Origin of the sequence: Chitinophaga sp. W3I9 (assembly GCF_050434025.1) — a bacterium.
Classification (GTDB): Bacteria; Bacteroidota; Bacteroidia; order Chitinophagales; family Chitinophagaceae; genus Chitinophaga.
In genome coordinates this window covers 4405005-4462675 of sequence record NZ_JBNPWC010000001.1, presented here as the reverse complement: position 1 = coordinate 4462675, position 57671 = coordinate 4405005, and the positions used below count along the sequence as shown (strand labels likewise).

General features: G+C 46.4%; 38 protein-coding genes (2 of these 38 cut by a window edge). 15 read left to right on the top strand and 23 right to left on the bottom strand.

What is annotated here, in order from left to right; genetic code table 11:
* From QFZ51_RS18185 to QFZ51_RS18170, 4 genes are all read right to left on the bottom strand, one after another.
* Positions 1–193: the start of a DUF5686 and carboxypeptidase regulatory-like domain-containing protein gene (locus tag QFZ51_RS18185; protein WP_429047768.1), read on the bottom strand. It extends 2327 nt beyond the left edge of the window; 193 of the gene's 2520 nt are visible here — the first part of the coding sequence; its start codon is at positions 191–193; its stop codon lies beyond the left edge, outside the window.
* A gap of 80 nt (positions 194–273) precedes the next feature.
* The gene (locus tag QFZ51_RS18180; RefSeq protein WP_429047765.1) at positions 274–627 is read right to left on the bottom strand and encodes a hypothetical protein; all 354 of its coding nucleotides are present in this window, start codon (positions 625–627) and stop codon (positions 274–276) included.
* Positions 628–857: 230 nt separating this feature from the next.
* Positions 858–2048: an O-succinylhomoserine sulfhydrylase gene (locus QFZ51_RS18175; protein ID WP_429047764.1), complete on the bottom strand. Its 1191-nt coding sequence runs from the start codon at positions 2046–2048 to the stop codon at positions 858–860.
* Positions 2049–2068: 20 nt separating this feature from the next.
* Positions 2069–2488, bottom strand: coding sequence for an OsmC family protein (locus tag QFZ51_RS18170; protein ID WP_370910379.1), 420 nt, complete (start codon positions 2486–2488; stop codon positions 2069–2071).
* A gap of 124 nt (positions 2489–2612) precedes the next feature.
* Here QFZ51_RS18170 and metX point away from each other — a divergent pair, with 124 nt between their 5' ends.
* Together metX and QFZ51_RS18160 are read left to right on the top strand one after the other, a co-directional pair.
* On the top strand, positions 2613–3650 hold the full coding sequence (metX, locus tag QFZ51_RS18165; RefSeq protein WP_429047761.1) for a homoserine O-acetyltransferase MetX: 1038 nt from the start codon (positions 2613–2615) through the stop codon (positions 3648–3650).
* Positions 3651–3808: 158 nt separating this feature from the next.
* Positions 3809–6670, top strand: a complete 2862-nt coding sequence (locus QFZ51_RS18160; protein ID WP_370910377.1) for a TonB-dependent receptor — start codon at positions 3809–3811, stop codon at positions 6668–6670.
* Between the two features lie 74 nt (positions 6671–6744).
* On the opposite strand, the gene QFZ51_RS18155 is transcribed toward QFZ51_RS18160, so the two are convergent.
* The 4 genes from QFZ51_RS18155 to ychF all read right to left on the bottom strand — a co-directional run bounded on the left by QFZ51_RS18155 (position 6745) and on the right by ychF (position 14963).
* A complete protein-coding gene (locus QFZ51_RS18155; protein WP_429047757.1) occupies positions 6745–8262 on the bottom strand; it encodes a reverse transcriptase family protein in 1518 nt (505 codons plus the stop codon).
* A 446-nt stretch (positions 8263–8708) separates the two neighbouring features.
* On the bottom strand, positions 8709–10361 hold the full coding sequence (locus tag QFZ51_RS18150; protein WP_429047754.1) for an SWIM zinc finger family protein: 1653 nt from the start codon (positions 10359–10361) through the stop codon (positions 8709–8711).
* A gap of 14 nt (positions 10362–10375) precedes the next feature.
* The gene (locus QFZ51_RS18145; protein WP_429047752.1) at positions 10376–13690 is read right to left on the bottom strand and encodes a HEAT repeat domain-containing protein; all 3315 of its coding nucleotides are present in this window, start codon (positions 13688–13690) and stop codon (positions 10376–10378) included.
* A gap of 169 nt (positions 13691–13859) precedes the next feature.
* The gene (gene ychF / locus QFZ51_RS18140; protein ID WP_429047750.1) at positions 13860–14963 is read right to left on the bottom strand and encodes a redox-regulated ATPase YchF; all 1104 of its coding nucleotides are present in this window, start codon (positions 14961–14963) and stop codon (positions 13860–13862) included.
* A 67-nt stretch (positions 14964–15030) separates the two neighbouring features.
* On the opposite strand from ychF, the gene QFZ51_RS18135 reads away from it, so the two are divergent.
* The gene (locus QFZ51_RS18135) at positions 15031–16263 is read left to right on the top strand and encodes a nucleoside recognition domain-containing protein (protein WP_429047749.1); all 1233 of its coding nucleotides are present in this window, start codon (positions 15031–15033) and stop codon (positions 16261–16263) included.
* A gap of 66 nt (positions 16264–16329) precedes the next feature.
* Here QFZ51_RS18135 and QFZ51_RS18130 read toward each other — a convergent pair whose 3' ends face one another.
* The 4 genes from QFZ51_RS18130 to QFZ51_RS18115 form a co-directional block, all read right to left on the bottom strand.
* Positions 16330–16827, bottom strand: a complete 498-nt coding sequence (locus QFZ51_RS18130) for a PH domain-containing protein (protein ID WP_370910371.1) — start codon at positions 16825–16827, stop codon at positions 16330–16332.
* Positions 16828–16873: 46 nt separating this feature from the next.
* Positions 16874–17173 carry a thiamine-binding protein gene (locus tag QFZ51_RS18125; protein WP_370910370.1) on the bottom strand — a complete coding sequence of 100 codons (300 nt, stop codon included), beginning with the start codon at positions 17171–17173 and terminating at the stop codon, positions 16874–16876.
* Positions 17174–17524: 351 nt separating this feature from the next.
* On the bottom strand, positions 17525–18322 hold the full coding sequence (locus QFZ51_RS18120; RefSeq protein ID WP_429047745.1) for an FkbM family methyltransferase: 798 nt from the start codon (positions 18320–18322) through the stop codon (positions 17525–17527).
* 137 nt (positions 18323–18459) lie between these two features.
* On the bottom strand, positions 18460–19983 hold the full coding sequence (locus QFZ51_RS18115) for a GNAT family N-acetyltransferase (protein WP_370910368.1): 1524 nt from the start codon (positions 19981–19983) through the stop codon (positions 18460–18462).
* A gap of 173 nt (positions 19984–20156) precedes the next feature.
* Here QFZ51_RS18115 and QFZ51_RS18110 point away from each other — a divergent pair, with 173 nt between their 5' ends.
* Both QFZ51_RS18110 and QFZ51_RS18105 read left to right on the top strand, forming a co-directional pair.
* Positions 20157–21362, top strand: a complete 1206-nt coding sequence (locus QFZ51_RS18110) for a glycosyltransferase (protein WP_429047742.1) — start codon at positions 20157–20159, stop codon at positions 21360–21362.
* Between the two features lie 2 nt (positions 21363–21364).
* Positions 21365–21979 (top strand): acyltransferase, encoded by a 615-nt coding sequence (locus QFZ51_RS18105; protein WP_370910366.1) that lies wholly within the window; start codon positions 21365–21367, stop codon positions 21977–21979.
* On the opposite strand, the gene QFZ51_RS18100 is transcribed toward QFZ51_RS18105, so the two are convergent.
* Positions 21976–26607: a PKD domain-containing protein gene (locus QFZ51_RS18100; protein ID WP_429047741.1), complete on the bottom strand. Its 4632-nt coding sequence runs from the start codon at positions 26605–26607 to the stop codon at positions 21976–21978. The genes QFZ51_RS18105 and QFZ51_RS18100 overlap by 4 nt on opposite strands.
* 480 nt (positions 26608–27087) lie before the next feature.
* Between QFZ51_RS18100 and QFZ51_RS18095 the strand changes: the two genes are divergently transcribed.
* Positions 27088–28428, top strand: coding sequence for a lipopolysaccharide biosynthesis protein (locus QFZ51_RS18095; protein ID WP_429047739.1), 1341 nt, complete (start codon positions 27088–27090; stop codon positions 28426–28428).
* Positions 28429–28438: 10 nt separating this feature from the next.
* Positions 28439–29284, top strand: a complete 846-nt coding sequence (locus QFZ51_RS18090; RefSeq protein WP_429047738.1) for a beta-1,6-N-acetylglucosaminyltransferase — start codon at positions 28439–28441, stop codon at positions 29282–29284.
* Positions 29285–29341: 57 nt separating this feature from the next.
* Here QFZ51_RS18090 and QFZ51_RS18085 read toward each other — a convergent pair whose 3' ends face one another.
* The 6 genes from QFZ51_RS18085 to QFZ51_RS18060 are packed head-to-tail and all read right to left on the bottom strand — an operon-like array spanning position 29342 to position 36856.
* Positions 29342–30112: a class I SAM-dependent methyltransferase gene (locus tag QFZ51_RS18085; RefSeq protein ID WP_429047737.1), complete on the bottom strand. Its 771-nt coding sequence runs from the start codon at positions 30110–30112 to the stop codon at positions 29342–29344.
* A 21-nt stretch (positions 30113–30133) separates the two neighbouring features.
* Positions 30134–31261 carry a glycosyltransferase family 4 protein gene (locus QFZ51_RS18080; RefSeq protein ID WP_429047736.1) on the bottom strand — a complete coding sequence of 376 codons (1128 nt, stop codon included), beginning with the start codon at positions 31259–31261 and terminating at the stop codon, positions 30134–30136.
* A 1-nt stretch (position 31262) separates the two neighbouring features.
* Positions 31263–34076 (bottom strand): asparagine synthase (glutamine-hydrolyzing), encoded by a 2814-nt coding sequence (asnB, locus tag QFZ51_RS18075; RefSeq protein WP_429047734.1) that lies wholly within the window; start codon positions 34074–34076, stop codon positions 31263–31265.
* A complete protein-coding gene (locus QFZ51_RS18070; protein ID WP_429047732.1) occupies positions 34060–35268 on the bottom strand; it encodes a glycosyltransferase in 1209 nt (402 codons plus the stop codon). Before QFZ51_RS18070 ends, asnB begins: the two co-directional genes overlap by 17 nt.
* Positions 35268–36419 carry a sugar transferase gene (locus QFZ51_RS18065; RefSeq protein ID WP_370910357.1) on the bottom strand — a complete coding sequence of 384 codons (1152 nt, stop codon included), beginning with the start codon at positions 36417–36419 and terminating at the stop codon, positions 35268–35270. Before QFZ51_RS18065 ends, QFZ51_RS18070 begins: the two co-directional genes overlap by 1 nt.
* Positions 36420–36463: 44 nt before the next feature.
* A complete protein-coding gene (locus QFZ51_RS18060) occupies positions 36464–36856 on the bottom strand; it encodes a response regulator (protein WP_370910356.1) in 393 nt (130 codons plus the stop codon).
* Between the two features lie 423 nt (positions 36857–37279).
* Here QFZ51_RS18060 and QFZ51_RS18055 point away from each other — a divergent pair, with 423 nt between their 5' ends.
* The 8 genes from QFZ51_RS18055 to QFZ51_RS18020 all read left to right on the top strand — a co-directional run bounded on the left by QFZ51_RS18055 (position 37280) and on the right by QFZ51_RS18020 (position 52684).
* A complete protein-coding gene (locus tag QFZ51_RS18055; protein WP_429047731.1) occupies positions 37280–38464 on the top strand; it encodes a glycosyltransferase family 2 protein in 1185 nt (394 codons plus the stop codon).
* 387 nt (positions 38465–38851) lie between these two features.
* Positions 38852–44971, top strand: coding sequence for a fibronectin type III domain-containing protein (locus QFZ51_RS18050; protein ID WP_429047730.1), 6120 nt, complete (start codon positions 38852–38854; stop codon positions 44969–44971).
* 395 nt (positions 44972–45366) lie between these two features.
* Positions 45367–47553, top strand: a complete 2187-nt coding sequence (locus QFZ51_RS18045) for a GumC family protein (RefSeq protein ID WP_429047729.1) — start codon at positions 45367–45369, stop codon at positions 47551–47553.
* 10 nt (positions 47554–47563) lie between these two features.
* Positions 47564–48643 carry an acyltransferase family protein gene (locus QFZ51_RS18040; RefSeq protein ID WP_429047727.1) on the top strand — a complete coding sequence of 360 codons (1080 nt, stop codon included), beginning with the start codon at positions 47564–47566 and terminating at the stop codon, positions 48641–48643.
* A gap of 120 nt (positions 48644–48763) precedes the next feature.
* A complete protein-coding gene (locus QFZ51_RS18035; RefSeq protein ID WP_429047725.1) occupies positions 48764–50197 on the top strand; it encodes an O-antigen ligase family protein in 1434 nt (477 codons plus the stop codon).
* A complete protein-coding gene (locus tag QFZ51_RS18030; protein WP_429047723.1) occupies positions 50194–50910 on the top strand; it encodes a TolC family protein in 717 nt (238 codons plus the stop codon). The genes QFZ51_RS18035 and QFZ51_RS18030 overlap by 4 nt, the downstream gene beginning before the upstream one ends.
* A 58-nt stretch (positions 50911–50968) precedes the next feature.
* On the top strand, positions 50969–51736 hold the full coding sequence (locus QFZ51_RS18025; RefSeq protein WP_429047721.1) for a prolyl oligopeptidase family serine peptidase: 768 nt from the start codon (positions 50969–50971) through the stop codon (positions 51734–51736).
* A gap of 18 nt (positions 51737–51754) precedes the next feature.
* Positions 51755–52684, top strand: coding sequence for an alpha/beta fold hydrolase (locus QFZ51_RS18020; protein WP_429047719.1), 930 nt, complete (start codon positions 51755–51757; stop codon positions 52682–52684).
* A 79-nt stretch (positions 52685–52763) separates the two neighbouring features.
* On the opposite strand, the gene QFZ51_RS18015 is transcribed toward QFZ51_RS18020, so the two are convergent.
* The 4 genes from QFZ51_RS18015 to QFZ51_RS18000 form a co-directional block, all read right to left on the bottom strand.
* On the bottom strand, positions 52764–54170 hold the full coding sequence (locus tag QFZ51_RS18015; protein ID WP_429047717.1) for a right-handed parallel beta-helix repeat-containing protein: 1407 nt from the start codon (positions 54168–54170) through the stop codon (positions 52764–52766).
* Positions 54171–54726: 556 nt separating this feature from the next.
* Positions 54727–55983 (bottom strand): methionine adenosyltransferase, encoded by a 1257-nt coding sequence (gene metK / locus QFZ51_RS18010; protein ID WP_370910346.1) that lies wholly within the window; start codon positions 55981–55983, stop codon positions 54727–54729.
* Positions 55984–56004: 21 nt separating this feature from the next.
* The gene (locus QFZ51_RS18005) at positions 56005–57366 is read right to left on the bottom strand and encodes a DUF4270 family protein (RefSeq protein ID WP_429047715.1); all 1362 of its coding nucleotides are present in this window, start codon (positions 57364–57366) and stop codon (positions 56005–56007) included.
* A 97-nt stretch (positions 57367–57463) separates the two neighbouring features.
* Positions 57464–57671, bottom strand: partial view of a glycogen/starch synthase gene (locus QFZ51_RS18000; RefSeq protein ID WP_079467430.1) — the 3' end only. Its footprint extends 611 nt past the window's final position; only the last 208 of its 819 coding nucleotides appear in the window; its start codon lies beyond the right edge, outside the window; the stop codon is at positions 57464–57466.

Sequence of the window (57671 nt, the reverse complement as noted above, 5' to 3'; positions counted from 1 at the left end):
ATTGACCTGCCGGGAGGTCAAGCTGGTATTGACCGGCAGCATTGGTCGTGGTGCCGGTGGTAGTTCCTTTTATGAATACGGTAGCAAATGGAAGCGGCTGATCCTTATCATCCGTCACGCGGCCTTTCACCACAATAGCCTGGCAGTAGCTGGAAATGAAAATGCAAAACAGGGCAGACAGATAGTTCTTCATATCCCAAATGTAACGGCGAACAGCTTACAGGTTATTTGCACAAGCTGTTTTATCAGAATTTTAACACCCTGGATAAGTAATCAGGCGGGCTTTTTCGCCGCACGGACAAACGCAGCAGAGCTGGCAGCAAAGCCGGCTACGAGTCCCCCGATAAAGGAACTGACCATGCCCATTAGCGGTGCGCTCCGCACCTTCAATATCATTTCACTCATGCGGTTGGCGAGCAGGTGATCATTTCTTACATCCATATAAAAAGCCAGGATCATCCATAACACAAATACGCCCATGAAGGCGCTGAAGAATGATTTACCCGGTGACAAAGGCATGAGCAGCGTTACCAGGAAAGCCACGAGCGCTACGCTCCACCAGGGCAGCACCATACCTGCTACATAAGACAGGAGAAGGATCAGGAGAAAATGGGCAAAGGATTTCATGATTCTAATATAAGGAGAATAATGCGGATTGTGCGAATTTTGTCTTACTCAGGATTACGCTGATTATACTGATTTTACTTTTTGGATTTTTTGGATTTTTATGATTTTCTTTTAAGAAAAAGACCAAAACGATAAAATCGCTTTGGTCTCTCTTAAATCTTTATAATCTTGATAAAATCCAAAAAGTAAAATCAGTATAATCAGCGTAATCCTGAGTAAGACAACATCCGTTACAGGGCACTCGCTGTCAATGCCTGCTCTATGTCTTCCACGATATCCTTAATGTTTTCCAGTCCTACGGAAATCCGTATCAGTCCTGGCGTTATACCGGCAATAGCGCGTTCTTCTTCAGAGAGTTTTGCGTGGGTGGTGCTGGCAGGATGCGAAGCAATACTGCGGCTGTCGCCCAGGTTAGCGGTGAGTGAAAGGAGCTGTAAGGCATCCAGGAAACGAACGCCCTGTTGCAGGCCGCCTTTCAGTTCAAAGCATACGATACCACCGCCGCCATTCATTTGTTTTTTGGCAATGTTGTATTGCGGGTGACTAGTCAGCAAAGGATATTTCACTGACAGCAGGTGCGGGTTGTTTTCCAGGCGCTCGGCGAGTTTCAAGGCACTGGCCGAATGACGTTCCATTCTTACATAGAGGGTTTCCAGGCTTTTGCTGAGCACCCATGCGTTGAATGGCGACATGGCCGGGCCGGTACTTCTGCAAAAAGTATGGATTTCCTTGATCAGTTCCGCCTTTCCTACTACTACTCCGCCGAGTACACGTCCTTGTCCGTCGATCCATTTGGTAGCCGAATGGGTAACCAGGTGGGCGCCGTATTCAATAGGGCGTTGCAATACAGGCGTTGCAAAGCAGTTGTCGACGTTTAAAATGATATTATGCTTATTGGCGATGCCGGCCAGCAGTTCCAGGTCTATGATCTCAAGACCGGGATTAGACGGCGTTTCCACAAAGATCATCCGGGTATTGGGCTTTATCATGGCTTCAATACCGGCGGGATCGGTCATATCAAAATAGGAAGTTTCAATGCCCCATTTTGGCAGGAACTTCGTGATCACGGTGTGGGTGGAGCCGAAGATAGAGCGGGCAGACAACAGGTGGTCGCCGGTTTTGAGCAGGGCCATGAAGCTGGCAAAAATTGCGCTCATACCGGAGGCCGTAGCATAGCCGGCTTCTCCTCCTTCAAGGGCGCACATCTTCTGTACAAATTCGTCTACATTGGGATTGCTGAAACGGCTATAGATATTGAAGTCTGTTTCATCCGCGAAAGTAGCACGCATTTCTTCTGCGTTATCAAAACAAAAACTGGAGGTCAGGAACATGGGTACAGAATGCTCCATCTGGTCCGTTTTAGGCGTCTGCATTCTTACCGCATTGGTATCCGGTTGGTATTGATTTTTTTCTTTGCTCATGGATATGGTAGTTACAGCATTTATGCGTTCAGTTTCACTTCCCAGGTCAGTTTTGTTTTACCCTGACGCAGGGTTTCCGCCACAGAACAATATTTGTTCATAGACAATTCCACAGCGCGCGCTGCTTTATCGGGATCAATATTACCTTTGAGATGAAATACCAGGTGAGCCGTTTCCCAGAGGGAAGGTTCTTTTCCTTTTTCTCTTTCTGCGTCAATTTCAATACGGAAATCGGTTACTTCCTGGCGTTGTTTCTTCAGGATCATCATCACATCAATGGCAGAACAACCACCAAGGCCCATGATCACCATTTGCATAGGTCTTACTCCGTTATTCTTACCGCCATTTTCCAGAGATGAGTCCATCAGTACTTTGTGGCCGCCTTCATCTACTGCCTCCATATTAAATCCGTCATCTACTCTTTGTAATGCTATCTTCATGATTATTAGGTTATCTTCAACAAAGATAAATAAAACCATCAGGATTTATGCAGTGGCCGTCATTCCTCCCTAATTCATAAATCACCGACGCTATTTTGCAATTTTTAATTCTGATATTGTAGTTTTGCGCAAATTCGAAGAAGCATTGTCGGCAAAGGTATTTCACAGTCAAACAGCATTCCGGTTAGAATCCGGCGAAGTATTACCGGGATTACATATCGCGTATCATACGTATGGTACGATGAAAGAAGATGGCAGCAACGTGGTTTGGGTATGTCATGCCTTAACCGCCAACAGTGATGCGGCTGACTGGTGGACTGGCTTAATCGGACCCGGTAAAGCGATCGACCCTTCCAGGCATTTCATTGTGTGTGCTAATATCATTGGGTCCTGCTATGGCAGCAGCGGTCCGCATACTGTAAACCCGGAAACCGGCCATCCATGGTATCGGCAGTTTCCTACCATTACCATCCGGGATATGGTACAGGCGCATATCCTGCTCAGGAAGCAGCTGCAGATTCCCCGTATCCACCTGCTGATCGGCGGTTCTATGGGCGGCTACCAGGCACTGGAATGGGCCTCGCTGGAGCCGGCTGTTACCGACCGTCTGTTCCTGCTGTGCACAGGAGCCGCGGAAAGCGCCTGGGGTATTGCCATCCATACTGCGCAGCGACTGGCCATTGAAGCGGATGATACGTGGCAGGACAACAACCACAGCGCAGGATCGAAAGGGCTGAAAGCCGCCAGGGCTATTGGTATGCTTACTTATCGCAACTACCACACCTTCGTGCGCGCGCAATCAGATGAAGATAAAGAGAAGACCGATAATTTCAGGGCTTCCTCCTATATCATTTACCAGGGCGACAAACTCGTAAAACGCTTTAATGCGCAGTCGTACTGGCTGCTCACCAAGGCAATGGACAGCCATAATATTGCCCGTGGCCGTCATGAAGATATTACCACTACCCTTTCTCATATTCAGCAGCCTACCCTGCTCATAGGCATCAGCAGTGACATTTTATGCCCGCCGGAGGAACAGCAGTTTATAGCGGCACATCTTCCACACGCTACTTATCATGAAATAGATTCTTCGTACGGACATGATGGTTTCCTGATAGAATTTGAGAAGATCGGCAGCATTTTACAGGAATGGATGCAATAACAGCACATTGATTTTTAAGGTATTATAACAAGATAGATGCAGCAGGATGACCCTGTTGCATTTTTATTTTAATCCCCTGCACTCCCGATGGCTATATGCGGTTTTTTTTCTTTATATTTATTTAAACCGAGTCTAAACCTTTTATAAATCCATCGTGTATGAGAAGCATTCTAATCAAAGCCTTCATCGGCTGCCTGGTGCTTTTATTATCCCTGACCCAGATAATTTCGGCCCAAAACCCTGTCTCCCTTAATGGTACTGTACGCGAAAAAGGTTCCGGCAACGTCATGCCCGGTGTAACCGTAGCAGTTAAAGGCTCCAATACCGGGACTATCACCGGCAGCGGAGGCGCTTTTACCCTCAGAACCACACATGCGTTCCCGTTAACACTGGTATTCTCCTACGTAGGCTTCAAAACAGAAGAGCGGGAAGTCTCCTCTGCGGCGGACAAACTGGTAATAGAACTCAGCTCCACTGAAATTCTCGGCCAGGAGGTAGTAGTAGCCGCCAGCCGTACACAGGAAAGCATCCTTCAATCACCGGTGTCCATCGAAAAACTGGATGCCCGCGCCCTGAAGGCCTCCCCCGCACCCTCTTATTATGATGCGCTGGCCAACCTGAAAGGCGTTGAAATGAGCACCCAGAGCTTAACGTTCAAATCAGTGAATACCCGCGGCTTTAACAGCAATGGTAATACCCGCGTGCTGCAACTGAATGATGGAATGGACAACCAGGCCCCCGGGCTGAACTTCGCCGTGGGCAACATGGTGGGCATTCCGGAAGTGGATCTCGACAACATGGAACTCATCCCTGGCGCGGCATCTGCGTTGTATGGCCCCAATGCCCTCAATGGTATCCTCCTGATGAACAGCAAAAACCCGTTCCAGTACCAGGGACTCAGCGCCCTTGTAAAAACCGGTTTCCTCAATGATGCAGGCCGCTCTACCGCCACTACCGGGTATTACGATGTATCTGTGCGTTACGCACATGCCTTTAGTGACAAGGTTGCCTTTAAGCTGAACGTAGGCTATTTACAGGCGAAGGACTGGCAGGCATATGATCACCGCGACCAGAGCCTGGCAAACGGTCATACCCTCGAAAATGGCACCCGCGCTAATAATGAAGGCTATAATGGCGTGAATGTATATGGAGATGAGAATACCGTAAATATGTACACCGGCCTGAAACCTGCCCTGATGCCGCAAATGGTTGCATTGTCGCAGCAACTGGGAGGCGCCCTCACACCGGATCAGTTATATAATGCAATCCTGCCTCCGCAGAATATGTCGAACGTAACCCGCACCGGTTACAACGAAGCGGACGTAGTAGACTATACTACCAAAAACCTCAAACTGAATGCTGCATTGCATTACCGGCTCACCACCAATCTCGAAGCCATTTTACAGGGCAGCTATGGCTCCGGTACTACCGTGTACACAGGAGCTGACCGCTATTCCCTGAAAAACTTCAACATGGGCCAGTATAAAGTGGAATTGAAGAGCCCTGACTTCTATGTAAGATTATACACTACACAGGAAAGGGCGGGCGACAGCTACGCCGGTGGTACCCTGGCTGCCGGTATCAATGAGGCCTGGAAAACCAGTCAGCAGTGGTATAGTGAATACTTCGGTACCTATGGACTGGCCGCAGGCAATCTTTTTAAAACAACTTTTACCAATAACCTCGGACAAGGAATTCCCGCTGCATTTGCTGCTGCCCAGGCGGCAGTTCAATCACAGCAGGCCAACTTTATCGGCGCTGCCAGAACCAATGCCGACAAGGGCCGCCTGATCCCAGGCACACCAGAGTTTGATGCTGCCGCAGATAAAGTGAAGAACAAACCCATACCCGGAGACGCTTCCGGTGTGGGCGCTAAGTTCACCGATAAAACCAACCTGTATCAGGCAGAGTTCATGTACAACTTCCATAACCTGATTCACTTTGCTGAAATACTGGTAGGCGGCAACTACCGCCGCTATGCGCTGAACTCAGAAAAAACACTATTTGCAGTAGATGACAACGGCGATGAATTCCGTATCAATGAGTATGGCGGTTATGTGCAGATCATGAAAAAGATCATAGAGGACCACGTGAAACTGACCGGCTCCCTGCGCTATGATAAGAACATGAATTTTAAAGGCCAGTTTAGTCCACGTTTGTCAGCTGTATATACGTTCCTCGGTACGCATAATATCCGCGCTTCCTATCAAACAGGCTTCCGTATTCCACACAACCAGGATCAGTATATCGATCTCGTAACGCCACAGGCACACCTGATCGGCGGGTTACCGTTCCTCCGCGAACGTTATGGCCTGGATAAAGGACCGGTGTTCTCTCTCCAGTCGGTACAGGCGGGGGCTCCCCAACAGTATGTTTTCCGCGAATTCCTGCCGGAAAGGATCCAGGCATATGAAATAGGTTATAAGGCAGTAATCGCAAAACAATTGCTGGTGGATGCCTATATCTATAAAAATGATTTCAAGAATATGAATGGTACACAGGTGCTGGTGCAACCAACCGCAGATCCTGCAAAGAATAATATATTCTCTGTACCGGTAAGCGCCACTGAAGTAGTGCATTCCTGGGGATGGGCATTGGGACTGGATTACAGCCTGCCGCTCAATTTCACCGCCGGTGGTAACATCTCTTATAATGAACTCACCAATGAAAAGGACCTGGGTTCATTTATGACGATGTATAACACACCAAAGGTGCGCTACAGCCTGAATTTCGGTAACCGCAACATTGCCAATTCCAATTTTGCGTTTAACGTATTATGGAAATGGCAGGACTCCTTCATATGGCAGTCGTCTTTCGTAGGACCTAATTTAAATGCCGCCGGTCTTAGCGAAATTCCTGCCTATGGCACATTGGATGCAATGGTGAGTAAGTTTTTCCCGAAGGCTAAAACCACGGTAAAACTGGGCGCCGCCAATATCCTGAATAAGAAATATATACAGTCGTGGGGTAATCCCACTATTGGCACACAAGGCTATATTTCTATAGGCTATAATTTATAAAAAGAAGAAGCCCCGGATACTGTTTTCTTGTCAGAAAATAATACCCGGGGCTTTTTATATTTGTTTGTCGATTGTTATACTACGTCCCACCAGGGTTTGTCCGACGGGGTGGTTGGATTGTTGAGTGGTATGGCATTGACCTGTGGCGTAATTTTTTTAGCCGTGCTTTCTCCTGTCCACAGGCTGCGGGCTTCTGCCTTAATATCTTCCCTTTGCAGCAATGCGCCCAGTGTGGCTTTCAGCTTTGCGCCCAGTTCCGGTTTCACCATGTATACAAAGTTGGCGTATCCTTCCATGCTGCTGATAATATTTTTTCCTTTGCCCCAGCTTTTATTGGCTAAACCGGTTTTCTCTACATGGTGTAGCAAGGCGCGGAATTTACGCAGGGTGGTACGGTCCAGGCTCAGCTTTTCATTTACCACGATGCCCGTTACTTCGTGTTTATCTCCTTTACGCATCACCTTTAGTTTATCGGGGTGGATGGTAAAACCTTCTTCTTTTACAAACATTTTCACGGCACGCAGCAATTGTCCTGCTTTATCTGCAGCCGGGCCTTTGGCAGAAAATGTCATGTCGTCTGCATATCTCGTATAGGCGTATCCGTACTTTGCCGCCAAACCTGCAAAACGCCTGTCCAGCTTATAACAGATCAGGTTTGTAATAGCGGGGCTGGTAGGGGCTCCCTGCGGGAGATGCCGGGCTGTTTTAGCCACATAGTATTTGCGGCCATCGAGCAGTACTTCATCTACTTCCGGTTCTGTACAAATAAGCGCTAGTATGGTAGCTACCTGTTCAGCGTATCCGAGTTTACAGAATAGTCCTTTTACCCGTTTGTATTCAATTGACGGGAAGAAGTCGCGCAGATCAATGTTGATCACGATATCCTGACCGGTATGTGGCGCTGCGTTGGTAACGATAGATCTGCCCGGTACGAAGCCGTGAGCTGATTCATCATTTTTTATTTTATAGAGAATATTCTCCAGGATCCAGTGTTGTGCGGCTTTCAGTTGCGGCATCGGCGCAGAAATGGTGCGGGCGCCACCGGATTTTTTTGGGATCTGAAAACGTTGATAGTGGGTATGATGCCCGACTTTCCGGTTAAAAGATAAATACCTCAGTTTGCCGATGGTGATGCCCATAGCGTTGGCTAACGCGGTAGCGTCGGCCCATACCGGCAGTCCGAACTTTTGGAGTTGCGCTACATCCGGCACCACTTTATTTAAGCCGGCAGATACTTCCTCACCAAGATATACGATCTGCTGATCTTTGGTGATGGCCCATGCGGCGGCTCTTTCTTTTCTTGCGATTTCGCGGCGTTGTTTTGTTTCTTCCCTTTTCAGTTTAGCTTTTGCCATGCGGGCCTTGCGCATATCTTCCAGCATTGCCCGCTTGTTGCGGTATCGCTGCCGTTCGTTCATCAGATCGTTCAACTGCCGGCGCACCTCATTTTCCTTCTGGATGAGGGTAGCCGCAGGTGAAGGCTGCGCCACATTTTCGGCCCAGAAACCCAGGCGTGTCATTTCCTGTAATATATATTCCTCTTTAGAGGATGCACGTATCTTATCGTACAGTTGTTGACGGGTTAAGGACATGATAAATATGTTTGTATTTATGCTGTTTCATGACTTTGACAACGGAGCCTATCCGTAATAAAAATCCGGTCGTCTAAAATAAAATACCAGTAAAAGGGTGGAAAATGGGCGGTGATACGGCCCTGCTGAGAAGGGGAAACAAAATTCTGTAAAGAGGAAAAGGCCTTCGTGCAAACCATTGACTAAATCAATCAACTCCAGGGAGGGGGCTACGGTACGCATATTTCAGCCCAGGGGGCTTCTACTGGAAATATGCGTACCGTAGCCCCCTCCCAAAGTAAAGATTGCATTTAGTGAAGCATGTATAGTCAGAATACCTGAATGACGAAACATCATTCGTCCCTTTTCGGGCGCAAGTGCAATCAATTCCTCTTTACAAAGATCTTTGTTATTAACGAGTCAGCAAGGTAGAAAATAATCTCCGGAAATAAAAACACCTCCTTAAATTATTTTACCGCTTTATTTTCCGAATGCGCTATACGCAGTGCCAGCATGTGTTCGCACGGCCCTTTGTATAATTTATTCGTACTATAAAAATTACAGTCGCAGTGTGCATTACTTAATCTTTCATCCGCATCAATGGTAATAACGGGATGGTATATACGTTGCACACCTTTTACATTTCCTTTCAGCTGCAAGCCTACTCCCGGGATATCGGTAACCGTCAGTTCCACTTTTCCGGCCTGCACCAGTTTGGTGGCTTCCCCTTCCTGCGGATTGGCAAAGCGCAGCTGGTCCAGCGGCAGTGGCTCACGACTCAGTTCACGGAGGCGGTAAAAGCCAGTGTGCAGATCGTAAATTACTTTGCCTGCCTGGGTATAAATTCCCAGTGCCCCCAATACGGTAGCCCTATCAAGGCCGGTGGCGGCAACAATCGTTTCCGGTTTAGCCATCCACCTGGTTTTCAGGTCTTCAAAAACGGTGAGCTTTGCTACGTCGCTCACGTCTGCTCTTGGCGCCATAAGGTCAAACTGCCCGGCGCGCGACCAGTCGTTGGCGGTCCATCCGCTGAGCCCCAGTGTAAACTGCATATCGCCAAGATCTGCTACATAAAAGGATGGCAACCCGTTACCGGTAAGATGCACGGTGAACTTCTTCGCAATTGGAATCAGCCTTTCCAGGATCAGCAACCGTCTTCTCCCCCATATCCTGATCTCCCTGCTTTGCGGGCCGGTGTATAACGATCTTGCACATACGATTTCCTGGTTCCATGGCTCAAACACTGCACGTACCGGTTTACCGGGTTCCAGGATAAAACGGATCGACCGTGGCCCGTGTTTTTCTTTGAAGCGCCGCAGCCAGGAACAGAAATTATATACATCCATCGGATGCAGGTCAAACGTTGCGGCGGGCAGTGTCATCGCAGAACTCACCTGCAGAAAGCCCCTCACCCAGCTATCGGGCAAATCGATCTTTACTTCATGATATAGTTCCTCCTGCGAGGTTTGCACCTGGAAGCCGGCTGGATCAATCTTAAAATCTGTTTCCTTATAATCACGGATCTTCTGGAATTCGTTATAAAGCGATGCGGAATAATCAATATTGGTAGTGCCGCATTCAAACTCGTTCACTTCTTTGAAAACATTATAACTCGCACTCAGCTTTCCGTAGGTAGATTCGTCCTGGCTGAAACATTCAAAGAACAGTTCATCCGGATGTACGCTGATCACCGGGTCCAGTACAAACCAGGCATCACGGTCTTTCTGGTATAAGTAATCGAAATAATTTTTACGGGCTTTATAAAAAGGGGCCATCACTTTTTCCTTCTCCTGGTAAATACCATTGAGTTCCCCTCTCAGCGCGTCTATCCGCTGATCGGCCGCCTGCGCATCATAGCCGTTCATGAACTCCGCCAGCCACACTGTTTCCTGCTGGGCGGCCCATTCTTTATAGGCTGTTTTATCTTTCGGTTTAAAGCGCAGATCGGATACCACTACATCATGCAGGGCGGAGATGGCCTCCCGGAAAGCTATTTTTTTATGCAGCTTACCCACAAAAAAGGTAGGGTCACGACGGGTATCCGGTGCAAAGGAAATGCCCGCAGCGGTGGCATTGCTGAACACGTTGGAGTTCCCGCTGTATCTGTAATTGAATAACATAAATGGATTACTTTTTAAGATACTCTAATCGCTGTTGGCACTATTTCAATCGGCAGTTCTACCGCATACCGTTCCTGGATACTACGCATTATGGCAATGCAGCGGGCTTTGTCGCCAATGGCTACAGTAGCGGATATATGCGCAATAATATGACCGATATAAGCAGCTGCTTCCTCCGACTTCATGGCTTCCTTTTCCAGGAATACGAAAATCCGTTCCTTGGCAGCGCGGGCTTTGTTTACCCTGCTTAGTACCACCCGGAAATAATGTTCCAGCTGTTGCAGAAACACCAGGTTGCCAGCGGCATATTGCTGCAGGTAGTTAGTCGCAAATAACTGCATGCTTTCACTTGGGTGTTGGCTTAATTTCAGCAGGTAGGTTTGTCCGTCCTGTTCGCGGAAGAAGCGCAGCAGCAATTCCCGGCCAAAGGCCTGGATATCGGGCCGCACGCTGTCGGCCACCGCCACCAGTGTTTCCGGCGACCAGTCGTTATCCGTAAACTGCGTTCTGAAAAATTCCATTGCTTCCTGCCGGGTGTCGTCCCATTTCGCATCGAGCAGGCCAATAGCGGCGTCTCTTTCAAAACGTATACGGGCGACGTTGTTGTAGTAAAAATGCCAGCTCCACTCCCTTACTTTCAGCAGTTCATGATTACCGGCAGCAATTACCTGTTTCACGGACAGCGCCGATGCAGGAATATATTTATCAAGTACCAGCAATCCGAATTGTTGTGCCGACCTGTAATTGGCGTACAGCAGGCGTAAAGCAGTAGCAGTGTCGATATCCTGTAAATAGTCAACCAGCTCATTGCTGAGGGTGGCTTCAATATCGGCATGCATGCCTTCCCCGGTTTCCTTGCGCATGAGCAGTGGCACCAGTTCATTTACCAGGTAAACGGCCATGCGTTTATCCTGCTGTACCAGCCGGCTGATAAGTGGGCGTACCGCATTACGTACATCCGTGTACGTACTTAATAATATATGGAGTACCAGTTCTGGTCTTTTCAATAATTCATCGACGCCCATTGCTTCCAGCACTTCCACACCGGCAGCTCTTACCGGCTGGAATTCATTGCTGATCAGCTGTTTCAACATCGCGTCGGATACTTCGCTGAAGTTAAACGCTCCTTGTTTCAGGAGCAGCAGGCGCGCCGCGAATGCCTGATTGGCCGCTACCGGGCTTTGCAGCAACGCTTCTATATCCGGCATGCCGGTTTCCGTTAGTGCCTCCCGGCAATGTTGCTCCAGGATATTACAGCCATCATTCAGGTTTTCATTGCCTGCCGGCGTGGATGTTTTCAATGCCAGCAACGAAGTAATTGCTTTTGCAGAGAGTATTCTCGCCTTATCCAATGGCAGGTACGCCGGTTTAAGTTGCTTACGGGCAAAGCCGCGCACTTCCTTATAGGGCGAAAATATCAGCTGCATGAGGAAGTCCATGTCCGCAAAGCAAACCGGCTCATTTTCGCTGATCCACTGCAGTCCCTGTAAACGGGCCAGATCCAGTGGGCTCATCACCAGTATGTATAATAGCCGCAACGACGGGTTGGCGGGATCGTATCTTTCTTTGGCCAGTTCCAACCCGAACATGGATGGAATGGAAAATGCGTTAGCCAGCAGCCCGGTAATCACGCCTTCATCCATTTTATCTTTCAGGGTGCTGTAATCCGGATGGGCTTTCAGTTGCTCCATGGCAAAGATGTGGATCGCTTCCATGCGTGCGGATATGAGCAGCTGGATGAAAGCCTGCGGTAACTTTTGCCACAGTTGCAGGAATGGCACATCGCTCACCGGTTGTGCCGGTGATGCCTTATACTCCGGCGGTACGGCCGATGCTGGTGCGTTCTTTTCACCACCCAGCCAGCCGAAGAGTTTCTTCAGCAGGCCGCCTTTGTCTTTCGCGGCGTCGGGGTTGCTACCTGATGTCAGTTTCGTCCGTCCCTGTGCATTAGGTGCTCCGTCATCTTTGAAAACCCATTCCTTGTGATCGGGCGTTAATTGCAGGTTGGCGGCGTTTCCGCGGAGGATATAGTTGAGGTATACCAGTTTTGAATTAGCCGGAAACTGGCGGTAGAAGCTTTCATAGCGGCCATTCACCCAGGTATGTTCGCGGGTCTGGTATTCTTTGGCCGCATCCCTGCTTTCTTCGTATTGCAGCAACAGGGCGGTAGCGAGGCGAACATAATGATCGTCATTTTGTTCACCGAACTGGCGCAGGTTGCGGAATACGCGGTAATGAAGGTAATTACGGGTCCTGTCTGAAAATGCAACTTTACTGGTGGGCCTTTTCAGTTCTTTATCTGCCTGTACAGATTCTTTCAGTTCCGGTATATAAGTGTTTGGAACAAACGGCTTATCGTTATAATCTATACTCGTACCCGGGTTCTTAAACATAGGGGCTTCCCTTTCGAAACGTGCAGCCAGGATGGCTACAATTCCCTGATCGCCGCGCAGTTCCGCCTGTTTGAAGATATGGCGGATATGCTGGAACCAGGATGGCCTGAAAGGCAGGTGCATGAGGAAGTTGCCGATGGCAATTCTCACAGCGGAATGTTCAAAGGCTACGATGTATAAGTCTTCCAGCAGCGGGTAGCTTTGCTCCTGTTGTGTGATGACCCGTTGCTGCAACAGTGTGAGCAATTCTTCTGTACTTCCTTTGGCAACCGCCTGCTGGAATATTTCGGGCAGCCGTTGGAGATAGGAACGCACATGTGCAGCCCGTTCTTCCGTTGGCAATAGCAGTAGCAGGCCATTGGCGGCCAGCATCCTGATATTCAGGGGGCGGGAGCTGTTATCGGCATAAGAGCGGAGTACCGGGATGGCCGCGGGGTCGCCTGATTTACCCAGCGCCCAGAGAGCTGCATAGCGTTGCAGTCCGTCGCCTTTTTCCACGAGCTTGATCAGGTAGGGAACGGCTTCCTTTATCTTTTCTTCACCGGCCCGCCATATTACGCGGGAAGTGCTCCAGGCAGTTTTAAAGCTGCTTTTCCCTTCTACCGCATCTTGTAAACGTTTCAGGATGGCGCGGTGTTTCACGTTTTCCACGAGGGTAGTATCTACCGGGGTAAACGACAGATCCTGAACAGCTTCCTGTTCTCCCAGATAACCTTTACTTCTTTTTTCTTTTTCAAGACCATCGAATATAGTGGTGGCGGCAGATAATGTTACGGGGCTTATAGTTTTGGTACCGTCTTTCAGGGTACCGAAGCGTTTACCATATCTGAAGTTAACAATATACTGTTCCGGGCCAACCTCACAAAGATCAATTTCATAGGTCTTATCCGAGTTTCCTTCCCGGAAAAAGAGTTTTACGTTCCTGACAATACGCATGAGCTAACATTAAAAATAGGTGGCTAAGCTAATAAAAGAATTTTGAATTTGGCGTATGGGGGGTTATATAATTAATATATGCATATACGTTAGGGGTAACATAGCAACGGGCCGGATGGCCGGCCCGTCTTTTTGTTGTAACCTTCATGGATCTTATCCAGAAGTATTTTTAAACGTTAAAGCGGAAGTGCATAACATCCCCGTCGGCAACGATGTATTCTTTACCTTCAATGCGCAGACGGCCGTTGTCACGGGCAGCTGCTTCAGATCCGTATTTTACGTAATCTTCATAAGCAATTACTTCTGCTTTAATGAAGCCTTTCTCAAAATCGGTGTGGATTACGCTGGCAGCCTGGGGAGCTTTCCAGCCTTTATGGATGGTCCAGGCGCGTACTTCCTGCACGCCGGCAGTGAAGTAGGTGATCAGTTCCAGCAGGTTGTAGGCAGAACGGATTAAGCGGTTCAGGCCGGGTTCAGTCAGGCCATATTCTCCCAGGAACAATTCTTTATCGGCAGGATCTTCCATTTCGGAGATCTGTGCTTCGATCGAGTTGTTCATGATAATTACCTGGGCATTTTCTGCTTTCACAGATTCCTGGAGGGCATTTGAAAATTTGTTACCGGTATGAAGGGATGCTTCATCTACGTTGGCTACGTACAGTACTGGTTTTTCAGTGAGCAGGAACAGGTCGGCAATGGCTACCCGTTCTTCTTTACTGAGGCCCAGTTCACGGATGTTACGGCCTTTCTCCAGGTGTTCCTGGCATCTTTTCAGTATTTCGAATTCAATCTTTGCTTTTGGATCGCCACCGGTTTTAGCCATTTTCTCGGTACGGGCTACTTTACGCTCCACGCTGTCGAGGTCTTTCAGCTGTAATTCGGTGTCAATGATTTCCTTATCGCTGACAGGGTTGATCTCTCCTTCTTCGCGGAGGATGTTTTCATCTTCAAAGCAGCGGATCACGTGAACGATCGCATCCACCTCACGGATATTGGCCAGGAACTTGTTTCCCAGACCTTCCCCTTTGCTGGCGCCTTTAACCAGGCCGGCAATGTCCACAAACTCGATGGTAGTAGGCACCACGCGGTCAGGCTTTACCAGCTCTGCCAGTTTATGCATACGTTCGTCCGGTACATCCACCTGGCCAACGTTAGGTTCTATAGTACAGAAGCGGTAGTTACTGGCCTGCGCCTTAGCGCTGTTGCTCACCGCATTAAATAAAGTCGATTTTCCTACATTCGGCAATCCTACAATTCCAACTTGCAAAGCCATTTTTTAAAATTTGCGCAAAGATAGGTTTATTTTAGTTTATTTGTTGATTGAATAAACCAATAATCTAATGGCATTAAACTACGTATGGCTGGGATTTTTTCTTATTGCATTTGTTGTAGCACTTTTCAAGTCAGTAGTTTTACATGATGCGTCTATTTTTGGGGAGATTATGAACGGCATGTTTGCCAGCGCCAAAACCGGTGCAGAGATCTCCCTGGGACTGGCCGGCATCATGACTTTATGGCTGGGCATCATGCGGATCGGCGAGGTGGCCGGTATGATCAACCGGTTTTCCAGGCTGGTAAATCCTTTCTTTTCCAAGCTGTTCCCGGAGGTGCCGAAGGGGCATCCGGCCATGGGGTCTATGATGATGAACTTCTCTGCCACCATGCTGGGACTGGATAATGCCGCCACGCCTATGGGGCTGAAGGCGATGAAGGAGCTGCAGGAGATCAATCCCCGGCCGGAGGAAGCGAGTAATCCGCAGATCATGTTCCTGGTGCTGAATACAGCCGGCGTGGTGCTGATCCCCACTTCTGTGATTGCCATACGGCTGGCCGCGGGTGCGGCTAACCCGGCGGATATCTTCATCCCTACCCTGATATCCACCTTCATGGCCTTTATCATGGGGATGTTTGTGGTTTCCATCTATCAGAAAATCAATCTTTTTAAACTCCCTGTCTTGGTATTCCTGGCCCTGTTTGCCGGGATTATGGCTGCTTTATGGTTTTGGGTCCGCAGTTTACCTCCTGCGGAGATAGGCCCTAAAACGGCTTCCCTCGGTGGCGCGATCATTTTCAGCATTGTTATCATTTTCCTGGTGGCAGGGATGGTAAAAAAGATCAACGTATACGATGCCTTTATTGAGGGGGCGAAAGAAGGTTTCCAGGTATCTGTAAGAATTATTCCCTACCTGGTGGGTATGCTGGTAGCGATCAGCGTGTTCCGGACCACCGGTTGCCTCGACTATATTACCAACGGCATCGGACTCTTGTTTGCGGCGATGGGGTTCAATACGGATTTTGTTCCTGCCCTGCCGGTGGCCTTTATGAAACCGCTGAGTGGCGGAGGCGCCCGTGCCCTGATGGTGGATATCCTGAAAACGCACGGACCGGATTCTTTTGTGGGTAAACTGGCCAGCATTATACAGGGTACCACAGAAACTACCTTTTACGTGCTCGCAGTGTATTTTGGCTCAGTCAATATCAAACTCACACGGTATGCCCTGGCAGCCGGACTGATTGCCGACTTCTTTGGTATGCTCTGCGCAATATTACTCGGCTATCTCTTCTTTCATTAAATCACCGGAGTATGCTATAAATGAAAAAAGGAAGGCATTCAGCCTTCCTTTTTTCATTTATAGCTATTAAGCTGGTACATTAATCGTGGCATTCACCCGTTTCACAAAATCATCTGCACCGGTGGGGCTGATCAGCCATTTCCTGTTGAGTGATTCTATCAGCACCAGGTTTTCCCGGCTGGTACACCAGCGCTGGTACTTGCCTATTTCACTGGAACGGTAGGTACCGAGGTACCCGAAAATGCCTCCTAATCCCAGTAAGCGGGAGCTTGTGCCCAGGTCTTCTTCCGTGATGCTTCTCAGTCTTACCACATCTTCCAGCTGAATGGTAATGCTATGCAGCGGGCGCTTGATAAGTATAGTCGTAGCCGTTAGAATGTAATACCGGGGGCTCAGACACCAGGCTACCAGGATGGCTGGCACCAGGATAAACAAAAACATGGTAGTGGTAACTGCATCATGCGAAACATCCGTCATCTGTCTGCATAAAAACACAAGCGTAATAATGATGACCAGGTTCGTTACAATCTTCGAGTTATCATCCAACGGGGCAGCGTATCTCATATATATGGCTCTCCTTTAGTTCGGTGAGTAAGATAAAAAAAATTGGTTATATGCTATCATACTTCCCTGTTTTTTCTTCAATGGTAACATCCCCGTCTTTTCTTATCTGCATTTTTATATATACCAATAACTGGGATGCACCTGCCTTAAAACATACTTCCTGGGTTTTACGCACCACTTCCATCAACTCCTCGTAGGTGCCTTCCATCACCGTTTCAAAAGGGCATACCCTGTATTTTACACCGGAATCTTTAATCACCGCAATTGCTTCGTCTACTACTGCGTAAACCTGCTCTGAAGGTACTGAAGGAATGATTTGAAGGGCTAAATTGATCTTATTGCTCATCTTTTATTTACTTTTTAATTTTATGGTTACCAATCTATTAAAACAAAATACTTACAGTAATGGTTTAAATGAAACGATCATTTTTTGCGGCCAATTTGTTAGTGATCATGAAAAATAGCCTATTTACATTATAGTATCACTTCAATTAAATCTCTCAATATATTAATTATCAATTGTTAAACAGAATATAATCTTATAATTTACTACTATTTAAAATCACTGAACGTTTCATTATATATAACAAATAAAAACAATCCATTCGGCTTGTTTATTCCGCCGGTCGGGTGGTAAAACTACGAAAGGCAACACACAAATGAACATGTGTTGCCTTTATCATCATAAAGAGCTGGACTATATTTTTGTAGCGAGATAGTTAAACTGGTCTATTCTGTCGAAAGTAAAATTAGCTAATGAGCTCAACTTATCGTTTACAGTATTGTCACCTTCATAGCGTTCAAAAATGATACGCAGATGATCGGCTTTGCCGATAAAATTACGCGCACCTTCCAGCACTTCTGTCTCCATTCCTTCCACATCCAGCTTCATAACGATTTTACTGTGCAGGTCAAATCCTATTTCAGGAATCAGGTCATCCAGTTTTTCAATAGGAATATTGCCTTCTTTATCGTTATCCCGGTCGATATAACTTGACCCGGTAACAGTACTCATAATATTGAAGTTCACCTTCTCCTGCCTGCTACCAAGACCGCAGGCGTAAAGTTTCACTTTATCTTCCACATGATTGAGGGTGATATTTTCCTGCACGGCTTTGTAATTCACGGGTTCAAAAGCAACACAGGGGATTCCTTTTCCACCCAGCCATACATCATACTCTCCGATACAGGCGCCAATGTCAATAAAACCGTCGATGTTCCCATTTTCTACCTGCTCCTTTAGGAAGTCGCGTACCCGCTTCTCGTATGCATAATTAATAAACTGGAAGTCGGTTGTGCCTCCGCGGATCCGGAAAAGTCCCATGGCTGATTTTGCGTTCCATTCGTTCAGAGAGGGTTTGTTTAACAAAACGAGTTTAAGGGATGCTTGCAGGGATTTCCAGTCGTTATACCTGATATATTCACTAAAATAGGCAAGATACTGCCTGTACTTGGATAAATTCCTCCAGGAAGGATAATAGGCTTGATCTTTCATAACTTTGGGGGATTTACACTGAATTTAAAACTAAAAAAGGATAACAGCAAGCCTCCGCAAGCCGTTACCCTATTTATTTTCAGGCATCAAATTATATCTATTTATAATTCGAAAATCCTCTTCATCTATATGTACAATTACCCCTTCTTTTTATAGTTTACTTCATACAGATCCCGCCGGATATCTTTTTTAGTTTGCACGCTTCCAAAAGCGTGTAATTCTTTCAATAATACCAGGTCCACATCCGCGATAACCACCATTTCGGTGTTTGGCGTTGATTCTGCCTTAATGCCTGTTACCGGAAAAGCAAAATCTGATGGGGTAAATACACAGGATTGCGCATATTGCAGGTCCATATTATTTACCTTCGGCAAATTCCCGATACAGCCGGCGATGGCCACATAGCACTCATTTTCAACGGCTCTGGCCTGCGCGCAGAACCGTACCCGGTTATAGGCATGCTGCGTATCTGTCATGAAAGGCACAAACAGGATCTGCATACCTTGTTCTGCCAGGATACGGGATGGTTCGGGGAACTCCACGTCATAGCAGATCTGGATGCCGATTTTACCGCAATCTGTATCAAACACTTTAATATCGCTTCCTCCCTTAATTCCCCAGGCAGCTACCTCGCCGGGTGTGGGATGGATCTTAATATACTGCTCGTAGGTACCATCCCGGCGGCAGAGGTAGGAGATATTATACAGTACCTCATCGATCACAATCGGCATACTGCCTGAGATGATATTAACATTATAAGCTACCGCATGCTGCTGGAATATTTCCCTTAACTGCTGCGTGTATTGGGCTACTCCCCTGATAGCTCCTGCTGGGTCCATCTGGTTGAACTCTTTCATCAACGGAGAGTTAAAGAGTTCCGGGAAAACAACAAAGTCGGATCCATAGTCGCTTACTGCATCGATAAAATACTCCACCTGTTGCAGGAAACCTTCAAGACTGCCATAATCCCGCATCTGCCACTGCACTAGTCCTATGCGTACGGTTGATTTGTTATAGCGGATGGTATCCAGGTCCTTTTCGTAATAGATATTAAACCACTGCAGCAACGTCGCAAAGCCTTTCGAAGCCTCATCGTTAGGCAGGTAGTTTTTAAGGATCTTCTTTACCGTGAAATCATTTGAAAACTGGAATGTGAGGGTGGGATCATAAATTTCCCGGTCCTGCACTTTCTCGATATACTCCCTGGGCGACATCCGGTCGGAGAACTTTTCAAAATTAGGTATACGTCCGCCGGCCACGATCCCCTGCAGGTTCAGTTGTTCGCAGAGATTTTTACGGGCGTCATATAAGCGGCGGGCCAGTCGCTTACCGCGATAATCGGGATGTACGAACACCTCGATCCCATAAAGTGTATCGCCTTTTGGATTATGCGTATTAAACGTATAGTAACCGGTGATCTGTTCATAAGTATGACTATCACCAAATTTCTCATAGTCCACTATAATGGCCAGTGCGCACCCCACTACCTTGTCATTTACCGTCACTGCGATCTGCCCTTCCGGGAAAAGTGTGATCAGTCGCCGTATGGTTGGCTCCCGCCAATAGCTGCCGGCCATATCGGCATAGGCAGACACCATGGATTCTTTAAGATCCAGGTAATCCTCAACGGTCAATGTTCTTATTTCTACTGTTTCTGACATAGCCTCTTTTTCTGTTTTTAAAGAACGATTCTTATTCTAATACTCCAATAATATCGATTTTTTTTATTTACTTTGCATTTAGAGCTAAGAAGTTCAATATTTAACCATCCCCAACGGCAGACCTGCACATATTAATTCAATAAACCGATATACATCATCTACACTTTGCTACTGTGCCTTTAATTCAAAACAGAGATATCGTTGTAATAGGGCTGCAACAATGGTACACTACTATTGGAAGCAACTGTAAAAATATTGCGCGGGAATTTGCCCGGCATAACAGGGTATTATATATTAACGCTCCGCTGGACAGGAATACCCTTATGACCGGGAAGGAAGATCCGCATGTGCAATACCAGCTGAATGCTATTCAGAAAAAGGTACCTGCCATCGTGCCGATCAGTGACAACCTCTGGAACTACTACCCTTCTGCCATCCTCGAATCTATTAACTGGCTGCCTTTCACCCCTTTATTCTCCTGGTTTAACAAGCGGAATAACAGAAAGTTTGCAGACAGTATTATGGATGCTGTCAAGGAAATGAATTTCAAAGACATCATTCTATTTAATGATAATGATATATTCCGCGGCTTCTACCTCAAGGAAATGCTGCAGCCTTCCAGTTATGTATATTATAGCAGGGACTACCTGCTGGGCGTGCCTTACTGGAAAAAGCACGGGCTGCGGCTTGAACCGCAGCACATTGCCAAGGCCGATGCCGCAGTAGCCAATTCATTATACCTCAAGGAAATGCTGCAGCAGTACAACCCTTCCAGCTATTATGTGGGACAGGGATGTGACCTCCGGCTGTTCAATGCGGCAGATAAACATCCGGTTCCGGATGATGTGCCAACAGGACAGGGACCGGTTATTGGTTATGTGGGGGCGCTTAAATCATTGCGACTGGATATTTCCGTTTTGGTAAAGATAGCCAGCGAACGGCCGGAATGGAAGTTGGTGCTGGTTGGCCCGGAAGATGATGACTTCAAAGCGTCAGCGCTTCATCAGCTACCCAACGTTTATTTTACGGGGCATAAGGACTTATCGCAGCTTCCTGCCTATGTGCAGTCCTTTGATGTGTGTCTTAATCCACAAGTCATCAATGAAGTCACAGCAGGCAATTACCCGTTGAAAATCGACGAATATCTTGCCATGGGTAAGCCGGTGGTAGCAACCGCTACTAAAACCATGGAACTGTTCAGGGATTATGTTTACCTGGCGCCTTCACCAGACGATTATGTTCCATTGATTGAAAAAGCTTTATCAGATAACGCAGATCCGGGGCTGGCCGCTGAGCGTATCCGCTTTGCAGGAACACATACCTGGGAGAATTCCGTTGCGGCCATTTACCAGGCGATCTTAAATTCCAGTGGTAATTGATTATGAGTATAAAAGACAAACTGAAACAACACCCGGGGCTGAAGAAACTGGCTTTATACCTGCTGATGCCCAAGCATCAGGCCCGTCCACGCCTGTGGGTGCGGTTGTTTATCAATCCCTTCCTCCATAAAAAAGGAAAAGGCTCCCTGATAAGAAGGCGGACACGGATGGATGTGTTGCCATTTAACACTTTTACTCTCGGAAACTATTCCACCATAGAAGACTTTGCCACCGTAAATAATGGAATGGGCGCGGTAATTATTGGCGACCATGTAAGGATCGGGATAGGCAATGTGCTGATTGGCCCGGTTCGTATAGGCGACAATGTTATATTGGCGCAGAACATTGTATTATCAGGTTTGAATCACGGGTACAAAGATCCCGATGTTCCGATTGCGTTGCAGCCCTGCACCGTTGGAGAAATTGTTGTAGAAGCAGATTGCTGGATTGGCGCCAACAGCGTTATTACCGCAGGCGTAACCATCGGCCGCCATTCTGTAGTGGCGGGCGGCAGTGTGGTTACCAAAGACGTTCCTCCTTTTACAATAGTGGCGGGCAACCCTGCCCGCCCTATCCGTCAATATCAGTTATCCAGTGGTACCTGGGAAAAAATCTAGTTGCTTACTTTTATAAAACGGCCTTTCTTATTGTAGCTGCTGTCTTCCGACTTCACATCTATAATGAAATGTCCGTTTGATAAATTGCTGATGTTCACTTCTGTCTGGAATGAATCAGGCGTGGTGTATCTCAGCTGTTGCTGCATGCGGCCATTCATGTCGAAAATCCTCACCTGCAAAGGCGTTGCGCCGCTCCGCACGATCCGTAACCGGATGTATTGTGTGGCCGGATTCGGGAATATACCCAATGAGTCTTCCTCATGTGTGATAATATCGTTGCCCAGTACGGTTAAGGTAAAGCTGCTGGTAGCCGTACCGCCCCTGTCATCCGTCACAGTAAGTTTGAATTCGTATTTGCCGGCATGGAGGCCGTTGATCAGTGTTTGTACCTGGTCAGGGCTTTTTAAATTGGCGGTGGCGGGTCCCTCTATCTGTGTCCATTCATACTTCACAATATTACCATCAGGATCATAAGATGAACTGCCATCTGCAATGAACGAATTCATTGGCTGCTGAATGCTCCTATCACCCTGTGTTTGGGCTACCGGCGCTTTATTTTCCAAAGGCAGTACCGTGATACTTACTGAAGAAGAATTGGTGGCGCCATTGTTATCGGTGACCGTCAGCCGGAACGTATAAGTTCCCGCCTGCAGGTTGGTGACATTTGTTTTGGCGGCATTGGTCGCAGAAAGATTCCCTCCTGCAGGACCTGCGGTTTTCTCCCAGAGCCAGGTAACGATTTGTCCGTCGGCATCTGTGGAGGCGCTGCCATCCAGGGCTGCGCTGCTTACCGGTAGCTGGATCTGTATATCATTTCCGGCAACGGCCACCGGTGGATTATTCACCGGCGCTCCGGTTACTGTAATGCTCACAGTGGCATTGCTGGTAGCGCCATCGTTATCAGTGACTGTCAGCCGGAACGTATAAGTTCCCGCCTGCAGGTTGGTGACATTTGTTTTGGCTGCGTTAGCGGCGGAAAGATTTCCTCCCGCAGGACCGGCAGTTTTTTCCCATAGCCAGGTAACGATTTGTCCGTCGGCATCTGTGGAGGCGCTGCCATCCAGGGCTGCGCTGCTTACCGGTAACTGGATCTGTATATCATTCCCTGCAACGGCCACCGGTGGATTATTCACCGGCGCTGCGGTTACTGTAATGTTCACAGTGGCATTGCTGGTAGCGCCATCGTTATCGGTGACTGTCAGCCGGAACGTATAAGTTCCCGCCTGCAGGTTGGTGACATTTGTTTTTGCAGCGTTGGTAGCTGAAAGATTTCCTCCCACAGGGCCAGCGGTTTTCTCCCATAGCCAGGTAACGATTTGCCCGTCGGCATCTGTGGAGGCGCTGCCATCCAGGGCTGCGCTGCTTACCGGTAACTGGATAGCTATGTCATTGCCCGCATCTGCTACCGGCGACAGATTGGGCGCTGCTGCCAGTACCAGGATGGTTACGGTGGCTGTGGCAGTGGCGTTATTATTATCAGTAACCGTTAACTGGTAGGTATAGGTACCGGCAGACAGGTTGCTCACCGTTGTTTTGGATGCGCCGGCGCTTGCCAGGTCTCCGCCAGCCGGGCCGGTGGTTTTCTGCCATGACCAGTTCACGATTTGTCCGTCGCTGTCAGTGGAACTACTGCCGTCGAGCGCACTCGTGTTTACCGGCAACTGGATCTGTATATTTTTCCCGGCATAAGCTACTGGTGGTTTATTAGCAGCAGCGGTTACGGTAACATTTACGGTGGCCGTATCCTTTGCACCGGTGTTGTCTGTGATAATGAGACGGTAAGTGTAAGTACCCGCCAACAGGTTGGCTACATTTGTTTTGGCGGCATTGGCGGCGGAAAGATCGCCCCCGGCAGGACCGGCGGTTTTTGTCCAGGACCAGGTGGTTATTTGTCCGTCGGCATCCGCAGAGGCGCTGCCGTCCAGTGATGCACTGTTTACGGGCAACTGTACCTGGATATTACTTCCGGCATTGGCCACCGGCGGTTTATTAGCCGCGGCGGTTACGGTGACATTAACGGTGGCCGTATCCTTGGCGCCGGTGTTATCTGTGATGATGAGACGGTAAGTATAAGTGCCTGCCACCAGGTTGGCTACATTTGTTTTAGCGGCATTGGCAGCGGAAAGATCGCCCCCGGCAGGACCGGCGGTTTTCGTCCAGGCCCAGGTGGTTATTTGTCCGTCGGCATCCATAGAGGCGCTGCCGTCCAGTGATGCACTGTTTACGGGCAACTGTACCTGGATATTACTTCCGGCATTGGCCACCGGTGGCTTATTAGCAGCGGGTTTCACGGTAACCGTGATGCTGTCGCTATCTGTCAGCCCCTTATCGTCTGTGACGGTCAAAGCATATACATAGGTTCCCTGTGTAAGTCCCGTTACATTTGTTTTAATGACGTTCGGGCTCACAATGGTGCCGGCGGTGGGACCACTGATCTTCTTCCACGCATAGCTTTGAATGGTGCTGCCGCCTGAAGCGGCCGATGATGCGCCGTCCAGGGTTACATAATCTATTGGTAAGGTAATGGTAAGGTCACCACCTGCATTTGAAACGGGTGGTGAAGTGGTACCGGTTTTCAACTCAAAAGCACCCACATCGTATTTGCTCTGCTGTGGACGGGCGGTATTGTCGAAATCTGTTTTCAGGGAAAAGTCAGTCATATCCCTGCCGGTGTTTACCGCTGTTGAAGTAGATGTCAGCCGGTAGTTTTTCGCAGCTCCGTCCACAAATTTGGCGGAGGCCACATCTGTATAACAAAGATTGTTGCTGGCGGTCAGCTTAATAGGCTGGTCTCCTTTAATATACATTCCCTTTGAAGGATAATCGTAGGCTGTTCCTGTTTCCACCAGCAGGTTATTATACACCTGGTGCCCGATGGGTGTCTGGTAGGCAAATATCTTTATACCGTTCTTACCTGCATCTGTATTAACAATGGTATTATTGTAGATGATGGCAGCGGGAGGAGGAAAAACATCCAGAGTGGTGTTTTCCGGAATCTTATCTGCCACGTTGATTCCTTCATAAAAAATATCAGAGATCACATTGTTATATATTTCGCTTACGCCCGAACCGAAAACCGTAACACCTGGCATATAGCCAGTGGTGATGGTGTTATTATAAACTTTCAGGGCGGAACCGGAACCAATCAGGATTCCGTAACCATGTGCAGAGTTCTTTGAAGTGGCATAATTTACCAACCGGTTATTGAATACGCGGTTGTCACCATTCTTGGCCATGGAGATCTGTAATCCGTCGCTGCCAATATTTTCCAGGTCATTGTCGTATACCCAGAGGTTTTCAATCCAGTGCGACTTCATATCAACGCAGGTACCTTCTGTCCAGTAGTAATGCGTGTTACCGATATAAAAACCTTCACCGGTCGAGTTGCGGCATTTAATGTGATGGAGTTTCACATTCTTCATTACAAAGTTGCCTTCGAGGTATTGAGGCTGCGCACAGGTTTGCAGGGTTTTTGCCTGTAACAGGATGTTACCATCGTGGATATAGACATTATGCACATCAAAATCGGAGGCGCCCATACCCAGTGTAAGACCGAATATTTTAAGGCCTGTTATATTTGTACCATTCAGGTCAAACCCAAATTCATAATTTTTATCTCCGCTCCCGCTTATCTCTACAAACCGGCAGGTTGGCGCATTGAATACGGCTGCAGTTCCCTGGTTCTTTACGCCCAGCTTTACCTGTCCGCCACAGTTGATGATAACAATAGGTTTCGCTGCAGTTCCAGTCAGGTTGCCGAGATGCAGGTATTCATATTCTCCGGCCGGAATACATAATGTGTCACCGGGATTTACGTTAAATGTTTTCATTGCGTCCGGATAATACATTTCTGCACGTCCGTTGGCGGTGTTGCTCATTGGTACAACAATACGTTTCCCTCCTGTAACGGGTGGCGGCGTGGTGGGTACTGTTCCACCCTGCGTATACTGCAGCATCCACTCATACATATTTTTGCCATCTTCCTTTGTGGCGGGATCGTAAGCCCTGGTCCACGCATCGTGGGAAGCGGCGCTGTAAATAGAAAGTTTTGCCAGCGGATTGGGGGCCGGCACGGTGGCATTAATATATTTTACCCAGTTTTTTGAATAGTCGGAAGGCACTGTTGGATCAGCGTCGTTATGAAAAGCCCATACCGGTGTATTATTTGAAGCCACTACCGCAGCATAGGCGGTGGTGGGTGGATACATGCCGCAAACAACAGCTGCTGCTGCAAAAGCCTTGGCCTTGGTTTTATCTTCACAGAGCGTGCCCCACGTTAGTCCACCTCCCATGCTCAGGCCTGTGATATAAATGCGGGAAGGATCGATATCATATTTTGTAAGAAGATAATTTTTAAACAGCGTCACATCTCCGGAACCCGGCCAGGTGTTAAACTGGGGGGATATCACTATAAATGAAAAAGTTTGATTGTTTACGGTGAAGGTGGTGGGAAATTTCCCATCGTTGATTACCCGTGGGAGACCATTTCTGAGTACTGCAGATAACGGAGAGCCATAGCTGGCCAGTTCCCCGTTGCCATGAAAGAAAATAATCAGGGGATATTTCTTTCCACTCCCGGGCGTATAGCCGGCGGGAAGATATTCATAGAAGCCTTTGATATTGGACATCGTAGGATCACTAAACGAACGCGCTGTCTGAACCTGGCTGAAAACAGGGACCGACCCAAAACAGGATATTAATAATATAACAGCGCCTAGCCTATAAATACCGCGGCAAAAAAATTGCCTTAGCAATAGCAGATGGTTTATCATATAAATATATGGCTTGTGCAATTGGTTTTTAAAAGTCTATCCTCATAGTCAATACTTAAAAGTTCCCGGAAAAAGGGGTTTTTATTATTGCAAAGAAAGCTTTTTTTTAATTCACATAATGAAAAAAATTAACATATATCATTACAATAAATAAAGTATAAATATTTTATATCTATATTTATTTGTTTATTTTCAATCTATCTCTCCTTGCGATGCTATTTATTCTAAATAAAAAAACTACCTTTGTTATTCTGAGCATCGAATATTCCTCTTTTTTTAGCCTCATCCTGTAAAAGACCATTGTTTTTCATACAATTTGAATGTAATTAATGGTTCATGGCATTTAAACTTTTAGCTGTTGTTCGTAACAGGCATTTCCATTCCCTTCTAGGAAACGTCATAATGGCTTTTTTCAACGTACTTTCCTTTGCATTACTGGTGAGGATGCTTTCCCTGAGCGCCTTTGGTGAATGGGTGTTATTTCTGGCCACTTACAATATCCTGGATCAGATACGCACCGCCATGCTGCAATCCGGCATTATTAAGTTCAGCGCAGGAACAGACATTGCTGTCACCAGGCAGGTTACCGGGGCTGCCTGGTACATTTCCCTGGTACTCACTATCTCTTTTATCCTGCTGTCCTTCCTGGTATACGCTGTTGCTTATCCCTATTTCAGCGCCACCTGGCACTTCTTCCTGGGATGGCTCGGAGTCATGACTTTATTTTCACTGCCTTTTAACTTTGCCACCTGGGTATTACAGGCTGCGCACAGGTTTGATAAAATTGTACAGATACGTATGCTGCAAAACGGGTCCTTCCTGGTTTTACTCGGCGGCCTGTTCCTGATGAAACAGGTAACACTTCACAACGTATTGTATACCTATTCATTATCGCTGCTGATCACCAGCATTTATTGCATGATATTCCGGTGGACAGCTTTAACAACGATGGCTGCCAGAACGAAAGTCCAGGTAAAAGAACTGTACCATTACGGGCGGCTGATAGTAGGCAGTATGGTTTCTTCTGCTTTTCTGAATTATTCCGATAACCTGGTACTCAGAACAATGCTCAATCCTGCGGCCGTAGCGGTTTACAGTATTCCCCAGAAATTCATGGAGGTAATTGAAATTATATTGAGAAGTTTTGTAGCCACCTCACAGCCCACTATTTCTGCCGCTGCCAACCGGAACGACTGGAAAGAAGTATCCCGTGCCTTTTGCAGGTATACCGGTACGGTTACCATTCTCATTCTTCCTTTTGTGGTAGGATTGCTGCTCTTTACCAAACCCCTGATCCTTTTGCTGGCCGCCAAAGCCTATTTGCCGGCCACAGATATTGTACGGATATTCCTGTTCTCGGCTATCCTCTATCCTATCGACCGCTTTATTGGGGTTACACTGGATATGATCAACAAACCGCTGATCAACTTCTACAAAAATCTCATTAAACTGATCCTGAATATTGTGCTGGATATCACGCTGGTATTGCTTTTTGCAGATATCCGTGCGGTGGCTGTTGCTTCTTCCCTGAACCTTTTATTTGCGGTCATCTTCGGATATATTTTCCTGCGGCGTTATCTTCCCGCAGTGAACCTGAAAAGTATATGGCACTACGGCTGGTTTGAATGCAAAATATTATTGTCAAAAATAAAACTGTTCCGTTTACAGTATAAATAATCTTCAGTTTATGAAACTCGCTTTTATTATACTGAGTCATAAAAACCCGGCGCAACTATGCCGGTTGCTGAACAGGCTGCAACACCCTGCCATTGATTGTTATATACACCTCGATGCCAAATCTGATATCAATGACTGGCAGGAGGCGATGAATATGCCGCAGGTATACTTTATTGAAAAACGGGTAAATGTTACCTGGGCGGGATATGGAACCATACAGGCAGCATTGAACGGAATCGAATTTATTGCCGGCTCAGGCAGTCAATATGGCTTTATTCATCTCATCAGTGCACAGGATTATCCGCTTACGGATATGAATATGTTCTATGATTTTTTCAGCAACCGCGCAGGACAACAATTCCTGGATCTGCTTCCTGCGGATGAACTGAAAAAGATGATGCCCAAAATTACCTCCTATCATTTTGAAGATCTCCGCCTGCCGGGGAAATACAGGATCACGGCATGGATCAATAAAATATTGCCCCACAGGCGTCACCCCCTGAACCTGGAAGTGTATGGAGGATCGCTCTGGTGGAGCCTCACACAGGAATGTGCCACCTGGTGCCTGCGGTATATCCAGGATCACCCGGAGATTGAGCGCTTTTACAAATATACCTGGGGAGGGGATGAATTCATTTTCCAGACCATTATTATGAACGGGCCCTTTAAGAACAGCGTACAAAATAACTACCAGCGGTATATCGACTGGTCCGAAGGACATGCGCATCCCAAAACGTTTACCATGAGCGACCTTCCTGCTATACTGCGGTCGGGTAAATTACTGGCCCGTAAATTTGATATGGATAAAACGCCGGAACTACTGGATAAAATAGATGCGGCGGCCAACCGCCTGTAAAAAGAGAAGGCCGATCACCGTGATCAGCCATTCTCTATTTGTATCAACATTCAAAAATCAACCGGCACTTTTTCTCCATAAGGTGTTAAAGCCACCGGTAAAATTGTACGGCAATATTTCTGCTACCTGGCAATCGAGTGTTTGCAGGAATTTAAGGCGCTTTGTCAACAGGGAAAAAGGAAATACATCTTCCACAAAATTCGTTTTCGCAAACCTTACAATTTTGAAATCACTCGCCTGCGCCAGATCCTGTAAGTCTTTACGCGTAAAGAACTGCACGTGATCCAGGTTATCTGCCTGGGATTGTGCAGTGGTACCTTTAAACCCTAGTGCACTTTTTACTTTATTAATGTTCTTCCACAAAACGGGGTTATTGCGCGCTTTGAGCATGGGTCTTGTTACACACAATTCCCTGGGGCCATTACCATTGGGAACCGTTACAACCAATAATCCATCGTCTTTCAGTGATGCGTGAATGGTGTTCAGCAGCAGCCCCGGGTGATCCAGGTGCTCCAGTACTTCGCTGCATATTACGGCATCATACGTTTCGCCCTGGGCAGTAAGCGCTTCCGCGCTGATGGCTGCAAACTTCACATTAGGATAAGTGTTGCGCTGTTGGGCAACGGCAATGGTTTTCTCGCTGATATCTATCCCCAGCACTTCATAGCCAAACTGTCCGAGATGCCGGCTGATAACGCCATTACCACATCCTACATCCAATACACGTCCCCCATCCGGAATGTTGCTTTTCAGACTATCCGTTATAAAGTTGAGTCTTTTTATATCGGTGATCCGATCATATTCGTAGGTGATTATGGTGTTTGTCATATTGAAATTGATAAAATGTTATTATTTACAAAGCTGTTGATATACAGCCGCAATTTTTTCTGTCATGCCGGCCACATTGAAATTCGCCGCAATGGCCGCTTTAGCATTACTTTGCAATGTAGCCCTCAGGGTATTATCCTTTGCCACCCTCACAATGGCCTCAGCCAATGCCGCGGGATTAGCTGATGGCACCAGCAGTCCGTTCTCTCCGTCTTTCACCGCTTCTTTGGTACCGTCAACATCGCTGGCAATAACGGCTTTCCCCATTGCCATGGCCTCTAATACGCCGATAGGAAAGCCTTCCCATAAAGAGGGCAGGCAGTAAATATCCGCGGCATGCAGCACTGCGGGTACATCCTGGCGGAAGCCGGCGAAAGTTACCTGCTTTTCCACGCCTGCTTCCGCAGCGGCGCTTACCGCAGCATCCATCAGTTCTCCATCTCCTATCATCAGCAAATGCAGCTGCGGCACTTGTTGCAGCGCTCCCGCAAAACCCCTGATCATACATACCGGGTCTTTTTGATAGGTCATGCGCGCTATAAAACAAACCAGGAGTTTATCTTCCGGTATGCCATATTCCACGCGCAAGTCCGGGTAAGACTGATCGGGATTAAACTTCTGCAGGTTCACCCCATTTCGAACCACAATACCGGTAAAATCTTTAAATGCTTTGACACCGGTTTGCCGGTTGGATTCCGACACACAGATATTCACCTGAGTTTTACCGGTAATAAACCTCTCAGCTGCAATACGCAGACGTTTGGCCAGTGGATGCAGTCCGTCATGAAAAGACCAGCCATGAATGGTATATACCACCGGTAAACCCAGGCGGCGTGCGGCCCACAACACATTTGTGTTTGCGCGGGTACCATGCACATGCACAATATCTATCCGCTGGTCCTGCATGAATTTTTTTACTTTTTTCCAGACGCTGATATCAAATGCTTTCTCACTTTCGATTACAAAGACGGGAATATCCATTTTCTGTAAAGCCGTTATCATAGGGCCTTCTGTGAAAGAAAGCACGATGGGATCAAACGCGGATTTATCCAGCGAGGCTACCAGGTCCAGTACATGACTCTCTCCCCCGCCAATTTTACCCTGGCGGATGGTTTCAAGTACCCGTGTTTTACCATTTGTTTTGCCCATACTATAACTTTTCTATCCAGCGACTATACCACAACTGGAAAACCAGCATATTCCATAACTTCTGGTGACTCACCTTTCCTCCGGACAAATAAGTTTCCAACAGCTGCTCCACATGAGGCACATTGAAAAGCCCTGATTTTGCGAGGCGCTCACCTGACAGATAATACTGCATCTGTTCTTTCAGCTCGTCCTTAAACCATTCCTGCAAAGGAGCAATGAAAGGTCTTTTCGGACGTTCCATCAGGGTTTTGGGAATGTATTTATGTACAATGGTTTTCAATATATATTTATTGATACCATCCTTTACTTTAAGACCAGCAGGCACTTTTGCAAGGAACTCCACCAAACGGTGATCCAGCATAGGTTCCCGTCCCTCAATGCTCACCGACATCGTGGCCCTGTCCACCTTTACCAGGTTGTTATCTACCAGGAAAGTTTTATAGTCCACTGCCAGCAACCTGTTCAGGGGATCATTCATATTATCCAGCTCCCCGTTCATATCGAAGTTGGTTTTATAACCATCTGCCGGTACGGCGGTATAATAATTAACTTCATTTTCTGTCAGGTACTGGCTGATATATTTTAGGGCGTGCTGCGGTTTACCGCTGGCCCATATCAGTTTCATTTTTTCGTACCGGGACGCGAAGTTATATTGCTTGTTAAAGTAAGGGATAATTTCCGGCGATACCACAGACATGGCGGCGCTAAGCGTGCGCTGTAAGGGCTTTGGGAAACTCCCGGTATAGCGGAGCGACTGGTTAAACTTGTTATACCCCGCAAATACTTCGTCGCCTCCATCAGCAGAGAGGACCACTTTTACTTCTTTACTGGCAAACCTGCTGACCAACGTAGTGGGTACGGTGGAATTATCTGCAAATGGTTCATCATATATTTCCGGTAAGTGATGCAACACGTCTTTCGCATCGTTGGCTCCTACTATCCATTCGTAGTGCTCGGTGCCCAGGTGCATCGCTATTTTCTTCGCTTCTTTTGATTCGTCCCACTGCGGCTCCTTATACCCAATGGTGAAGGTTTTGATGCGGCTGGAAGTATTGGACTGCAGCAGTGCCGCAACGCTGGCACTATCGTATCCCCCGCTTAAGAAAACGCCCACCGGCACATCAGATACCATGCGGTAACTGTAAGCGCTATGCATCAGTTCCTCTGTATGCTTGATGACATCATGCTCAGATAATCCTGTAAGCGGCTGACGGTAGGCATCCAGTACATTCCAGTATTGGACTTCCCGGATAGCAGCGTCGCGGAGCGATAATTTAAGGAGATGCCCCGGTTTCAGCTTATGGGTATTCTTGTAAATAGTGTACGGCGCCGGAATGTAGCTGTATTGGAGGAACAGGGACAAGCTCTTCTCATCAATCTCTTTCCGGAAAGCCGGATGTTCACAAATCCCTTTTAACTCGGATGCAAAAAGCAAGGTGCGATCATGCCAGTAGTAGTATAAAGGCTTAACCCCGGCGCGATCGCGGAACAGCGTTACTTCCTCTGCGGTGCGGTCATAAATAACAAAGGCAAACATACCGATGCATTTATCCAGGATCTTTTCACCCCATTGCGCATAGCCTTTCAGCAAGACTTCAGTATCAGCACCGGAATGGAAGTGGTGACCCAGTTTTTCCAGCTCCGTGCGGATTTCTTTAAAGTTATATACCTCTCCATTGAAAATAATGGAATATTGTTCGTAGTGCATTGGCTGGTGGCCGGACTTCGAAAGATCCAGGATGGATAAACGCCGCTGACCGAGGCCAACAGATGCCTGTGGATGTTCGTACACTTCATATCCGGCGTCATTCGGGCCGCGGTGCGCCATCACATCTGTCATGCTACGCAGGATGTCTGCGTCTGATTTTTGGGTAAAATCAATAAACCCTGCTATGCCACACCATATGTTATCTGGTTTAGGGTGTTTAAGATTCCAGAAAATTCCCTTCCAGAATGCATTCATATGAACCGATTCCCTTTTTAGTAAAAACTGAAGGGTATTTTTGGGAATGGTAAGAAAAGTAAAATACAGCATGAAAAACATTCTGGCTGGAAGCTTTACATTCCGGCGCATGAATAATATCCGGTTACGTGTAATATAATACGTTTTCAGCGGGCTGTTTTTTCCGGTGGTCATGGACTCCTTGTGATAGATCAGCGATTTGTACTGGTAGTATATTTTATATCCCTGGCGTTTGAATTGTTCGCACCAATCGAATTCTTCATAATACAGGAAATATACTTCCGGCATCAGGCCTACCTTTGCAAGGGCCCGGGCAGATACCATCATGGCGCCTCCGTGGGCGTAATGTGTTTCTGATACTGCATCGTACTGGCCTTTATCCTCTTCACGGCAACCAATCATACTGTTCCTTCCCGTGAGTGTATCCACTGCTTTGTACCCGGCATATTCTATGGTTCCTTTCTGAAAAAAGTAATGGAACTTGGGGCTTACCACACCGGCATCCGGATGTTTGCCAAATACTTCCAGTAAGCCTTCTATCAATCCTTCGGTAAATTCTGTATCATTATTTACCAGGAAAAGATATTCACCGGTAGCAGCTTTGATACCGAGATTATTTCCTCCTGCAAAACCCAGGTTACTTTTACTTTCAATTACGATGGCAGACGGGTACTCATTTTTTATCACCGCAACCGGGTTTTCTGCAGAGGCGTTATCCACTACAATAATCTCCAGGTTGGGGTAGCTGATCCTGTTAAGGGAGGCCATGAGTTCCGCGGTTACCTTGGCATTGTTATAATTAACAGTTATAATGGATACCAGCGGATAATATGTTTTACTTTCTGGCTGCATCTAATAAAGGATTGTCAATACCTGTTTGGGTATGAGTAGTATGTATAAAAGTTTTATCTGCACCTTTCAGGCGGAATAACAATAATATCATGATGCCGATAGCACGTGGTAACGTAACCACCGCAGTGAAAAGATATTTTGTAAAAAATTTCCCCGGGATAGGCAGCAGTAAACTCACTATATTCAATATAAACAATGCGATCCACCAGTAAACTGAAACCGGTACAAAGCGCTCCAGCAGCAATGAAAGCGCGGTACAAACCGTTAAGGCTGCCAGCAGCAGCATCCGCGGCAACAACGCATTCTGGCACACCGCAAGATTGAAATAATTGATGTCACCTTTGAATAAAGCCGACCATCCTTTACTCCAGAATGTGCGCAGGTATACCAGCTGACTGGACATCCAGCGTTTCCGCTGATTTTCAAATACGGCTGCATGCGTAATCTTTTCATCATACACATAGGCGTCTTCCAGGTATAAAATGCTGTGTCCTTTTGAGATCACCAGCAGTTGCAGCACCTTGTCAAATCCGCCGGTGGCCTGTATTTCACTAAGGATCTGTTTGATGAGCGGGTAGTGAAAGGCCATGCCTGAACCAATTACCGAAGAGGACAATCCAAGCGCATTGGCGCCTTTGCGGTAAAGGTGATTGGCGATGATTTCATTGGCTGCATCCAGGATAGCGAAAGGCGTGTTAAGGTTTTTGGCTACTCTTTGTCCCTGGATAGCGTGGTGCCCCTGCTGATAAGCGTGATTGATCTTCAAAAGAAAATCTGCTTCCAGCATATTATCTGCATCGCAGATAAGGGCCAGGTCAAAATTGTCTCCCAACCTTTCAAAAGCGGTATTCAGCGATTTAGCTTTGGTACTTTTATCAAACTTAACGGCCATTACATTTATGCCTGTTGCTGCCAGCTCTGCCATGGTCCGTGACTGCAAAGAGTCTGCGATGACTACCACTTCAAAATGCTTTGACGGGTAACGCAGGCGGTTATAACTGTTTACAGTAGATAAAATAATACTGTCTTCTTTATATGCCGGGATGAGAATGGCAATCCTCGCGTAATCAACAGTTTCCTCGTATGCAATCTTCTTTTTCCGGCTCAAACGGCCGGCTATGGCTAACAACAGATTGTACAATACACAACCGGCCAGGTAAACAAACAGTATTACTTCAATAATCGTTATCATTATACATTATCTTTTTGAACAAGCGCGAACGGCGTACTGGCCATCAGCCACATATCATACCTGAGTGAGCGTTTATGGGCATAATTGATATCCAGGTCAATCCGTTCTTTTACGGACATATCCTTCTTTCCGCGTTTACTAACCTGCCACAAACCCGTGATACCAGCCGGAGCGAGGAATCTTTCCACCCATTCGTCTGTAGTAAGTGTGGTAGCTTCATATAAAGGTAAAGGGCGGTTACCTACCAGCGACATATCTCCCTTCAGTACATTCAGCAGCTGAGGAATCTCATCTAAACTGGTATTGCGCAGGAAGCTGCCGAGTTTGGTTACCCGCGGATCATTGGATACTTTTATAAAAACCGGTCCGTCTGTCTGCCCGTCGTACTGGTTGAGGTGCTTAATTTTATCCAGTTGCTTGTCCGCATCAGGTACCATTGTACGGAATTTGTAGAATTTGAAGACGCGGTAATTTCTTCCAGCGCGCTTGGCGGCGTAGAACACCGGACCTTTGGATTCCATCCTGATCAATACGGCAATCGTCAGCAATACAGGACTCAGCAATATTAAGCCGCTGCCGGCCAGTGTTACGTCGAGCGTACGTTTCAGGAAATTGCTGTAAAATTTGCGGCTGTATAGCCGGGTACGGAGACTGCTACTTTTATATACCGGGAAGGTGCGCATGCGTTTAAACTTGCTCACGATGGCAATTTTGTTACCCAGCATATGCCATGCCTCCATTGTGATGATGTCATCAATAAATGAATGCCTGGTCACCAGCGATTTCATTTCATCAAATCCTTTTTCTGTGTATACGAAAAAAGGAATGGAGCAAAGAAACTGGTGTGTTTTAAAATAGCTGTCCCATTCAGAAAGGGCCGATTCATAGGCACTGTCGAAGCGGTAAATAATTGCCGCAGGCACTTTCTTAAAAACGTGCTGCAACTGACTGATCACTTTTTGCGCATCTTCTACGTTCTCGGTCACTATGCATCTGAACTGATCGTTTTCTGTCAGCATTCCCTTATGCGGGGCGCCAACAAAAAGCAAAATACTTTCAGCGTCCGGCATTTTGGTAAACAGGGAGCTTTTACCGGTATCTACTCCTCTGATGCTTTCTACCTGCAGTAAATTTTGAGTAAAGGTATCCATCGGTTAAAAATTAGTAGTGTATTCGTAGGTGACAATATCATTTATTATACAGCAGCAGCACTTAATTGTTTCTCAAGTATATAATCCACTTTATTTAACAATTGCATCGGGTCGAAAGGCTTTTGCAGCACTTCTCTCACACTATTATATTTTGTTGAAAGATCATTCATTTTATCGGCATAGAATCCCGAAAGTACCACTACCGGCGTATCCTGGTAGAGATAGCTGCCTGACAGATAATCCAGCAGTTCCCAGCCGTCGATATTCGGCATCTGCAGGTCGGTGATGATAAGATCCGCTTTGTTTCCTTTCAGCAGCCAGGTGATTGCCACCAGTCCATCCTGTGCGGAAACTACCGAATATTCTTTTCCTAAAACTGCCTCCAGCAAATAACGCATCGGCATACTATCGTCTATTACTAAAATTTTCTTTTTCATTTATACCTTCTTTACAAACAATTATTAAAACCGTTAATATGGGACGTGCAAATTATTTTGCAAACTCCCGAAGGCCTTTGATGGGATGTGGTCAATTATTAGTCAGGTAAATTACCTTCTGCGGTTTTAACATGGGGATATGAGAGAGGAAAGATGGTTTTTACATTTTTGCTGTTCGTTACCAGATCTGTTATCTGATGAACATGAAGCAAAAGTATTATTTTCAGGATATCATAGATACTTTTTTTGGTAAACGACTTAATTTGGAGGGTAAGTGTTGCAATTTTTACTGTAAACGGTCGGAATGATGTCAATAAAACGATATGAAACAACGATCTAATATAAAAATACAATTGCGTATGATCCAAATTATGATACTTTTGCACTGAAAACATACGTATCCCCATAAATGTATTGTCCTCTATGTCAATTTTGTCTGTGATTTTCTGGTTGAGCATTTTTATAGTATGCTATAGTTACATAGGATATGGTTTGTTGCTTTATCTTGTAATCCGCGTCAAACGGCTATTACAGGGCAAAAAAGCTGATGCGGCCGCACCTTTTGTACCCGATGTTACTTTCCTGGTAGCTGCTTATAACGAAGAAGATTTTATTGCAGAAAAGATAGCAAACAGCCTCGCAATGAATTACCCTGCGGGGAAAATACAGTTCATTTTTGTGACGGATGGATCTTCCGACAACACCAATGAGATCATTTCGCAGCATCCCCGGATCACCTTATTATATGATCCGCAGCGCAAAGGAAAAATGGCCGCGGTAAACCGGGCCATGGCAATGGTTACCACTCCCTTTGTAGTATTGTCTGATGCCAATACCCTGCTGAATCCTGCCGCCGTATCCCTGCTTATGCAGCACTTTGCAGATGACCAGGTGGGCGTGGTGGCCGGCGAAAAGAAAGTAATGGCTACTACCGGCGGGGCAGAAGCCCAGGGCGAGGGCATGTACTGGAAATATGAATCGTTACTGAAAAAATGGGATGCAGAGCTGTATAGTGTAATGGGTGCTGCCGGCGAACTGATAGCGATCCGTACTGCGCTTTATGAGCAGCCGCAGGAAGATACCATACTGGACGACTTCATGATTTCATTTAAAATAAACATGAAAGGTTACCGGGTAATGTATGAACCTGCCGCCTACGCCATGGAAACCTCTTCTGCTTCCCTCCAGGAAGAGTATAAGCGTAAAGTAAGGATCAGCGCAGGCGGATTTCAGTCGATGGGCCGGCTACTCCCGCTGCTGAATCCTTTCAGGTATCCTAAAATTACGTGGCAGTATATCTCCCACCGGGTGCTGCGCTGGACGCTTGCGCCCTTGTCCCTGCTACTGGCCCTGGTTGCCAATATTCTTCTTATCGTGTTCAATGGCGGCCCTATATATATAATTACCGGTGTATTACAGCTGCTTTTCTATATGGCCGCATTTACCGGTTACGTACTTGCCCAAAAGCAGATCAAAGCGAAATACTTCTATATCCCTTTTTACTTTGTGTTTATGAACGTAGCCGTTTACATCGGTTGCATACGCTTCTTCAGGAAGCGGCAATCTGCTGTTTGGGAACGGGCACAACGGAGTATTGCCGTTCAATAATGGAGTGCCGGTTTATTTCACCCGATAAAAATTTGCGTTTACCAGCAAAAAAACGCCGTTTGCAAAAAAATTCCTTATATATAGATACAGTTATTTACTTTAGCGGTGAATATAAAAACCAATTGTAGAATCATTTTTTGTCACAAATGAGCTGAGAATACAAATACACCATCAGTGAATTGATGATTTACCTACAGCCATTTTTCTAAGACCTCATCCTTCGATAAAGCCACGTCACCTTTGGATAGATATCCGGAGTGTATTTAATTTTTACCATCTCCTTTGAACTGCAAGTATATCCGGCTTTCCGGATCAGTGCTTGTTATACTTTTTTTCTGCAGTTAAAGCCGAATGACTGCCAGATAACATAACATATAACATACTTCCATGAATCGAACTTTACACCGTATGCTCCTTTTAGTGCTCTTGGGTCTCTGCTATCTATCAGCAGTGAAGGCACAAACAGCATTAAACCCCAGTGATCCCGTTATCACTTACAATCCTGCCAATCCCCCAGCGGATCCACAGTATGATAAGATCACCAAATGGGTGAGAACAGTCAGGATGAGCTATAACACGGATTCTTATAAATGCTACATTTATAAGAACATGGCGTTTCGCCTGAAATTCCCCAAAACATACGCTCCTGGCGTGAATGATGGAAAAAAATATCCCATCTACCTGTTCTTTCATGGTGTAGGTGAAAAAGGCACCATCTACGATAACGAATTCCATTTATTATGGGGAGGCCAGACATGGGCCAACCGCGTTGATAATGGTCAGTTCGACGGCTACTTAATATATCCTCAAAGCCAGGGTGGCTATTGGGGCCCCAACGACTACGATAACCTGAAAGAAGTAATCGATTCCATTGTTACCAGTGCAAAAGGCGATCCCGATCGCCTGATCGTAAATGGATTGTCCGGTGGCGGATGGGGCACATGGGAATTCACCATGCGCTATCCCCAGTTAACGGCAGCTTCGTTGCCAATGAGTGCGATGGCCATAGACTACGGCAATCATATTGATACCTACAAATTTACGCCGATGTGGCTTTTCCAGGGTGGCCTGGATGGCAACCCGGCTCCTTATACTACCAACCAGGTGGTGGCATTGATTAATGCCGCCGGTGCTAATTTTAAACTTACTACTTATCCCAACGATGAACACAATACCTGGAACGATGCATGGAATGAAGCAGATTTTGTTCCCTTCATGCTGAGAGCCAACAGGCTGAATCCTTATCCATTATATGGTTCATCCACTTTTTGTCCTGGTCAGACTATTACCATAGGTATAGCGCCGGGATTTTCGCAGTATGAATGGCAGAAAGATGGCGTCACTATATCTACCGGCACATCCAACTCAATCGTGGTTACCACTCCCGGTACCTATCGCGTAAGAGGACAACTCCCTACCGGCTGGACCGGCTGGTCAGTTACCCCGCTGGTGATCAGCTATAAACCTGCTTCCCCTGCGCAAACCATTACTACCTCCCCTGCCCTTGCCAGCAATGTGCTCCCGGCTACGGATGGCACTACCAGTCTTACCATGCAGGTACCGGCAGGTATGCTCAACTATGAATGGATACGTGCAGGCAGCGCTACCGTTCTCAGCACCACTAACACTTTAACTACTTCTACTCCCGGAGCATATGTAGTGCGGGTTACAGCACCCAACTATTGCATCGGTACTTACTCCGATACTTTCCGGATTATAAACAGCACTGGTGTAAACGGGCCTGATCCTATCAGCAGCCTGGCTATAAACAGTTTCACCAAAACACAGATCGTGCTGTCGTGGGTGGAAAATGCCACACCGGCCTACAACGAAAAGTACTTTGAAATATACCGCGCAACCCAGGCGGGTGGCCCCTATATACTTGTTGGTAAAAACAATGCCAACGTAGTTACTTTTACTGATAACAATCTCATTCCAAATACCAGCTATTTCTATAAAGTACGTCCTGTAAACGACAATGCAGCCGGGCCTCTTTCTGCGGAAGTGAAAGGCACCACTGCGTCAGACAGCTCTGCTCCTTCTGCCCCTCCGTCTTTAACCCTCGGTAGCTACACCAATAACCAGGTAATACTAAACTGGTTGGCTGCTACAGATGATGCAGGTATCGCCGGCTATGATATCTATGCAAACAATGTGTTGGTAACCTCCGTAGGCAAAGTACTTACTGCAACCGTAACCGGTCTCGCAGATGGCACCTTGTACAACTTCTACGTGAAAGCAAAAGATGTGTCGGGAAAATCATCTACTCCAAGTAACCAGGTAACGGTGAGAACCAAAAAGGCAAATCTTAATTATAAATATTATACCGGTTCTTACAGCACATTGCCCAACTTCACCAATCTTACGCCTGCGCAAACAGGCAAGGCTTATGTGCCTGACCAGAGTATCGTACCAGCCGGTGTTTCCACCAACTACGCCGTAATGTGGACAGGTTATATCCGTATCCCTGTTACCGGTACCTATAAATTTGAAACGTATTCAGATGATGGCAGTAAGCTGTATTTTAATAAAACATATTCCAATTCTGCTACCGCTACCGTAAACAACGATGGCGCACATGCGGCGGCTTATGCAGCAGGCACTGTAATTATCAGTGCAGGTGTGTATCCTATCACGGTTACCTACTTCCAGGGTAGCGGCGGTTCTGCAATGGGCGTATACTGGACCAGTAGCGCGGCAGGCATTAATACCCGCACGCTGATACCAGCAGAGGCCTTTGTTGATACATCAGTAGTGAATGGTACCGCTCCTACCGCCCCAACCACCCTCGCAGTAGCTGTAAACAATTACAGTAAACTGAACCTGACATGGGCAGACAAGAGCAATAATGAAACAGGCTTTGAAATTTACAGGAGCACCAGCAGCGGCGGCACTTATACCATTGTGGCTACTGCAGCTGCCAACGCGGTAAGCTATACAGATACCGCACTGAACGCTTCCACTCCTTATTATTATAAGATACGGGCTATCGGCCTTTTTGGTGAATCTGCTTACACGTCGGTAGCCAATGCTACCACAGCAGCTAAACCATTACCACCGGCAGTACCCACCAACCTCGTTACACAGGCGCTTTCCACCCAGGTAGTGAAATTAACCTGGAATGATAACAGCACCATTGAAACAGGCTACGAAGTTCAGCGTTCCCTGGCAGACAGCCTGCACTTCAGCGTGCTGAAAAGCCTTGGTCCTGTGGCTTCCGGACAGGGAACGTTCAATGACTCTTCCCTCGTCGCCAATACAATTGTATACTATAAGGTAAGAGCTTTTGGTGAAGGTGGTTACTCCGCATTTACCAAAGCGGTAATCGCAAAATCACTGAACAATCCACCGGTAATAGCCGACATCAGCAGTCAGACGATCCGCTATGGCACTACCCAGAGCATACCGTTGTCAGCTACCGATCCGGATAATGATGTGATTACTTTTAGTCTTTATAACGCACCTGCATTCTTCTCCCTGCAGCAGAACGCTGGTACCACTTCCCTGATCCTGGCGCCAACAGCAGCGCAGCAGGGCACCTATAATGGTGTTGGAGTGATCGCCACAGATGCTAACGGAGGAAAGGACACCGCGTTGTTTAATATCATCGTAAATGATAACTATCCTCCGGTAATAGATTCTGTTGCAGGATGGAGCGTGGATGAAGGAACGCAGAGGAACGTAAAGGTATCCCTGCATGATCTGAATCCGGGTAATACCTACACCTGGACAGCACTCCAGATCCCGTCTTTTGCCACCATCACCAGTAATAATGATACCTGTGTCATCAACCTGCAACCAGGATTTGGTGCATCCGGTACTTATACTGTTAAGTTACAGGCAACCGACAACAAGGGAGGCATTGATGTGCGCAGCTTCCTGTTAACGGTGGTAGATAAGCCAACACCTAATTATAAGCTGCTCCTCAACTTCACATTGAACAGCCTGGCGCCAGCACCGTGGAATAACATTACCGGGGCTACCGCCAATCTGAAAGACGACAACGGAACAACCACCAGCGTTGGCCTGTCGTTCGATGAAACCTGGTGGGCTGCCGGCACAGAAGGTGCTACCACCGGCAACAATAGTGGTGTATATCCTGATGCTGTGATGAGCCAGTACCTCTACTTTGGTTCGCTTCCCGGCTTCTTTACAGGTGCGCCGGCTATGCACGGACATCTCACCGGCCTGGAAACAAACAGGACTTATTCCATTAAGTTCTTCTCCAGCAGCAAATGGTGGGCGCCGCAGCCGGATAATGGCAGCACGCAGTACACTATTAATGGTGTAACCAAAGCCCTGAACGTTCAGAATAATACTACGAATACAGCAGTTTTCGAAAACCTGACAGCAGATGCTAATGGTGAAATTAAATTTACCCTCAGCGTTCCTGCAGGCGGACAGGTAGGTTACCTCAATGCGATGGAAATAAACGCGGGCGGAGCCGGCGATACTACCGTCGTGGTAAATAAAGCCCCTGTAATTGCGGCTATTCCGAATAAAACGCTGGCAGCCGGAGATACCCTGCATGTACAGCTCCAGGGATCCGATCCTGAAAACGATGCCATTACGTACACCGGTTATAATCTCCCTGCCTTTGTTTCAGTAGTACAGTCACAAGGTAGTAATCCTTACCTCCTGGTGGCTCCTGCTACCAGCAATGCGGGCCAGTTTAATAACATCGGCGTAATTGGTACTGATACACATGGCAACAGCGACACCGTGGTATTTAACCTCACCGTAAATGCACCGGCAGGTGGAGATACCAGCGGATATAAACTGCTCCTCAGTATCAAACAAAACAGTACTGCACCGGCACCGTGGAATAATGTTACCGGAAAGGTGACCACCAACCTGAAAAACGACAAGGGTCAAACAACAGCATCGAGCCTGGTGTTTGATGAAACCTGGTGGGCTACCAACGGCGAAGGCGCTATTACCGGTAATAACAGTGGCGTATACCCGGATGCAGTGATCAACGACTTCCTCTACTTTGGCTCATTGCCGGGCTTCTTCACAGGGGCACCAAGCATGACCGGCCACATTACTGGCCTGGAAGCCGGTAAGAAGTTTACCGTTAAGTTCTTCTCCAGCAGTAAATGGTGGGCGCCGCAGCCGGACAATGGCAGCACGAAGTTCACTGTCAACGGCGTTAGCCAGACACTGTATGTACAAAACAATTCTGCGAGCGTGGTGAGCTTCACAAACCTCAGCCCCGACGCAAATGGTGAAATAGTATTTACGCTGAGTATTCCTGCAGGCGGACAGGTAGGTTACCTGAATGCGATCGAAGTGGTTGCAGGTACTTCCTCAGCACCGGAAGTCAATCACGCACCGGTAATAACAGATATTACCAACCAGAGTCTGGAGGCAGGTTCCAGTCTGAATGTTCCAGTAACGGCAGCGGACGCGGACAACAACCCGATTACGTATAGCACCGTCAACCTGCCTTCTTTTGTTACCCTGGTACAATCAGGTGGTAGTGTATCCCTTTCTGTAGCGCCAACTATCAGCGATGCAGGTACTTACAATAATGTAAAAGTTATTGTGAAGGATACATACGGCGCTGCCGACACCACTACATTCAATATCACGGTAACCCAGGCGCCTAACACCAGTGGCAGCTACAAACTGTTACTGAACTTCAAGCTCAATAATACGGTACCGGCGCCGTGGAATAACATTACAGGCGCTACGTCCAACCTGAAGAATGATCAGGGACAAACCACTTCCGTAGGATTAAGATTTGACGAAACATGGTGGGCTGCCGGCGTTGAAGGAGCTACCACCGGTAATAACAGCGGTGTGTACCCGGATGCGGTACTGGCTGAATACCTGTACTTCGGTTCATTATCCGGCTTCTTTACAGGCGCACCGGTTATGCACGGTCACCTTACCGGGTTAAGCGCCAATACCACTTATACCATCAAGTTCCTGTCCAACAGTAAATGGTGGGCGCCGCAGCCTGATAACGGCAGCACCCAGTTCACCATCAATGGTGTAAGCAAAACATTGAATGCGCAAAACAATACCAGCACCACCGCAGATTTCGCGAACCTTACAGCAGACGCTAACGGTGAAATTGCGTTTACGCTCAGTATCCCTCCGGGCGGTCAGGTAGGCTATCTCAATGCAATGGAAATTGTTGCGACCACCAACATTCAGAACCTGGGCAATAATACGCAGCTGATGGGAACGGGTAATTCAATGATCACCACCACAAATACTGCAAAAAGCAGTATGCTGGTGAACGTTTATCCAAACCCTTATATAGATAACCTGGCCATTGATATGACACTGCAGAAAACAGCACCTGTAATGCTCATTGAAATCAATGACCTGAGTGGTAAGCGCCTTTACAGCGAAACCAGGAAAGAGGTACCACAGGGTAAAAACCTGATAAGGATCAATACACAGCGTACAGTGACACTGCCGGGTGTATATATCCTGAGGATCACTTCTTCTACCGGTGAAACAAAGAGCGTTAAACTTATCAGGCAGAACTGAGTTGTAACTGAATGATTACTATAAAAGTAAAACCGTTCCGGGCAATGTTCCGGAACGGTTTTTTTTATAAAATAATCGCTTTACCCGCCAAACTTCAGCGGTTACCAACTAATTTTTATGTTTCGCTTAAAAATAAAGTGTGTTTTAATATAATCTTTTACCTTTGAGCCATAACCGGATATACCAGGATAGCTTTGCTCCCCGGATATCTCCCCATTAACCTCATCCTCAGCCAAAAACCTGATATATTGTAGGGCTTCTTGCCTGACATTATCATCTTATTTTTTACCATCTCCTCTGACATACCAGTTACCACGCCGGGACAAGGCCGATGTACGTGTATTTACGTATACCTACCCCTGCGTATCAATTAAAGCTTAAAGGAAAAATTCTATATGGACATTGTGTATTTTATAAAGGCATTGCTAAAAAAGAAATGGTGGATCCTGTTCAGCACCATTGCCGCTGTTGCAGCTGCATTTGCTTTTACCATCGGCAAACCCAAACTTTATGCCTCTACCGCCCAGATGGCGACAGGTTTTACAACGAATGAACAAATCAAACTGCGGGACGAAAATCTGAACCTCTTTGAAGCAGATGTTAAATTCGATAACGTTATCGAAACCATGAATTCCCCGCTGGTGATCGGATTACTGGCCTGTGACCTCATGGTGCACGATCTCACCTCCACTAAACCTTTCAGACATCTTTCAGAAAAAGATCTGAAAGATCCTCATTATACCAGTGCCAACAAGGAAGAAATTGTGCGCATCTGCCGTCAGAAAATTGATTCGCTGCAGATACTTTCTTCTTCCCAACCGGAAGAAAGAAAAATACTGGAGTTCATGAAGATTTACCGGTACGACTTTGAGTCTATCCGTAAAATGCTGTATGCCGCACGTCTTTCCCGTACAGATTATATCAACATCATCTGTTATTCAGATAATCCTGAATTATCGGCGTACACTGTTAATACCCTTTACAAAGAGTTTATACGTTTTTACCGCAGCTCCCGTTCTGAACGCTCTGTTGAAAACGTAGAAACATTTGAAGCACTGGTAAACCAAAAGAAACAGGAACTGGAGCAGAAAGTAGAAGCGCTCAGGGGTTACAAAACACAACAAGGCGTGTTAAACGTAGAAACCGCCAGTGGCAATGAATGGGACCTGATCAAACAGTTTGAGAAATCTGTATCGGATGAAAGGGCGAACTACAATAACCTGCAGGCTTCTCTTAATAACGTGAACGCACAGCTGGCCCAGACAAGCAGTGGCAAACCGGCCTACTCCAATTCAAATGGGGAAATAGTTACGCTGAGAAAACAGATCAACGATCTGAACGACCAATATGTAAATTCCGGCTCCACTGATAATGCACTGGCAGAAAAAATAAAAACGCAGCGCGCCAAATTGCAGAAGGTATTGCTGGATGCTTCTTCTACTACGGGCAAAGTAAGTACCCGTGAAGAGCTGATCCAAAGCAGGGATGCATTGGAAGCACAGGTAAGCGCCGCTAAATTAAATATCAGTACCCTGGAAGCAAAGATCCGTAATCTCCGTTCTTCCGTTGGTTCTTATGCCAATAAGGAAGCTACGGTAACTTCCCTGCAACAGGAAGTGGAACTGGCTCAGGATGAATATAATAAGCTGAAAGAAAAACTTGGCTCCGCCTTGGATAACCGGAATGTGCCACAGGATAATTTCCGCCAGACATTAAAGGGACAACCGGCTTTCACACCAGAATCATCCAAACGGCTCATCATTATGGGTATGTCCGGTATGGCTGTTTTTATGATTTCCTGCATCGGTATCCTTTTCAGGGAGTTTATGGACAACTCACTGAAATCCCCTTCTGTATTCAACCGCAGCTCCAACCTGAAGTTGATTGCTACCATCAATCATACTAATCTTCAGAGATATAAACTGCTGGAAATATTACAACGTAAAACGGATGAGGCACAATGGCTGAAAAGACAAAATGTTTTCCGCGAACTTTTACGTAAACTCAGGTATGAGCTGGAAAGCAGTGGCAAAAAAATATTCCTGTTTACCAGTACAGAACCCCAGCAGGGTAAAACCACACTGCTGCAGGCAGTGGCATACAGCCTCAGCCTGAGCAACAAAAAAGTATTGATCATCGATACCAACTTCTGTAACAATGATGTAAGCGTGCAAATGGAAGCGAAACCAACCCTGGAGTATTTCTCTGTACCACCTGAAGAGTTTTCCATTGAAAAAGTAAAAGAGATTGTTACTACTTACGAAACACCGGGTATTGAAATTATTGGATGTAAAGGTGGCGACTATACGCCATCAGAAATTTTACCGCCCAACCACCTGCTCAATTACCTGCCTGAACTGAAAAAACACTACGATTATATTTTGATGGAAGGCGCCCCACTGAACGATTTCACAGATAGCCGGGAACTGGCTGCCTATGCAGAAGGTGTGGTAGCAATTTTCTCCTCCCGCTTGAAAATGAAACAAATTGACAGAGAATCTTCCGAGTTCCTGGAGTCTCTCGGCGATAAGTTCCTGGGAGTGGTTTTGAATAATGTAAAAGAAGATTTTATTGAGCTTTGATCTTTTAAATATGTATCAACGGATCTTTAAAGACACATTTAGTTTGCGGCCCGAAAAAAATGATTCGCGTTATGCCTGGATCGACTATGCCAAGGGAATAGCCATTGTACTGGTGGTTTACCGTCATCTGGCATATGGTCTGGTGGCGCGCGGCGTATCTCTTCCTAAAGAAGTACTTGCCACAAATGACATGCTTTACAGTTTCAGGATGCCTTTATTTTTCCTGCTTTCCGGATTTTTTTTCAGCAGAAGTATTGCTAAAAGAGGTGCCAGGAACTTTGGGATATCGAAGATCAATACGCTATTATATCCTTATATACTTTGGGCAGTCATACAAATCAGTTTGCAGATCTTATTTCCGAAATACGCAAATGCGGAACGGTCCGCAACGGATTTCCTGAATATACTGCTTCAGCCCAGAACACTGGATCAGTTGTGGTACCTGTTTGCATTATTTAATGTTACCATGTTGTATCTGCTCACATCACGGGTGTTCAAAGAGAAAAAGTACTGGCAGGTGGTAACAGGACTGGTACTGCTTGGCGTGGCACCATATGTGCACAGCAGCAGCGCGCTTTATGACATCGCACTGCACTACATCTACTTTGCCATCGGGGATATTACCGCGGTTTACTTTTTCCGTATACAAATACAGCAACAGTTATCCAACCCGGTGAACCTGCTGATGTTGACGCCGGTGTTTTGTGTGCTGCAATGGTATTACCTGTATCATCAACAAATGAACCTGTACCTGTTAATGCTCATTGCACTCAATGGCTGCTTATTTGTAATCATGCTGGCATCCTGGCTTGCGAGGCTGCACAAGCTGCAGTTCCTGAGCATAACCGGCCACTATTCCCTGTACATCTACCTCCTGCACATTACTGTTTTTGCGGGGTTACGCGCGGTGCTGCTGGGCATAGGGATAACCAACGGGATCGTGTTGCTGCTGATCTGTATACCATCCTCGATATTGCTTTCAATTATTGCGTATCGTTTACTGGTAAAATTAGGATGCAGTTTCCTGTTTACGGGAAAGTTTGGTACCAGCCGTTCAAATGGAAAAATCATGACGTATAGTTTTATATGAAAACGCAACCAAAGAAAAAGCCAATAGACCAACATCTTCACCAGATGCTGATTCTCATCTTTATAGCGCTTACTATTATCGCTATGGGTATTAAAATAGTATTCTTATAAATTGACCTAAGTGGAAATTGCGAAGAAAAATATTTTCAACATATTTATTATTATCGGTTGGGTACTGCTGATCCCGGCAATAGCCTATATCGGCGCCCAGGAGGTAAAATACATTGCGTTGCTGATCGGGTTGGTGATAGGAATCACTGTTGCCGCGATTTCCATTCTGAATTACCGTGCAGGTTATTTTATCTCCTGTACAGTGGCGCTGACCGTGCGTTTGCTCGAAAGGATGTCCGGTACGGAAATACCTGTGGGCGTATTAATAGATGCCATTCTGCTGATCACATTGCTGGGTAGTTTATTAAAGGCCGGAGACGATAGTATCAAGAAGGTCAATTTTCTCCGGGATCCTGTATTGATATCCTTTTACATCTACGGAGGCTACGTGCTGCTGCAGTTTTTTAATCCTGCGTTTGTATACGACCGGCATGGCTGGACCACCTTTGCGAGGGTATTTGTCCGCAATATGATCTTTATGTACCTGGTCATGAAAATGATCCGCAACATGAATGACCTGAAAGTATTCCTGAAATTCTGGATTATCATACTTACGGTTGCCGCCTTTTATGCGTGTATTCAGCAATGGTTTGGATTAATGCCGTTTGAAAAAGCATATATCGCCAAATACCCGGAGAAATTCAAAACCGTGATTATTCTCACCGGCATCCGTATTTTCTCCTTTGTGTCGGATCCTGCGGTGTTTGGTGTTATCATGGCCTGCGGCTGTATCATAAATATCGTACTGCTCACCAGCTCCAATAAAATGATATCAGCATCCAAAAAAGTATTCCTGCTGATATCCCTGGCGCTTCAGTTTATGGCATTGGGCTTTTCCGGTACCCGTACGGCTTATATCATGGTGCCGATGGGGCTTATCATGATGCTGTTTGTAAACCTGCGGAACAGGAATACAGTGATTGGTGCGCTGGTCTTTGTATTTGCTTTCCTGGTATTGATGTTTGGGCCGTTTCACGGCAACTCAACGGTTGTCAGGATGAGAACGGCCTTTTCCGGTTCAGAGGATGCCTCCCTGAATGTGCGGGAAGTAAACAGGCATCGTATACAACCATACATCTACAGTCATCCCATCGGCGGTGGATTCCTGAGTTGCGAACCGGGTTCGGGCAGCGAGCTGGATGGCTTTCCTCCCGACAGCGGCTATTTGCGTACCGCGCTGGAGCAGGGATGGATAGGCTTACTGCTGATCATGGTAAATATTTACCTGGTAATGCAATACATGGTTGCCAATTATTTTGCCAGCAGAACGGAGGTGGAAAAACAGTATACACTGGTTATCCTTTGTGTGATGTTCGCCCTGGTAGTAAGTATTTACGCCCAGGAATCGTCCGGCCTTATTGAATCGGCGTTGCTTTATTATGCCCTTAACGGCATCTCTATAAAATTAAAATATTTATTATCATCTCCAAATATTACAACATGAAACGAGTACTATTCTTTTTATTAGTAGCATTAACAGGTACAGTGGCAAAGGCGCAAAGAGCCGATACCAGTATTGTGCTGCGCCTGCCAGCAGATTTGCCGACAGTGACCAGACTAAAAACAAGACTGGTGGAACTTGCAATGGAAAATCCGCAAATCAAAGCTTTGGACATAAAAAAACAGATTACAAAATACGATGAAAACAGGGCCAAAGCCGGATGGCTGGACATGATCGTTGCTTCGGGTAACCTGAACGAATTTACAATTAAGGGAAGCGGCACTACCAACAACAATACCCTGTACCCCAGGTACAACTTTGGTGTCAGTGTGCCACTTGGTCATCTGATCAGCATTCCTAACGAAGTAAAAACTGCGAAGGCTAACGGAAAAGTATTCGAACAACAGAAAGAAGGTGAAAAGCTGGCTTTAAAATCTGCTGTATTGCGCGCCTACGAAGATTATGCAGCGAACAAGCAGCTGTATGAACTGCAAATGCCTTTGCTGGAGGACTCCTACAATCATTACAAACAAGTGGAACAACGTTTCTCCAAAGGTGATCAGAACACCGCAGTGGAAAGTTTGAACGAAGCTTACCGCATTTATAATGCAGAAATGGTGCGTAAGGTAAATCTTGAAAGAGAAGTAAAACAATCTAAACTGGTACTTGAAGCAATTATTGGTACCACACTGGAAGAAGTATTGCTGCAGTTATAATATAGCGGTTTGTGAACATCGTATCCGGCAATGCGGATTACTGAAAATAAAATCAAGGATGAGAGTATTTCTTATTATCACGCTTATGCTGCAGACAGCGTTATTGTCTGCACAGGACTTGAAACCATTTAAACAGATTGAGGTACAGATTACGCCCTGGCACCATATTCCGGCGCTGCTGAAGCTACCGGACAATCTGAAAACCGGGAAAAGATACCCGTTGCTTATTTGTCTTCATGGCAGAAGTATCGCCGGTACTGATATTACCAAGATCTTCAGACAGGGTGTAGCGAGGCAAATGCACGAAGGAAAGAATATTGATGCTGTCAATAAAGTGGACGGCAAGAAATATGAGTTTATTGTGCTGGCGCCCCTGGCCACCAGCTGGTCGCTTGGCCCGGAACACCTGGATGCTGCCATTACGGATGTATTGAAAAGATATCCAATTGACTCTTCCCGTATTTATATCACAGGATACAGTGCAGGCGGATGGTCAGTAGGAATGGCCGTTACCGATAAAAGAACGGCAAAGCGGGTGGCTGCTGCCGTGAACATGTCGCCGGCTACTATCGATGCAGAGAACCTGAAAAACTTTCAGATAACTGCCAAGAACAATATCCATGTGTGGTATTTCGGTGGTAGTGATGAACCGGTGTTTCTTGGCAACTGTAAACTTTATGCGGACAGTACCAACAAATACAAACCAGGACTCACCAAACTGAGCATCGGGGATCATAAACATTGCTGCTGGGAACAATATTACAACCCTTCCTACCGGGAAGATGGTATGAATATTTACGAGTGGCTGTTGCAATTCAAAAGATAACCAGGTATGTCCAGGCGCATGAAATGGCTATTAACACTGGCGGGCGGCATTATATTGCTGCTGACAGCGGCTTTCCTGATCATCAAACAAGGGCAGGAAACCGCGCCTCTTAATGAGCATACGCGTAAATCTGCACCGGGGCAATTTATACGCCTGGCACAGGGAAATGTACACTATAGTTTGTCCGGCCCTGACACCGCCCGGTTGCTGGTACTAATTCACGGAGGTGGCTGCAGTGGCATCGAAGTATGGAAATACAATATTCCTTATCTCCTGTCCAAAGGTTACCGGGTGCTTTCATACGATCTTTACGGCAGGGGCTATTCCGACAGACCGGAAACGGCCTATGATCTCTGCCTGTACCGGGAGCAACTGACCGCTTTATTGGATACACTACAGCTCCGTCAGCCGTTTGATATGATCGCTATGTCCATGGGAGCGTCTATAGGATTGGACTATGCGGCCAGTCACCCCGAACGGGTGAAACAGATTATATTGCTCGGACCAGCTGCCAGCGGAGATCTTCAACCCAGCAAACTGTTGCGCATCCCGGTTGTAAGAGACGTTTTAATGAGTGGATACTGGTATCCCCGTTCGGTGGAAAATCAGCGGAAAGAGTTCGTGAATCAGCCACTGTTCAACAACTACGCAGAGCGGTTAAAATATTTTATAAATTTCAGGGGTTACAAGCGCATCACGCTATCGTCCTGGATGCATATGCTGAATCAGAGCCAGCTTTATTTACTGGAAAAAATACCCGCCGGAAAAATGTTGCTCATCTATGGTAAGCAAGACCCCTTTTTCCCAAAAGAGAAATTAAGTTCTTATACTGCTTTATACCCAACTTTAGAAGTACATGAAGTAGACAGCGCCGGGCACATGCCTCATTTTGAACAACCACAGGAAGTGAATGAAATGATGTGGAAGTATCTCGAAGAAAAAAAGTAATGCCCGGTGAAAAAAGAAAACAGCCGCCCGGATAACCAGGGCGGCTGTTTTATTATCGCCTGTTGCGGAATAGTACGGATTAGTTTGTTCTATAGCCGGTGGTCAGCAATGCTGAACCGGATTTAGGCTGGTAGAAATTGTTGGTGTCCACACCAGCTGCTGCTACTGATACAAATTTGGAATTGGCTTCTGTGCCTGTTCCTTCTATAACAGAGGCGCCATTTTCAGTGTATATATAAGCGTTAGGCGCAATTGTACCGCCACTTACACGTGGTTGAATGAACGCGTTATCTTTCACGATCTGCGCAGCAGTCATACCGAAATAACCGTTAATACGGAGAGACACGCCACCTGTTCTTGCAATAGTGTTATTGGTGATCTGAACCACTGCTTTATCAGTTCCTCTCAGGCTCACCCCGTCTCCCTGGTTATCTCTTAACAGGTTATTACGGATAATGTGCGTTGCGCCATTTTCACCAGATCCGTAAAACTGGATCAGTTCACCCCATCCATCGTGCACATAGTTATCGTGGACGTTGGTATTAGTGGTACGGCCGCCAATCAGGATGCCGCCATTATGACCTGAATTATGCTGACCGCCCCAGCTGGTAACGGTGTTGCCATATATTTCCAGCTTGTCGATGGCTGCAGTCTGGATGCCATCTGCTCCCCCATTTGAAACAGCATTATTATAGATTTTTACATTACGCCATTTAATGGGCTGTACGTACTGCTGGCCGCTGGTAAACCCTGACGGATCACCATAGTAAGGTGCGTTGGCAGTGAGGTTCCAGTAAAGGGCGGTATGACCAATATAAAATGCTTCGTTGTTGGTACCGCTGATCGCCACGTCGTGGATGAGCAGGTTGTCCATGTAGGAGTTAGGATACTGGGTGCTTAAGTCGCCCTTTACCGGGTCGGTTTTAGCCCATATGCCTGTACCGCCGTTATGTATGGTAACATTGGCGATTTCAAAATTATCGGTATGCTGGCTCAGCGTAAAGTCGAAATACGCTTCCTTGCCTGCCTGGGTGCTTCCTTCTACTACAAATTCGGATTTTGATTTTTCACCACCTGCTTTCACATAATGGCAGTTCACGAAACTGATGGCTGTAGCCCAGGAACCACCGCTCCAGGATGGATTACCTATTTTAACTACGGTGCCGCTGGCATTTTTAACAATGATAGGGCTGCCTGACGCGCCTTTCAGGTTATTAAAAACGACGGCAGAAAATGTTCCTTTCAGATTCAGAATTTCCCCTGCTTTGTAGATGCTTCCATCCACTACTAACCTGCCATCCTTGTCGGGAACAAGTGTGTATTGCTTCCCGCCAACAGTAGGCTTTACGGCTGTTTCAGCTGGATTGTTTTCTGGTAATACCTGGCTTAGTTGATCCTTGTTGCAACTTTCTGTTGTGATCGATAAAGCCAGGGCAAAGGATACGAATGTAAACATAGACAATCGTGCGGTAATGTAGTGCCTCATGGTTTTTCAGATATTATATGGTTTCAATAAAAAGCTCACAATTACCCAATTGGTAAATTGCAAATTGATTCAAGTGATATGGATTCGGTCATTCAATAAATAATGCACTGCATACAATTGTCTCCGGAAACAATTTAACGGTCCATTTTAATTTATGGCTGCGAATATCCAGATTTTTGGATATAAAACAGCATCTTAACGGACGTCTTCCGCGAAATATTATACGCCAGAAACGGGGCTATATGAGTTATAACGGATTTCTGGAAAACCACTGATGCCCTTATGCATTTATTCCGAAATAGACCGAGCCCATAATGCGCTTACCAGTCCTGAAACACAGGCCAATCAATAATATTACTATTAAATATACTATAAATTTAACAGTAATATGTAACTTTTTTTGAACTTTTTTTAATAAAAATGAAAAACTTTTCCCACATCAGGGGGAGGTGAAAAAATGAAGCACGAATGAATAAAAAAGGTACAAGGTGGTAAACAAAAAAGCCGTCTCAAAAGTTGAAACGGCCTGTTTGTTATTATGTAAGCTTCGGAGTGATTACAAGCCGAAAGCTGCTTTTACTTTATCAACATAATCCAGTTTCTCCCAGGTAAACAGCTCAACTTCCACACTTTTCTCGTGTTTCTTGCCTTTGTTGAATACTTTGGTCACCACTTTAGGCTCGCGACCCATGTGGCCATAGGCGGCGGTTTCGCTGTAAATAGGATTACGCAGTTTCAATCTTTGTTCGATCGCATAAGGGCGCAGGTCAAAGATCTCTTCAATCTTTTTAGCGATTTCGCCATCGTTCAGTTTCACTTTGGAGGTACCGTTGGTATTTACATAAATACCGCAGGGCTTAGCAACGCCGATGGCGTAGGATACCTGTACCAGTATTTCGTCGCATACACCTGCAGCCACCATATTCTTAGCGATATGACGGGTTGCATAAGCAGCGGAACGGTCTACCTTGGAAGGATCTTTACCGGAGAAAGCGCCACCACCATGAGCACCTTTACCACCGTAGGTATCTACAATGATTTTACGGCCGGTTAAGCCGGTATCACCGTGAGGGCCACCGATTACAAATTTACCGGTTGGGTTGATATGGTGATTGATATCGAAACCTTCAAACAGTTTTTGCAATTCCGGTTTCAGCTGTGCTTTGACGCGGGGGATCAGGATTTTGATCATATCTTCCTTGATCTTTGCCAGCATTTTCTCATCTTCATCAAAGTCATCGTGCTGGGTAGAGATCACGATAGAATCAATTCTTACCGGTTTATTATCATCAGAATATTCGATAGTAACCTGGGATTTGGCATCCGGACGCAGGTACTTGATTTCTTTATTTTCACGACGGAGAACAGCGAGTTCCAGCAACAGTTTATGTGCCAGATCGAGGGCCAGCGGCATGTAGTTATCGGTTTCGCGGGTAGCATAACCGAACATCATACCCTGATCTCCTGCACCTTGTTCTTCGGGAGATTTACGATCTACGCCCTGGTTGATATCCGGAGATTGCTCATGTATAGCAGATAGAATTCCGCAGGAATTCGCTTCAAACATGTACTCACTCTTGGTATAACCAATTTTACGGATTACTTCTCTTGCAATGTCCTGCACATCGAGGTATGCCTCTGATTTCACTTCACCTGCCAAAACAACCTGGCCGGTAGTTACAAGCGTTTCACAAGCTACTTTAGATTTTGCGTCGTATGCCAGAAAGTTGTCGATCAAAGCGTCAGAGATCTGATCAGCTACTTTATCAGGATGTCCTTCTGAAACGGATTCAGATGTAAATAAATAAGGCATAAAAAACTGGGATTAGTAGTTTTATGGTTTAGTGTAAATAATTCTGAGCTTGATATTATACTGTGACAGGTTACTACCACCCACTTTCACACGATTCATATCCATGTATAACGGCGAATATCCTTCGAGCCTGAAACCCTTATTGAGGTCCAGTTTCCTGATAAACCGCTGCATGGTATTGGCGAGATTAAAGGTGTATTGAACAACCTGTACGCCTCCAAAGTTGGTAATTACCTGGCGGGTGCCGCCAAAATAGGCTGCGCCTCCTCCTGTATAATAATCTGCGGGGATCTTGGTGGTATCACCGTTTGTATACTGTCGTAAAGATAAGCTTCCTGGTTCAATAAATATATTATTCATATCACTTGGACCGGAAGTTATTTGTGTAATTACCAGTTCAGCTTTATTGATCAGTACATTCGGGAAGTTCTCCAGTCCGGGTATAGTCAAATTCGTAAACAGTCCCGGTGCGGCGTTCAGGAACAGGATACTATCCCCGTTCGGGTTGTTGGTATTGATAAACCTCGATGCCTGGGAACCATTGTAATTACGGGTAAAGTAATTGGCATGGGCGCTGGCATACTGGTCAAACGCCATAGTGGCCCGAAGCGAATCGTCTGTAGTGTTTTTATAGAACACTGTCAGCTTGGTATTGCTATTGCTCAGGTTCAGATAGATCATGTTCCTGTTAGTACCCAGATTGGTATCCGGTACAATAGCAAAACCTTTCAGGTAGGCGCGGAAAGAGGAATCTGTGGCAAAAGCGCCATCCGACTTCTGGCTCAGCAACTGATTACCGAAGGCGGTGCTCAGTTTAATACGCAGCTGGGCAGTTTCTTTGGTGCCGTAAATGCTTACGGAGTCGCGGAGCGACAGTGGCGTAACGGTAGCCGTACCCAGTAACTCTCCGGGGTTATAAGCCAATGCTTTGTTATAAGCGTAGTTGGAGTCGATCGTAAATCCCGGTTCGGCCATCCGGTACACCCGGAAGGTTTGAGGCGACGAAGAGTCACCGGTATAGCCGGTATAGGCCAGCGACAACACAACAGAATCCAGTGTTTGCCCGGTACCTTCAAAGGTAAAGGCACTTTTGGGCAATGATACCTGCGTGTATACGAAAGCGTGAGTTCTGCCAAAAACAGGATCAGTGGTAACAGATCCCAGGATTTTGTTATAAGCGTTTTGTCCGTTTAAAATGGAGGAGTCATACCGGAGTATGTTATTGGCAATAATACCTGTGAGCGTTGTGTCCTGTGCATTCACAAAATCACCGGGAGGGATTAAGCCACTTCCCAGGATAGTGGATTTGTTACAACCGGTTGCTCCGTACAGCAGAGTAATATAGATAGCTAAGAAGCTAAGGTTCCTGAAATTGATCTTCACGCGTTATGTTGTTAGTGAGTATTGGTTTTACTGCCCGAACATGCTTTTAATACGCTTTAAATACGCTTCAACCACGCTTTAAAGGTGGACTTGATGGCTATTTACCCAGCAATTGGTTATACAATTGAAGGTAATCGCCCAGATCATCGTTGTCTTTTTTGAACGGCAAAATGATCTTTCCTTTTTCCGCTTTCACTTCATCTACTACTTTCTTTTCCAGTTTATCACCGGCCAGTACAACCGCGTCCGCGTATTTTGCTGCTCCCCTGTTCAGTGCAGTGTTGGTACCTTCCTTAAACAGTTCC

Coding starts and splice junctions, on each gene's coding strand:
- QFZ51_RS18160 (WP_370910377.1), top strand. CDS start 3,809: ATGAGAAGCATTCTAATCAAAGCCTTCATCGGCTGCCTGGTGCTTTTA.
- QFZ51_RS18170 (WP_370910379.1), bottom strand. CDS start 2,488: ATGAAGATAGCATTACAAAGAGTAGATGACGGATTTAATATGGAGGCA.
- QFZ51_RS18065 (WP_370910357.1), bottom strand. CDS start 36,419: ATGGATACCTTTACTCAAAATTTACTGCAGGTAGAAAGCATCAGAGGA.
- QFZ51_RS18015 (WP_429047717.1), bottom strand. CDS start 54,170: ATGAGGCACTACATTACCGCACGATTGTCTATGTTTACATTCGTATCC.
- QFZ51_RS18155 (WP_429047757.1), bottom strand. CDS start 8,262: ATGTCCTTAACCCGTCAACAACTGTACGATAAGATACGTGCATCCTCT.
- QFZ51_RS18105 (WP_370910366.1), top strand. CDS start 21,365: ATGAGTATAAAAGACAAACTGAAACAACACCCGGGGCTGAAGAAACTG.
- ychF (WP_429047750.1), bottom strand. CDS start 14,963: ATGGCTTTGCAAGTTGGAATTGTAGGATTGCCGAATGTAGGAAAATCG.
- QFZ51_RS18125 (WP_370910370.1), bottom strand. CDS start 17,173: ATGAGCAATAAGATCAATTTAGCCCTTCAAATCATTCCTTCAGTACCT.
- QFZ51_RS18150 (WP_429047754.1), bottom strand. CDS start 10,361: ATGTTATTCAATTACAGATACAGCGGGAACTCCAACGTGTTCAGCAAT.
- QFZ51_RS18030 (WP_429047723.1), top strand. CDS start 50,194: ATGAAACGAGTACTATTCTTTTTATTAGTAGCATTAACAGGTACAGTG.
- QFZ51_RS18180 (WP_429047765.1), bottom strand. CDS start 627: ATGAAATCCTTTGCCCATTTTCTCCTGATCCTTCTCCTGTCTTATGTA.
- QFZ51_RS18045 (WP_429047729.1), top strand. CDS start 45,367: ATGGACATTGTGTATTTTATAAAGGCATTGCTAAAAAAGAAATGGTGG.
- QFZ51_RS18095 (WP_429047739.1), top strand. CDS start 27,088: ATGGCATTTAAACTTTTAGCTGTTGTTCGTAACAGGCATTTCCATTCC.
- QFZ51_RS18080 (WP_429047736.1), bottom strand. CDS start 31,261: ATGGGCAAAACAAATGGTAAAACACGGGTACTTGAAACCATCCGCCAG.
- QFZ51_RS18130 (WP_370910371.1), bottom strand. CDS start 16,827: ATGAGATACGCTGCCCCGTTGGATGATAACTCGAAGATTGTAACGAAC.
- QFZ51_RS18145 (WP_429047752.1), bottom strand. CDS start 13,690: ATGCGTATTGTCAGGAACGTAAAACTCTTTTTCCGGGAAGGAAACTCG.
- QFZ51_RS18025 (WP_429047721.1), top strand. CDS start 50,969: ATGAGAGTATTTCTTATTATCACGCTTATGCTGCAGACAGCGTTATTG.
- QFZ51_RS18115 (WP_370910368.1), bottom strand. CDS start 19,983: ATGTCAGAAACAGTAGAAATAAGAACATTGACCGTTGAGGATTACCTG.
- QFZ51_RS18120 (WP_429047745.1), bottom strand. CDS start 18,322: ATGAAAGATCAAGCCTATTATCCTTCCTGGAGGAATTTATCCAAGTAC.
- QFZ51_RS18040 (WP_429047727.1), top strand. CDS start 47,564: ATGTATCAACGGATCTTTAAAGACACATTTAGTTTGCGGCCCGAAAAA.
- QFZ51_RS18135 (WP_429047749.1), top strand. CDS start 15,031: ATGGCATTAAACTACGTATGGCTGGGATTTTTTCTTATTGCATTTGTT.
- QFZ51_RS18050 (WP_429047730.1), top strand. CDS start 38,852: ATGAATCGAACTTTACACCGTATGCTCCTTTTAGTGCTCTTGGGTCTC.
- QFZ51_RS18085 (WP_429047737.1), bottom strand. CDS start 30,112: ATGACAAACACCATAATCACCTACGAATATGATCGGATCACCGATATA.
- QFZ51_RS18100 (WP_429047741.1), bottom strand. CDS start 26,607: ATGTCCAATATCAAAGGCTTCTATGAATATCTTCCCGCCGGCTATACG.
- QFZ51_RS18055 (WP_429047731.1), top strand. CDS start 37,280: ATGTCAATTTTGTCTGTGATTTTCTGGTTGAGCATTTTTATAGTATGC.
- metK (WP_370910346.1), bottom strand. CDS start 55,983: ATGCCTTATTTATTTACATCTGAATCCGTTTCAGAAGGACATCCTGAT.
- QFZ51_RS18090 (WP_429047738.1), top strand. CDS start 28,439: ATGAAACTCGCTTTTATTATACTGAGTCATAAAAACCCGGCGCAACTA.
- QFZ51_RS18070 (WP_429047732.1), bottom strand. CDS start 35,268: ATGATAACGATTATTGAAGTAATACTGTTTGTTTACCTGGCCGGTTGT.
- QFZ51_RS18020 (WP_429047719.1), top strand. CDS start 51,755: ATGAAATGGCTATTAACACTGGCGGGCGGCATTATATTGCTGCTGACA.
- QFZ51_RS18175 (WP_429047764.1), bottom strand. CDS start 2,048: ATGAGCAAAGAAAAAAATCAATACCAACCGGATACCAATGCGGTAAGA.
- asnB (WP_429047734.1), bottom strand. CDS start 34,076: ATGCAGCCAGAAAGTAAAACATATTATCCGCTGGTATCCATTATAACT.
- QFZ51_RS18060 (WP_370910356.1), bottom strand. CDS start 36,856: ATGAAAAAGAAAATTTTAGTAATAGACGATAGTATGCCGATGCGTTAT.